The sequence below is a fragment of the Acinetobacter sp. ANC 4204 genome, assembly GCF_002135205.1.
Lineage (GTDB): Bacteria > Pseudomonadota > Gammaproteobacteria > Pseudomonadales > Moraxellaceae > Acinetobacter.
Genome location: NZ_NEFZ01000009.1, coordinates 1 through 57,671 on the forward strand (window position 1 = coordinate 1; position 57,671 = coordinate 57,671).

50 protein-coding genes, 4 tRNA genes and 1 riboswitch (1 of these 55 running past the window's edge) are annotated in these 57,671 nt (G+C 41.3%); of the genes, 27 read left to right on the plus strand and 27 right to left on the minus strand.

Annotated elements, in window-relative coordinates; translation table 11 throughout:
* Positions 1-360 precede the first annotated feature (360 nt).
* From B9T36_RS15620 to B9T36_RS15630, 3 genes are read left to right on the plus strand one after another with little or no spacing between them, the layout of a single operon-like run.
* On the plus strand, positions 361-861 hold the full coding sequence (locus B9T36_RS15620; RefSeq protein ID WP_086210388.1) for a YfiR family protein: 501 nt from the start codon (positions 361-363) through the stop codon (positions 859-861).
* Positions 862-865: 4 nt separating this feature from the next.
* Positions 866-2,089: a diguanylate cyclase domain-containing protein gene (locus B9T36_RS15625; RefSeq protein ID WP_086210389.1), complete on the plus strand. Its 1,224-nt coding sequence runs from the start codon at positions 866-868 to the stop codon at positions 2,087-2,089.
* Positions 2,090-2,097: 8 nt separating this feature from the next.
* Positions 2,098-2,577, plus strand: coding sequence for an OmpA family protein (locus B9T36_RS15630; protein ID WP_086210390.1), 480 nt, complete (start codon positions 2,098-2,100; stop codon positions 2,575-2,577).
* A 128-nt stretch (positions 2,578-2,705) separates the two neighbouring features.
* Here B9T36_RS15630 and B9T36_RS15635 read toward each other — a convergent pair.
* The 9 genes from B9T36_RS15635 to B9T36_RS19335 form a co-directional block, all read right to left on the minus strand.
* A tRNA-Pro gene (locus tag B9T36_RS15635) sits at positions 2,706-2,782 on the minus strand.
* A gap of 18 nt (positions 2,783-2,800) precedes the next feature.
* Positions 2,801-2,876 (minus strand) — tRNA-His (locus tag B9T36_RS15640).
* A gap of 36 nt (positions 2,877-2,912) precedes the next feature.
* Positions 2,913-2,989 (minus strand) — tRNA-Arg (locus B9T36_RS15645).
* Positions 2,990-3,035: 46 nt separating this feature from the next.
* Positions 3,036-3,112, minus strand: a tRNA-Pro gene (locus B9T36_RS15650).
* A gap of 154 nt (positions 3,113-3,266) precedes the next feature.
* The gene (gene nadA / locus B9T36_RS15655) at positions 3,267-4,334 is read right to left on the minus strand and encodes a quinolinate synthase NadA (protein ID WP_086210391.1); all 1,068 of its coding nucleotides are present in this window, start codon (positions 4,332-4,334) and stop codon (positions 3,267-3,269) included.
* A 144-nt stretch (positions 4,335-4,478) separates the two neighbouring features.
* Positions 4,479-5,699, minus strand: coding sequence for a bifunctional glutamate N-acetyltransferase/amino-acid acetyltransferase ArgJ (gene argJ / locus B9T36_RS15660; protein WP_086210392.1), 1,221 nt, complete (start codon positions 5,697-5,699; stop codon positions 4,479-4,481).
* Positions 5,700-5,856: 157 nt separating this feature from the next.
* Positions 5,857-6,204 (minus strand): hypothetical protein, encoded by a 348-nt coding sequence (locus tag B9T36_RS15665; RefSeq protein WP_086210393.1) that lies wholly within the window; start codon positions 6,202-6,204, stop codon positions 5,857-5,859.
* Between the two features lie 192 nt (positions 6,205-6,396).
* On the minus strand, positions 6,397-9,120 hold the full coding sequence (gene secA / locus B9T36_RS15670; protein WP_086210394.1) for a preprotein translocase subunit SecA: 2,724 nt from the start codon (positions 9,118-9,120) through the stop codon (positions 6,397-6,399).
* 458 nt (positions 9,121-9,578) lie between these two features.
* Positions 9,579-9,701: a hypothetical protein gene (locus B9T36_RS19335; protein ID WP_265733402.1), complete on the minus strand. Its 123-nt coding sequence runs from the start codon at positions 9,699-9,701 to the stop codon at positions 9,579-9,581.
* Positions 9,702-10,099: 398 nt separating this feature from the next.
* Here B9T36_RS19335 and B9T36_RS15680 point away from each other — a divergent pair, with 398 nt between their 5' ends.
* The 3 genes from B9T36_RS15680 (at position 10,100) to B9T36_RS15690 (ending at position 12,446) form a co-directional block, all read left to right on the plus strand.
* Positions 10,100-10,741, plus strand: coding sequence for a peroxiredoxin (locus B9T36_RS15680; protein WP_086210395.1), 642 nt, complete (start codon positions 10,100-10,102; stop codon positions 10,739-10,741).
* A gap of 308 nt (positions 10,742-11,049) precedes the next feature.
* A complete protein-coding gene (locus B9T36_RS15685) occupies positions 11,050-11,874 on the plus strand; it encodes an MBL fold metallo-hydrolase (RefSeq protein WP_086210396.1) in 825 nt (274 codons plus the stop codon).
* Positions 11,871-12,446: a dual specificity protein phosphatase family protein gene (locus B9T36_RS15690; protein ID WP_086210397.1), complete on the plus strand. Its 576-nt coding sequence runs from the start codon at positions 11,871-11,873 to the stop codon at positions 12,444-12,446. Before B9T36_RS15685 ends, B9T36_RS15690 begins: the two co-directional genes overlap by 4 nt.
* Before the next feature lie 26 nt (positions 12,447-12,472).
* On the opposite strand, the gene B9T36_RS15695 is transcribed toward B9T36_RS15690, so the two are convergent.
* From B9T36_RS15695 to trpA, 4 genes are read right to left on the minus strand one after another with little or no spacing between them, the layout of a single operon-like run.
* Positions 12,473-13,480 (minus strand): SPOR domain-containing protein, encoded by a 1,008-nt coding sequence (locus B9T36_RS15695; protein ID WP_086210398.1) that lies wholly within the window; start codon positions 13,478-13,480, stop codon positions 12,473-12,475.
* Positions 13,477-14,760 (minus strand): bifunctional tetrahydrofolate synthase/dihydrofolate synthase, encoded by a 1,284-nt coding sequence (folC, locus tag B9T36_RS15700; protein ID WP_086210399.1) that lies wholly within the window; start codon positions 14,758-14,760, stop codon positions 13,477-13,479. Before folC ends, B9T36_RS15695 begins: the two co-directional genes overlap by 4 nt.
* Positions 14,757-15,653, minus strand: coding sequence for an acetyl-CoA carboxylase, carboxyltransferase subunit beta (accD, locus tag B9T36_RS15705; protein ID WP_086210400.1), 897 nt, complete (start codon positions 15,651-15,653; stop codon positions 14,757-14,759). The genes folC and accD overlap by 4 nt, the downstream gene beginning before the upstream one ends.
* Positions 15,650-16,453 carry a tryptophan synthase subunit alpha gene (trpA, locus tag B9T36_RS15710; RefSeq protein WP_086210401.1) on the minus strand — a complete coding sequence of 268 codons (804 nt, stop codon included), beginning with the start codon at positions 16,451-16,453 and terminating at the stop codon, positions 15,650-15,652. The genes accD and trpA overlap by 4 nt, the downstream gene beginning before the upstream one ends.
* A gap of 372 nt (positions 16,454-16,825) precedes the next feature.
* On the opposite strand from trpA, the gene B9T36_RS15715 reads away from it, so the two are divergent.
* Positions 16,826-18,157: a Na+/H+ antiporter NhaC family protein gene (locus B9T36_RS15715; RefSeq protein ID WP_086210402.1), complete on the plus strand. Its 1,332-nt coding sequence runs from the start codon at positions 16,826-16,828 to the stop codon at positions 18,155-18,157.
* 51 nt (positions 18,158-18,208) lie between these two features.
* Here the strand turns inward: B9T36_RS15715 and B9T36_RS15720 are convergent, their stop codons facing one another.
* Positions 18,209-19,231, minus strand: a complete 1,023-nt coding sequence (locus B9T36_RS15720; RefSeq protein WP_086210403.1) for an AraC family transcriptional regulator — start codon at positions 19,229-19,231, stop codon at positions 18,209-18,211.
* A gap of 135 nt (positions 19,232-19,366) precedes the next feature.
* Between B9T36_RS15720 and B9T36_RS15725 the strand changes: the two genes are divergently transcribed.
* Complete coding sequence (locus B9T36_RS15725) at positions 19,367-20,242, plus strand: metal-dependent hydrolase (protein WP_086210404.1); 876 nt, start codon at positions 19,367-19,369, stop codon at positions 20,240-20,242.
* A gap of 57 nt (positions 20,243-20,299) precedes the next feature.
* On the opposite strand, the gene B9T36_RS15730 is transcribed toward B9T36_RS15725, so the two are convergent.
* The 4 genes from B9T36_RS15730 to B9T36_RS15745 form a co-directional block, all read right to left on the minus strand.
* Entirely contained in the window at positions 20,300-21,292 is a 993-nt protein-coding gene (locus B9T36_RS15730) for a DUF2804 domain-containing protein (RefSeq protein WP_086210405.1), read from the minus strand.
* Positions 21,293-21,464: 172 nt separating this feature from the next.
* Positions 21,465-21,977 carry a DUF1543 domain-containing protein gene (locus B9T36_RS15735; protein ID WP_086210406.1) on the minus strand — a complete coding sequence of 171 codons (513 nt, stop codon included), beginning with the start codon at positions 21,975-21,977 and terminating at the stop codon, positions 21,465-21,467.
* Positions 21,978-22,498: 521 nt separating this feature from the next.
* The gene (gene trpB, locus B9T36_RS15740) at positions 22,499-23,728 is read right to left on the minus strand and encodes a tryptophan synthase subunit beta (protein ID WP_086210407.1); all 1,230 of its coding nucleotides are present in this window, start codon (positions 23,726-23,728) and stop codon (positions 22,499-22,501) included.
* Positions 23,712-24,353, minus strand: coding sequence for a phosphoribosylanthranilate isomerase (locus B9T36_RS15745; protein WP_086210408.1), 642 nt, complete (start codon positions 24,351-24,353; stop codon positions 23,712-23,714). Before B9T36_RS15745 ends, trpB begins: the two co-directional genes overlap by 17 nt.
* Before the next feature lie 143 nt (positions 24,354-24,496).
* Positions 24,497-24,704: riboswitch (cobalamin riboswitch) on the plus strand.
* 34 nt (positions 24,705-24,738) lie between these two features.
* Here B9T36_RS15745 and B9T36_RS15750 point away from each other — a divergent pair.
* The 7 genes from B9T36_RS15750 to B9T36_RS15780 all read left to right on the plus strand — a co-directional run bounded on the left by B9T36_RS15750 (position 24,739) and on the right by B9T36_RS15780 (position 32,082).
* Entirely contained in the window at positions 24,739-26,565 is a 1,827-nt protein-coding gene (locus tag B9T36_RS15750; protein WP_086210409.1) for a TonB-dependent receptor plug domain-containing protein, read from the plus strand.
* 101 nt (positions 26,566-26,666) lie between these two features.
* Entirely contained in the window at positions 26,667-27,245 is a 579-nt protein-coding gene (locus B9T36_RS15755) for a cob(I)yrinic acid a,c-diamide adenosyltransferase (protein ID WP_086210410.1), read from the plus strand.
* Positions 27,246-27,548: 303 nt separating this feature from the next.
* The gene (locus B9T36_RS15760) at positions 27,549-28,271 is read left to right on the plus strand and encodes a glycerophosphodiester phosphodiesterase (RefSeq protein WP_086210411.1); all 723 of its coding nucleotides are present in this window, start codon (positions 27,549-27,551) and stop codon (positions 28,269-28,271) included.
* A gap of 276 nt (positions 28,272-28,547) precedes the next feature.
* The gene (locus B9T36_RS15765; protein ID WP_086210412.1) at positions 28,548-29,714 is read left to right on the plus strand and encodes an acyl-CoA desaturase; all 1,167 of its coding nucleotides are present in this window, start codon (positions 28,548-28,550) and stop codon (positions 29,712-29,714) included.
* Between the two features lie 73 nt (positions 29,715-29,787).
* The gene (locus B9T36_RS15770; protein WP_086210413.1) at positions 29,788-30,117 is read left to right on the plus strand and encodes a DHCW motif cupin fold protein; all 330 of its coding nucleotides are present in this window, start codon (positions 29,788-29,790) and stop codon (positions 30,115-30,117) included.
* A gap of 78 nt (positions 30,118-30,195) precedes the next feature.
* Positions 30,196-31,641, plus strand: a complete 1,446-nt coding sequence (locus B9T36_RS15775; RefSeq protein WP_086210414.1) for a protein adenylyltransferase SelO — start codon at positions 30,196-30,198, stop codon at positions 31,639-31,641.
* A 69-nt stretch (positions 31,642-31,710) separates the two neighbouring features.
* Positions 31,711-32,082 carry an MmcQ/YjbR family DNA-binding protein gene (locus tag B9T36_RS15780; RefSeq protein ID WP_086210415.1) on the plus strand — a complete coding sequence of 124 codons (372 nt, stop codon included), beginning with the start codon at positions 31,711-31,713 and terminating at the stop codon, positions 32,080-32,082.
* Between the two features lie 978 nt (positions 32,083-33,060).
* Here B9T36_RS15780 and B9T36_RS15785 read toward each other — a convergent pair.
* From B9T36_RS15785 to baeS, 3 genes are all read right to left on the minus strand, one after another.
* Positions 33,061-34,416, minus strand: coding sequence for an amino acid permease (locus B9T36_RS15785; protein ID WP_086210416.1), 1,356 nt, complete (start codon positions 34,414-34,416; stop codon positions 33,061-33,063).
* A 209-nt stretch (positions 34,417-34,625) separates the two neighbouring features.
* Entirely contained in the window at positions 34,626-35,312 is a 687-nt protein-coding gene (locus B9T36_RS15790; protein WP_004983596.1) for a response regulator, read from the minus strand.
* Positions 35,313-35,331: 19 nt separating this feature from the next.
* Positions 35,332-36,975 (minus strand): sensor histidine kinase efflux regulator BaeS, encoded by a 1,644-nt coding sequence (baeS, locus tag B9T36_RS15795; protein ID WP_086210417.1) that lies wholly within the window; start codon positions 36,973-36,975, stop codon positions 35,332-35,334.
* A gap of 136 nt (positions 36,976-37,111) precedes the next feature.
* Between baeS and B9T36_RS15800 the strand changes: the two genes are divergently transcribed.
* The 4 genes from B9T36_RS15800 to B9T36_RS15815 all read left to right on the plus strand — a co-directional run bounded on the left by B9T36_RS15800 (position 37,112) and on the right by B9T36_RS15815 (position 42,459).
* The gene (locus B9T36_RS15800; RefSeq protein ID WP_086210418.1) at positions 37,112-37,750 is read left to right on the plus strand and encodes a hypothetical protein; all 639 of its coding nucleotides are present in this window, start codon (positions 37,112-37,114) and stop codon (positions 37,748-37,750) included.
* Positions 37,751-38,043: 293 nt separating this feature from the next.
* Positions 38,044-39,846, plus strand: coding sequence for an acyl-CoA dehydrogenase C-terminal domain-containing protein (locus B9T36_RS15805; RefSeq protein ID WP_086210419.1), 1,803 nt, complete (start codon positions 38,044-38,046; stop codon positions 39,844-39,846).
* 195 nt (positions 39,847-40,041) lie between these two features.
* Entirely contained in the window at positions 40,042-41,823 is a 1,782-nt protein-coding gene (locus B9T36_RS15810; RefSeq protein ID WP_086210420.1) for an acyl-CoA dehydrogenase C-terminal domain-containing protein, read from the plus strand.
* Between the two features lie 138 nt (positions 41,824-41,961).
* Positions 41,962-42,459 (plus strand): phosphate-starvation-inducible protein PsiE, encoded by a 498-nt coding sequence (locus tag B9T36_RS15815; protein ID WP_086210421.1) that lies wholly within the window; start codon positions 41,962-41,964, stop codon positions 42,457-42,459.
* Between the two features lie 69 nt (positions 42,460-42,528).
* Here B9T36_RS15815 and B9T36_RS15820 read toward each other — a convergent pair whose 3' ends face one another.
* Entirely contained in the window at positions 42,529-42,984 is a 456-nt protein-coding gene (locus B9T36_RS15820; protein WP_228147019.1) for an RcnB family protein, read from the minus strand.
* A 194-nt stretch (positions 42,985-43,178) separates the two neighbouring features.
* Between B9T36_RS15820 and B9T36_RS15825 the strand changes: the two genes are divergently transcribed.
* Positions 43,179-43,631, plus strand: a complete 453-nt coding sequence (locus B9T36_RS15825; RefSeq protein ID WP_086210423.1) for a hypothetical protein — start codon at positions 43,179-43,181, stop codon at positions 43,629-43,631.
* 120 nt (positions 43,632-43,751) lie between these two features.
* Here the strand turns inward: B9T36_RS15825 and B9T36_RS15830 are convergent, their stop codons facing one another.
* Together B9T36_RS15830 and znuD are read right to left on the minus strand one after the other, a co-directional pair.
* Positions 43,752-45,215, minus strand: a complete 1,464-nt coding sequence (locus tag B9T36_RS15830; RefSeq protein ID WP_086210424.1) for a phospholipase D family protein — start codon at positions 45,213-45,215, stop codon at positions 43,752-43,754.
* A 153-nt stretch (positions 45,216-45,368) separates the two neighbouring features.
* Positions 45,369-47,405: a zinc piracy TonB-dependent receptor ZnuD gene (gene znuD / locus B9T36_RS15835; RefSeq protein ID WP_086210425.1), complete on the minus strand. Its 2,037-nt coding sequence runs from the start codon at positions 47,403-47,405 to the stop codon at positions 45,369-45,371.
* 138 nt (positions 47,406-47,543) lie between these two features.
* Between znuD and B9T36_RS15840 the strand changes: the two genes are divergently transcribed.
* The 5 genes from B9T36_RS15840 to B9T36_RS15860 all read left to right on the plus strand — a co-directional run bounded on the left by B9T36_RS15840 (position 47,544) and on the right by B9T36_RS15860 (position 53,291).
* Entirely contained in the window at positions 47,544-48,308 is a 765-nt protein-coding gene (locus B9T36_RS15840) for a DUF4184 family protein (RefSeq protein ID WP_086210426.1), read from the plus strand.
* A gap of 151 nt (positions 48,309-48,459) precedes the next feature.
* The gene (gene aspS, locus B9T36_RS15845) at positions 48,460-50,244 is read left to right on the plus strand and encodes an aspartate--tRNA ligase (RefSeq protein WP_086210427.1); all 1,785 of its coding nucleotides are present in this window, start codon (positions 48,460-48,462) and stop codon (positions 50,242-50,244) included.
* A 322-nt stretch (positions 50,245-50,566) separates the two neighbouring features.
* A complete protein-coding gene (locus B9T36_RS15850) occupies positions 50,567-51,451 on the plus strand; it encodes a lysophospholipid acyltransferase family protein (protein WP_086210428.1) in 885 nt (294 codons plus the stop codon).
* A gap of 152 nt (positions 51,452-51,603) precedes the next feature.
* On the plus strand, positions 51,604-51,825 hold the full coding sequence (locus tag B9T36_RS15855; protein WP_086210429.1) for a hypothetical protein: 222 nt from the start codon (positions 51,604-51,606) through the stop codon (positions 51,823-51,825).
* Positions 51,826-52,211: 386 nt separating this feature from the next.
* A complete protein-coding gene (locus tag B9T36_RS15860; protein WP_228147020.1) occupies positions 52,212-53,291 on the plus strand; it encodes a hypothetical protein in 1,080 nt (359 codons plus the stop codon).
* On the opposite strand, the gene B9T36_RS15865 is transcribed toward B9T36_RS15860, so the two are convergent.
* Positions 53,284-54,003: a putative nucleotide-diphospho-sugar transferase gene (locus tag B9T36_RS15865; protein WP_086210431.1), complete on the minus strand. Its 720-nt coding sequence runs from the start codon at positions 54,001-54,003 to the stop codon at positions 53,284-53,286. The two genes, B9T36_RS15860 and B9T36_RS15865, sit on opposite strands and share 8 nt — an antisense overlap.
* A 414-nt stretch (positions 54,004-54,417) precedes the next feature.
* Here B9T36_RS15865 and B9T36_RS15870 point away from each other — a divergent pair, with 414 nt between their 5' ends.
* Together B9T36_RS15870 and B9T36_RS15875 are read left to right on the plus strand one after the other, a co-directional pair.
* Positions 54,418-55,320, plus strand: coding sequence for a glycosyl transferase (locus tag B9T36_RS15870; protein ID WP_086210432.1), 903 nt, complete (start codon positions 54,418-54,420; stop codon positions 55,318-55,320).
* Positions 55,321-55,389: 69 nt separating this feature from the next.
* Positions 55,390-56,319, plus strand: a complete 930-nt coding sequence (locus B9T36_RS15875) for a lipopolysaccharide biosynthesis protein (RefSeq protein WP_086210433.1) — start codon at positions 55,390-55,392, stop codon at positions 56,317-56,319.
* Positions 56,320-56,356: 37 nt separating this feature from the next.
* Here B9T36_RS15875 and B9T36_RS15880 read toward each other — a convergent pair whose 3' ends face one another.
* The gene (locus B9T36_RS15880) at positions 56,357-57,280 is read right to left on the minus strand and encodes a glycosyltransferase family 32 protein (RefSeq protein ID WP_086210434.1); all 924 of its coding nucleotides are present in this window, start codon (positions 57,278-57,280) and stop codon (positions 56,357-56,359) included.
* Between the two features lie 43 nt (positions 57,281-57,323).
* Positions 57,324-57,671 carry the 3' end of a glycosyltransferase family 25 protein gene (locus B9T36_RS15885; RefSeq protein WP_086210491.1) on the minus strand. 411 nt of this gene lie beyond the right edge of the window, so only the last 348 of its 759 coding nucleotides appear in the window; its start codon lies off the right edge, out of view; it ends in the stop codon at positions 57,324-57,326.

Sequence of the window (57,671 nt, forward strand, 5' to 3'; positions counted from 1 at the left end):
ATAATCTCTTAATGATCTTCTCAATGGTTCGTCACCATCAAGCTAGGTCGGCTATATTACTCTCAATCTCTTAAAAGTCAACTGGTAATTTAAATTATTTTAAACTCTCTTTCTAAAACCCAACTCAATCAATTTTAACTAAGTTGCTGTTTTATCAGAAGTTTTAATCTTCATCACCGCCGATGGATGTGCATTCTACACCATTCCTAATACTACACAACCCCTTTACAGCAATTATTATTTTGAATGGGTGTTTTTTAGTCAAATTTGTTGTTTTTGACGATTATTAAAGCATTTTTTACTATCCTTGTTTATTTTTCGTTAAGATATGCTCTATCTCGCTGCCAAGCAAAATGAATAATGACAGCTTTTAAATACAGAATTTATTGTGTTCTCTTGTCTTGTGTAATGATTTCACAGGCACAGGCACAACCTCAACTTAATCTCCCCACGACCACATTGACTATCTTAAGCTATGTTCGATGGAATACCCCAAATCCTGTTTCTTTATGTATTTTAAATAACACTCAACTCTCTAATCAGTTTGCACAAGTCAATCAGCAACTCAAAAGCGCTTACCAAATTCAAGCTATTAACTTATCTGAACTCAATAAAGTGATGTGTAATGCAGTCTTTTTCTCAACATATACACCTCGTGAAGAGCAAAATATTATTAATAGTTTAAAAGATGCGCCCCTTACATTCAGTTCGAATAATGCTGAATGTGAATTAGGTAGTGCTTTTTGCTTATACCAGAGTAAAACTAGAACTTCTTTTAAAGTGAATTTAAGCAGCCTTTCTCAATCGCGTGCTCATGTAGATCCGCGTGTTTTATTATTAGCAAAATCTACGGAGCCTTAACACAATGTTTCGTAAGCACTACAACACATCTTTACAAAAGATTTTTAGTCAGTCCCAATTGCTAATTTTTTCACTGACACTTGGTATTTGTAGCTTAATTTTTATTGTTATTTCAAGTTACACCATGAATACCTATGCCAAGCAAAGCTTAAATATCTTGAGTGCAACCCTAAGTGAACAAATCCAACCCGCAGTCATTTTTAATGACCGTATTACACTACAACAAACACTGAACAACCACATTCAACAGTATCCAATACGCGCAATTGTGGTAAAGGACATGCAAGGAGATACTCTTGCAGCAGTGTACAAAAATCGAACTGAGTTTGCATGGCTGGAAAATCTATTTAATCGGGTCTTTTTTGCAGATCCTGTTAGTCAAAGCATTAAGCACAAAAATAACCAGTACGGCACTTTAATTATTCATGGTAGTGCAAATCAACTGATGAGTTTTTTCTTTCAGATGTTGATCTGCTTATCTATTGGTATTTTTATTATTCTATTAGTGATGCTGTGGTTAGTACATTCTACCTATCGAAAACTGATGCACTCTATTCAACCTATGGTTAACACCGTTGAAAGTTTAAATCTTGATACCAATTACCAAGCCCGACTGCCATCTTCACCCATTTATGAATTTCGAGTGATTAGTGGTGCTTTTAACAATTTGCTAGACAAGGTGCAACGCACCAATGAAAAACTACAAAGCGAAAACTCACTGCTATCTCATAAAGCTCTACACGACCAACTAACAGAGCTACCAAACCGACATTATTTCTACAATATTTTATGTAATCAGTTTGAAAATCTAGAGGAAAATCAAACTGCATTATTCTTTATTGATAATAATAACTTCAAAGATATTAATGATGCCTATGGGCATTTAGCAGGCGATGCAGTTTTAAAAGAAATGGCTCTACGCTTAAAGAAGAATGTTCGTAATTATGATGTCGTTGCACGATTAGGTGGAGATGAGTTTGCTATTCTCGTTGGCAATATCAAACATTATGAGCACTTAGAGCAGATCTGTGAGCACTTAATTGCATGTAGCCAAGCTCCCCTGAATTTCGACCAACAGCAAATTTATTTCAGTTTCAGTATTGGCGTGGCCTTTTCCAAATGTGCAACAACGCCCGAAGACCTGATTGCTGAAGCCGATAATGCCATGTATAAAGCCAAAAACTTAGCTCAAGGGTGGTATATCACCCCCTGTCAAGATATTTATTAGGAAGCCGTATGCTAAAACATCTTTATAAATTAATTATCGTCACAAGTCTTATAACCATCCTATCTGGCTGCCTCAGTTTAGGACATCTCAACTATAAACAGGCGCGCATGTTGAAAAAACAAGGCTTTACCCTGACCGAAGAAGGCTGGACGCTGAGACTGCCTGAAAAATTATTGTTTGGCTTTGACCAATCCGATATTCAAGCCGCTCAAAAGCCTCCGCTAGAGGCACTATCAAAACAACTTCAACAATATAATCTGAATACAATCAAAGTGGTCGGACATACGGATAATATTGGAGACCCAGCATATAATCAAACACTGTCAGAAAAACGTGCAGCTAGCGTCAGTCAAATCTTTATTGAAACAGGATTCAAAACTCAAAATATTCAGTCCCTTGGTCGTGGTGCTTCACAACCACTGGTTGAAAATAACAGTGAAGAAAATCGAGCGTTGAATCGTCGTGTGAATATTATTATTATTCCTTAAACATTATCTGCTTCGCTTGTATCTTAAATTAAGCCTTCATCACGAAGGCTTTTTTTACGCACTTCACTAAATTTCAGGCATAAAAAAACCGCTTAACGCGGTATCTTTATCTCGACCATTTTAATAAATGGTCGGAGCAGTAGGATTCGAACCTACGACCCCCTGGTCCCAAACCAGGTGCACTACCAGGCTGTGCTATGCTCCGATTTCAACTTTTTAAAGTTGGGGTGAATGACGGGATTCGAACCCGCGACAACTGGAATCACAATCCAGGGCTCTACCAACTGAGCTACATCCACCATCATGTTTCGGTTCTTATATACCAAGCTACCAAATGGCGCGCCTGACAGGATTCGAACCTGTGACCATCCGCTTAGAAGGCGGATGCTCTATCCAACTGAGCTACAGGCGCATGACCAATAATACGAGGTATTATGGAAAACCTTGCCTTGAAGAATTGGTCGGAGCAGTAGGATTCGAACCTACGACCCCCTGGTCCCAAACCAGGTGCACTACCAGGCTGTGCTATGCTCCGATTCATCTCAGCTTTTCGTATCGAACATCTCGTTCGGTACGGTGTGCATTCTAGGCGCGACGCTTGATAACGTCAACACCTATATTTAAAAAAAGTAAAAAAATCACGTCAAATGTATATTAATCAAGCGTTTCAGCTGTTTTTTATACAAAATTTAACGTTTTAATGATGCACTGAAATCCAACATCCGATCTAAAGGTAGTTTTGCACGTTCTGCCAAAGCAGGATCAACAAAAATTTCTTGATCCCCTTTTTGTAAAACCTCCAAAATACCATCTAGCTCATTCATTGCCATCCACGGGCAGTGTGCACAAGACCGACAAGTTGCACCCTCACCTGCTGTCGGGGCTTCAACTAAAATTTTGTTGGGTACGGCTTGTTGCATTTTGTAGAAAATACCCCGATCCGTCGCAACGATCAATCGCTCATGTGGCAAAGTCTGAGCAGCTTTAATCAGTTGTGATGTGCTCCCGACAGCATCGGCAATATCAACCACAGATTCAGGTGACTCTGGATGGACCAAAACAGCAGCATCTGGATAAAGTGCTTTCATTTGAGCAATACCGCGCGCACGGAACTCTTCATGCACAATACATGCCCCATCCCAAAGTAACATGTCTGCACCTGTTTTCTTTTGGATATAACGTCCCAAATGCTGATCGGGCGCCCAAATAATTTTTTCACCCAAACTATCTAAGTGCTCAATAATCTCAACTGCACAGCTTGAAGTCACTACCCAATCGGCACGGGCTTTCACTGCAGCTGAAGTATTGGCATAAACCACAACGGTATGATCAGGATGTGCATCACAAAACTGGCTAAACTCATCGACTGGACAGCCCAAATCTAAAGAGCATGTGGCTTCCAAAGTGGGCATGAGAATGGTTTTATTTGGCGATAAAATCTTTGAAGTTTCCCCCATAAATTTAACGCCCGCCACCACTAAGGTAGATGCAGGATGATCACGACCAAAACGTGCCATTTCCAATGAGTCTGATACGCAGCCACCACTTAACTCGGCTAATTCCTGCACTTCTGGATCACAATAGTAATGTGCTACCAAAACTGCATCGCGTTTTTTCAGCTCAGCCAAGATTAGGGCAAATTTTTCCTGTTTTGCCTCCTCGCTCAGCTGTGACTCTTTGGTCTCACCCAAACGGTCCAAATGCGCCTGCACAATTGATTTTGCTTCATTGGCAATTAAATTGGTCGCATTGTTCATCATTCATCCATCCCTTCATGCTTATCAACAAGCAATTCCCACACTCAATTTATTGGTCAAATGGCATTTAGGCTTTTGACCAATCATTCAAAAGCACTCAAGATAAAAAAGCCTCCAATGGAGGCTTTCTTGAGCATGTTCAGATTAAGAGCGGTAGTCCGCATTAATCTTCACATAATCATAAGATAAGTCACAGGTATAGACTGTGTCTTTCGCCGCTCCGCGTCCAAGGTCTACACGAATGGTCATTTCCGCTTGCGACATTACACGAGCACCTTCTGCTTCCGTGTAATCAACTGCCGCTCCACCATCCTTACAGATTTGCACATCATCTAACCAAACTTGGATTTTTTCAACATCTAAATTTTTAACACCCGCATAACCAATCGCAGCCAAGATGCGTCCCCAGTTCGGATCTGATGCAAAAATTGCAGTTTTCACCAAAGGCGAATGTGCAATACTATAGGCAATATCGCAACACTCTTGTGTATCATTCCCACCTTCAACTGCAACCGTAATAAACTTAGTTGCACCTTCACCATCGCGTACAATCAGTTGTGCAAGGCGTTTCATTATACGGGTCAATACATCTAAGACTACAGCATAACGTGGATCATTTGTGGACTGAATTTCAATACCACCAGCTTGTCCTGTGGCTGCAAAGATACATGAATCATTGGTCGAAGTATCACCATCAATGGTAATTCTGTTGAACGAAACATTCGCTGTTTCACTCAAAAGTTGCTGAACCAAATTACGGCTGATAGGTGCATCAGTTGCAACATAACCTAACATGGTGGCCATGTTTGGACGAATCATACCCGCACCTTTAGAAATACCCGTCATGGTATAAATGATGCCATCTAGCTCGAACTGTTCAGATGCGCCTTTCGGAGTTGTGTCAGTCGTCATAATGCCAGTAGCAGCGTCGACCCAAGCGTCAGCACTCAAACTATTTAAAGCAGGCTGTAAACCACTACACAAACGCTCTAAAGGCAATTGCTCACCAATTACCCCAGTTGAGAATGGCAGGATTTCGTTCGCCTTTACATCGGCAAGTTCAGCCAGTTTTGTGCAAGTGCTTTGAGCATTAGCCAGACCAGTTTTACCTGTGCCTGCATTGGCATTCCCTGTATTAATGACAAGGTAACGTGGATTTGCTTGTTGTAAGTGCGCTTTAGACACATGCACAGGTGCTGCACAAAAGGCATTTTGGGTGAAAACACCCGCAACGTTGGTTCCTTCAGCAAATTCGAAAATGACAAGATCTCGTCGGTTCTGATAGCGCACATAAGCTTCAGCCGTTCCGATTCTCACCCCTTTCACCACGTGCATTTGTGGCATTGATACGTCACCTACTGGCATTTTAAACGTCCAATTCATTTGTTAGAAAAACCACAGCTTATTAGAATTTTCAGAAAAAATCGAGCAGAAGACTTTGTTTGTTTTCACTTTTCAAAGTGAGTTCATTTTTGACATAAAAAAACCAATCCGAAGATTGGTTTTATATTTGAAAATACGATTAATTTGAAGCAAGCTGTGCCGACTCAGACAACAGTGCTTGTTTAGCATTTTCTTGGCTTATAGGGGAAAGTGCTGGATTTGAAGCCACGATACGATTCACTGTGACTGCATTCACCGGAGCAATCGCCGCTGTTTGTAATACGACAGGACGTTGATTAGGGTTAGGAAAAGTATAACGAATACCTGTACGCGGACTTTGTACCGTAATATTGCCATTGGCTTGTGCCGCAGGTGCTGTGGTTGCACCGCGTGCTTGTTGAACTTTAGCTGCGGTAGTGGTATCTGCAAATGCAAAAGTTGGAAGCGCTAAAGCTACAATCATGATTGGTTTTAATACTTTTTTCATTGTCTTTCCACTTTAGAGGTTTGGATGATGAGCAACTAAATAGCATTTAATGCCTAACACTGCAATTGCTATTCACATTCTGCAACGCTTTAGCTGGCATCATAAGCAATATGTAATTTAGCTCAATGAGAATTTTTTAGCCATTCCAATAAAAAGCAGAACCGAAGTTCTGCTTTTTCACTCGCTCACAGTTTAGATTTTACCGTGACATTGTTTGTATTTCAGACCCGAACCACATGGGCAAGGCGCGTTACGACTTGCAGGTGCAGCAAACTCTTCAACTGGCTCGTACTGTGCATCTACTTCTGCGAAGTGGCTTTGATCATCGGCCAACAAACCATCAAAGTCTGCATGCGACAAGTTCAATTGCATCGCTTCAGCTTGAGCTTGCTTTTGAGCTTCCATTTCAGCCAGCTCTTCAGCCGTTGGCACATGTACGCGAGATAAATCAGTCACAACATCCGATTTGATAATCGCCAACATATTTACAAATAAGTTATACGCTTCTTTTTTGTATTCTTGTTCAGGATTTTTCTGTGCATAACCACGCAAGTGAATGCCTTGACGTAAATAATCCATCGCCGCTAAGTGATCTTTCCAATGGCGATCCAACGAGTTCAACATGAAATGACGCTCCAGCATAACTGCAGTTTCATCACCCATTTGTTCACGGCGGCTACGATAGCGCTGTACCACTTCATCAGTAATACGCTCAACCAAAGATTCTTCATCTAAACGACGGTCATCTTCCAACCACTGATTGATTGGTAAATCAATCGCGAGGTCTTCACGTAACGCTTTTTCAAGCCCATCAATATCCCATTGATCATGAATTGACTCAGGTGGAATATAATTAGAAATCACGCCTTTCATCACATCACGTTGCATCTCTTCGATGTAATCTTGCAATGTGCTTTCTGCTAAAACTTCATCACGTTGTGAGTAAATAATTTTACGCTGTTCGTTGTTAACGTCATCGTATTTCAATAAATTTTTACGAATATCGAAGTTACGTGCTTCAACTTTGCGCTGCGCATTTTCAATCGAACGCGACACCATTTTATGCTCAATGGCTTCGTCTTCTTGTAAGCCCATCGCACGCATCATGCCCACAACACGATCACCCGCAAAGATACGCATCAAGTCATCTTCAAGAGACAGATAGAAACGCGACACACCTGGGTCACCCTGACGACCCGCACGACCACGAAGCTGGTTATCAATACGACGTGATTCGTGACGCTCAGAACCAATAATGTGTAAGCCACCAGAACTCAATACCATTTCATGGCTTTGTTCCCATTCGGCTTTTAAGCGCGCTTCATCTTCAGGGGTTGGGTTTTCAATTTTTGCCAGTAAAGCTTTCCAGTTACCACCAAGCAGAATGTCTGTACCACGACCTGCCATGTTGGTTGCAATGGTCACCGCACGCGGTGCGCCCGCTTGTGCAATAATATCCGCTTCACGTTCGTGTTGTTTTGCGTTCAACACTTCATGCTGAATGCCTGCTTCTTTCAATTTATCCGAGAGAATCTCAGAGGCTTCAATGGTTGCTGTACCAATTAGAATTGGGGCTACACCAGACTCATGCACGCGTTGAATTTCTTGAATAATCGCGTTGTATTTACCATTACGATTTAAATAAATTAAATCGTTTTGATCAAGACGAATCATTGGGCGGTGCGTCGGAATGATGACTACATCTAGACCATAAATTTCTTTCATTTCCGCAGCTTCAGTATCGGCAGTACCAGTCATACCCGAAAGCTTTTTGTATAGACGGAAATAGTTCTGGAAGGTTGTCGTTGCGAGCGTTTGGTTTTCAGGCTGGATTTCCAAGCCTTCTTTTGCTTCAACTGCTTGGTGTAAACCTTCAGACCAGCGACGACCAGGCATGGTACGTCCTGTGTTTTCATCGACAATGATCACTTCACCATCATTGATGATATAGTGCACATTGCGTTGATATAAGTAATGTGCACGAATGGCAGCAGTCACATGGTGAACCAAGTTCAGGTTGGTCGATGAATATAGACTTTCACCTTCAGCCAACAAGCCCATCTCAATCAGTTCATTTTCAACCGTTTCAAAACCAACCTCAGTCATTTCAACAGAGCGTTGCTTTTCATCAATCCAGAAATGCCCGCCATCCGCGACTTTTTCTTCTTTCTGCGCATGCAGTTTAGGTGGGATGCTGTTGATTGCAGCATACAGCTGTGAAGAGTCATCACTTTGACCTGAAATGATCAACGGCGTACGTGCTTCATCAATTAAGATCGAATCGACTTCGTCAATGATGGCATAGATCAAACCACGCTGCTTTTTCTCAGTAAGCGAGAACACCATGTTGTCACGCAAGTAATCGAAACCAAATTCATTGTTGGTACCGTAAGTAATATCAGCACGATAGGCTTCAGTTTTCTCTGTTGGATCTTGCATGGAATAGATAATCCCGATGCTTAAACCCAAGAATTCAAAGAGCGGACGGTTTAATTCAGCGTCACGCTGTGCCAAGTAGTCATTCACGGTAATGACGTGAACACCTTGAGCACTAATCGCGTTTAAATAACACGCCAAGGTACCCATCAGGGTTTTACCTTCACCTGTACGCATCTCCGCAATTTTACCTTCGTGTAAGGTAATACCGCCGATCAACTGTACGTCATAGTGACGCATGCCCATCACACGCTTAGCTGCTTCACGGCAGACAGCAAATGCTTCTGGGAGTAATTTATCGAGGCTTTCGCCCTTGTTATAGCGTTGTTTAAATTCTTCAGTTTTTGCAGATAAGTCTGCATCGCCAAGAGCGGATATCGTCGGCTCGAGCGCATTAATCTTGTCTACGATTTTACGCATGCGTTTGAGTTCGCGCTCATTTTTGGTACCGAAGATTCCTCCGATCAGACTTGCCAACATGAATAGACTCTCTAAATCTTGCTTGTCAAATGAATATGTTTTCTTAGTCGTTATTATGGTGCTAGAAATTTGAAGTACAAGGGCTTTACACAAAACCATTTAAAAAATCTATTCATTGTTTCTAGCCCGTCGAATCTAAGGCAAACTAATGTAACAAATTTTAAACAGCCGACATAGAGATTTCATCCGAACTCATCAGGATTCAACGGTCTTTTTTAAAGTAGCGACTTTAATTGTTTGCAGTTATTCAAGGTTTTGCTTTCATGCGCTGGATTTTGCCGCAGCGAGGCTTTCACTCCGTTGTTGGACTGACTTGGATTCATGCTCTGTAGAAAATCTAAAAGCTACTCATCAGTGACTCGCATCGCAGTGAGAATTGGAACGAGCTGTACGCAGGTAATATTGTAGACATTACTCGCATTCGTAGTCTGACCTTGAGCTAACTCTCGGTCGAGAGCCTAAGACAGCGCCACTTTCCGCTGTGTAAGACTTTTTTGAGACGCTAGATATTGATCTGTAATTTGTTGTGGCGTTTGACGAGCAGTACTCACTTGGGCTTGTTTCAATTGCCCACTGCGCATGAGTTGAAGCACCCACACACAGCAACAAAGTCAGGGCGATACCTATTTTTTCTCATTGTTCGAATGCTCAAATTTGTTATATTTTTGGAATCACTTTAAAAAACCAATATAAATCAATCATAAAAAGAATTATAGCCGATCGTATGTGCGATCAATCCTATATAGTTACACACTTTAGAGCAGAAATAATTTCGTTTAAATACCGTTAGTAAACATGCAAATAAACGGTCTCTAGAGCAAAAACGAGATCATCTTTGATATACCTAAATACAGAACCCCTATCCGCCTCATTATGAGTATTTTGTATAAACAAATAATAAAACACTATTTTTCATGCAAAAGAAATTGCGCCATAGTGATGTTCATTCCATAGACATAAAGATAATTTGAGGTTTACCATGAGTTTACGTTTAGGCGATATCGCACCCAATTTCCAACAGGCTTCGAGCGAAGGCGAAATTGATTTTTATCAATTTTTAGGCGATAGCTGGGGAGTACTTTTTTCACATCCTGCTGACTACACGCCAGTATGTACCACCGAGCTTGGCTTTACCGCAAAACTCAAAGATGAATTTGAAAAGCGTGGTGTAAAAGCCATTGCCCTCTCAGTCGATGATGTCGAGTCACATCATGGCTGGATCAAAGACATCAATGAAACCCAAAATACTACCGTGAACTTCCCGATCATTGCCGACCAAGACCGAAAAGTGTCTGAGCTATATGGTTTTATCCATCCCAATGCCAGTGAAACATTAACGGTTCGCTCTTTGGTCATTATCGACCCAAACAAAAAAGTCCGTTTGATTATCACCTATCCTGCATCAACAGGTCGTAATTTCCATGAAATCTTACGCGTGATTGACTCACTGCAACTGACCGATCATCACAAAGTTGCAACCCCAGCAAACTGGCAACAGGGCGATGATGTGGTGATTGTGCCATCACTCAAAGATGAAGCGGAGATCGCACAGCGCTTTCCAAAAGGCTATAAGGCAGTAACACCATATTTACGCCTGACTCCACAGCCTGAGCAAGGATAAAATACTCTGCTCTTGCACTAGACAAGCGAAGCCCGAAGTTTTGACCGAGCAGACCGATTGAAAACAAAAATGGGCACTGAACTGCAAGCAATCCAAAGAGGAAACTAACCCATAAAAATACGTTCTGAGTTACCTTGTATGATCATTTCAAACTCTAATGACGAGCCGAGTTTGAACTTTTTAAAGCCTGTCAATCGACAGGCTTTTTTCTGCTTAAAGCAGGCACACATGACTCTTTAACAAAATCAAACTGTTAAAACTCAAATCTTCCGCTATAACAGTCCAAACAACACGATAAAAATGACTTTATGATTTATAACATTCACCATTTACATTGTGGCACTATGTGTCCAGTTTGTGCTCCGCTCTTCGGCCAAAAAGGTTTTCAAGCCAAGGTGGTGTGTCATTGTCTTTTGGTTGAAACAGATCAAGGGCTGGTGCTGATTGATACAGGCTTAGGCATACAAGACTATCTACACACCAAACAGCGTTTGGGGCAGTTAGTGGCTCGGATTGGAAAAATTGAACAAAACTTAGAATTAACCGCCATTGCACAAATCCAAAAACTTGGCTTTAGCCCGAAAGATGTTAAACATATTTTGGTTTCACATCTGGATTTTGACCATGCAGGTGGCATTTCTGACTTTCCCAACGCAACGGTGCATATTCTGTCTAACGAATATAATGCTGCACAAAACCTGAAATCATTAAAAAATAAAGCGCGTTATAAAACACAACAATTTCAGCAGCATCGCCATTGGCACTTTATTGAGCCGATCCACGGTGACGCATGGTTTAATTTGACTCAAGTGCAAGGGTTTGACTTATTTCATAATGAGATTCTTTTGATTCCGCTGTTTGGGCATACTGAAGGTCACTGTGGCATTGCCATTAAAACCCAACAGGGTTGGAAACTCTTCTGTGGGGATGCCTACTACTCTCACTTAGAACTCAACCCTCAAAACAAACTTCGCAGCTTAAATGCCTTGGAAGTATTTTTTGCCGAAGATAATTCACAGCGTTTAAGCAACCTGCATAAAATTCAACAATTGGCACAGTCTGAACCCAGTATCGAAATCTTTTGTGCGCATGACCCTGTTGAACTCTCATACCATCAGAGCCTGATCCTATGACCAAATACCTTGTTATGCTTTCTCTGTGTGTCAGTATTTCTGGCTGTATGACTACACCTGCGCTGCCAGAGACAGAGCGCCCACAACACTGGGGACAGTCGATCCAACCTGCGCATAACTTCTATCAAATCAGCGAAACTGTTTTTCGGAGTGAGCAACCCGATCAAGATTTAGTTCCAAGTTTAAAAGCACAGCAAATTGACGTGATTATTAATTTACGCTCGCGCAATCAAGACCTAAAAAAACTGTCCAACCAAGGGTTTGAACTGGTGCATATCCCAATTCATACATGGGCGATTGACCGAGAAGACCTGTTAAAGGTGATGCAGCAAATTCAACATGCAGAGCAAAATCAGCAAAAAGTTTTACTGCATTGCTACCATGGTTCAGACCGTACAGGCGCCAGCGTGGCGATGTACCGCATTATTTTTCAAAACTGGTCTACCGCTGATGCCTTGGCTGAGATGAAACATGGTGGTTATGGTTTTCATCCGATTTGGCAAAATATTGAGCCTTTATTTAGCCCTGAAAATATAAAATGGATTCAACAGCAACTGTTGAATCCATCTTAGTGAAGGCAATTGGGTTAAACCCAATCTTAACGTTTGTCGAGTGGCACCCAGTCAATCACCCAAGCTGACTTCATGCCGAGGCTTGCATCTGAGGTAATCTTCTTGCGAGCTGCATCGGCAGTATCACGGTCTTTGGATGGTCCCACCATAATCCGCACGCCTTTAGAGGTTGGACTTTTAGTGACCTTATAACCCTTGGCACGAAGCTTGGCAGCCAGAGCATCTGCATTGGCTTCATTGGCAGCCAATGCCACTTGTACCATCCACTGCTTATCGCCATGCTCAAGCAAATCACGCGCTTTTTCAGCTTCCGCCTTCTTCTTGGCTTCATCAGCTTTACGCTTTTCATCTGCCTTACGTTTGTCTTCCGCTTTTTTCTCAGCATCTGCTTTACGATCAGCTTCTTTTTTTGCTTCAGCCTTACGCTCGTCTTCTGCTTTACGTTTAGCCTCAGCTTCACGTTTGGCTTTATCTTCAAGCGCTTGCTTTTCCGCTAAGGCTTTTTGCTCAGTCAGTTTTTTTGCAGCAGCTGCTTTTTCAGCCTCAGTATGGGCTTGTAGCTTTTGCTGTTCCAACTTCTTTAGTTCAGCCGCTTTGTCCGCAACAATTCGTTGTTGCTTGGCTTTTTCATCCTCAACCAATTCGGGTGGAATGTTGTCCGAGCTTTGCTGTGCGGCATTGCGATGTGCATTCAGCGCAGCATACTCTTCTGCGGCCTTACGTGCAGCATCGGCTTCGGCTTGTTGCTGCATCGCTAAAAATTCAGCCGCACGAGCTTCTTGTTCAGCAACTGATTTTTCACGTGCGACACGTTGCTGTTCCAGTAAGCGTTTTTCTGTTTCAACATCAACCGTTAACGACTGAGGTTGAGCTAACTCACCTTCAGCATTACGTTGCACAGATTGTGTCGCAAGCTCTGGTGTTTTAATATTATTTTGATGTATTTCTTCTTTGCCTTTAAGAAGTAATGCTGCCAAAAGGACACCACCACCTAATAAAACAACGCCACCCATCCAACGCTGTTTGCTATTCATTGACATTCTTCCAAATACTCCCATACCGCTTCTAAGGTATGAAATGAACCACATACCAAAATCAGCTGATTATTCTTTGTTTCATCGAGCGCTGATTTAAAAGCCAATTTCACACTGTCAAAGTGCTGCACCTGTTGTCCTAGCAATGCTTGATCCAATTGTTCAATTGGTGCTGCACGCGGAACAGTTAATGCCGCAATTTTCCACATTTGTATGGTGTCTTTCAATAACTCTGTGACAGATTTCACATCTTTATCTGTCAACATTGAGAAAACACTGACTACTTCAGTGTACTGTTTATTGTATTTTAGGAAATTTCGCAATTGATTTAATAAAAAAGCAACACCGTGCGGGTTATGCCCTGCATCAAAAATTACGGTTTTATTCTGTATTTGGCGAATTTCAAAACGACCTTGCAATTTTGCATTTTGAATTCCTTTAGAAATAGCCGCTTGAGTGACAGTTAAACCACTCAATAAAACAGCAGCAACGGCTGTTGAAATATTTTCAACGGCCAATGTGCCGAGGGGCAAATTTAAAGTGGCGCCACTGGATGCAAACATCCACGACTGACCATGTTCACTAGGTTGATAAAAATAGTCACGATTCACTGCATATAATGTGGCAGCACAAGCATCCACTTTATCAAGAATCGCTTGAGGAATGTGTTGTAAGCCGCCGAACACCACAGGAATATTGGGACGGATAATACCTGCCTTTTCAAAGGCAATCTTTTCAATGGTATCGCCCAGCCAGTCAGTATGGTCTAAACCAATATTGGTGATCACCGCAACATCGGGTTCAATCACGTTGACCACATCTAAACGACCGCCTAGACCCACTTCAAGCACCCAAACATCACAGGCTTGGTCTTTAAAAATGACAAAAGCCGCGAGTGTCGTCGCCTCAAAAAACGAGAGGCTTAAATCACAATCACGGCGTGCTTGATCCACTTGCACAAAAGCATCAACCAAACTTTGGTCATCAACCTCTACCCCACGCAATTTAACTCGTTCATTAAAACGATAAATGTGCGGTGACTGATACAGTCCCACTTTATAGCCTTGTGCATTTAAAATGGCAGCTAATGTGGTGGTGGTCGAACCTTTTCCATTGGTTCCCGCTACAGTTAAAACTTTGGCATCAGGTCGTGTCACTCCAAGCTTTTCAGCTACTGGAATGACGCGTTCCAACCCTAAATCAATACCCGTAACGTGAACATGGCCCCAATAATCGAGCCATGTTGCTAAAGAGTCTGTTGCAAGTGGTGCTGTGTTCAAGACAAATTCATCAATTTCGCGACAATACGATAAACTGTATCACGTAATGCGTGACGGTGGACAATTTGATCGATTACACCATGATCAAGCAAGTATTCAGCACGTTGGAACGGCTCTTCTAACTTTTCACGCACAGTTTGTTCAATGACACGTTTACCCGCAAAACCAATCATCGCTTTTGGCTCTGCAATATGCACATCACCAAGCATCGCTAAAGATGCCGTTACACCACCGTAAACAGGATGCGTCAACACCACTAAATAAGGCAGACCTGCATCTTTCATTTTTTGGATAGCCGCTGAAGTACGCGCCATTTGCATCAAAGACAACATACCTTCTTGCATACGCGCACCGCCTGAAGCAGCAAAGCAAATCAAAGGTTGTTTGTCCGCAATGGCTTTTTCAGCTGCTTGCACAAAGCGGTCACCAACTACCGTACCCATTGAACCACCCATGAAGTCAAATTCAAAGGCACAGGCAACCAAAGGAATACCTTTAAGCAAACCCTGCATCACAACTAAGGCTTCAGTTTCACCCGTTTTGCTCTGTGCTTCAGTCATACGATCTGGATATGGCTTTGAGTCAACAAATTTTAGCGGATCTTTGGCTTTAAATTCTTGTCCCAATTCTGTTTGCACTTGGTCAAAGAACCAATTCAAACGATCCCGGGCTTTCATACGCAAATGTTCATCACACTGAGGGCAAACATAAGCGTTAAATGACATTGCAGTACGTGTAACAAGTGCATGGCACTCAGGGCATTCTATCGTTGGTTCTGTAAACGTCGCCTTGAGTGAGGTTTGCTCATCAGGTACTTGAATACCGGGTACACCACGTTCAGTCCATGGCGTCGATGGGCTTAGGATTTTCCCTGATTTAACATCTTGACTCATACTAACTCATCGAGCGCTGCTCGAAGCTCCTTGACTTTATTAACCGTTTCAACCACGGCTTGTTCTGGTGCTAAGCTTGCAAATTGCTTAACAAAAGCACTACCAACAATCACAGCATCAGCCACTCCGCCCATTGCTTTGGCAGATGTCGCATCACTGATCCCAAAACCAACACCGACAGGAATATCTGTTTCTGCTTTAATTTTTGCAATTCGGTTTGCAGCTTCAGCAACATCTAAAGTTGCTGCACCTGTGACCCCTTTTAAAGACACGTAATAGATGAAACCACTCGCCTGTTTCACCACATGTTTAATGCGTTCGTCCGTTGAGGTTGGCGCTAGTAAAAAGATTTGATCCATATCAAATTGCTTCAATACAACATCAAGCTCTGCTGCTTCTTCTGGTGGTAAGTCCACCAGTAGAATGCCATCGACGCCACATGCGTGCGCAGTCGATACAAACTTTTCATAACCAATCACTTCAACTGGATTCAGATAACCCATCAATACCACTGGGGTCTCTTGATCCTTTTGACGGAACTCTTTGACCATATTCAAAGCATCTAAGGTATTGGTGCCACCTGCCAATGCGCGCTCTGCTGCAAGGGCAATCACAGGACCATCTGCCATAGGGTCTGAAAATGGAAGACCGAGTTCAATCACATCAACACCCGCCTCGACCATCTGTTGTAACAAAGGAACTGTTACCTGTGGATGAGGGTCACCAGCCATAACATAAGAAACCAAAGCTTTACGCTGTTGAGATTTAAGCTGTCCAAAACGAGTGGCTAAACGTGACATAGGGTTGTGCTTTCCTTAACTTGTTTAAAATTAAAACTACTGAGGAGTTGGCTTTGTAAAAATACAAGACGCTGCATTGTAACGCTATTTTTTACTCATTGAATAGAGCACATTGCGTTCACGTTCCAATTCATTTTTCGTCAAATATTTTCAGAACAACCGTAAAGCACCATTTACTGATATTTCGGTTTTTTTCTCAATGATCAAAGATGCCTAATTTTAGGAAATACCAAAATGTCTAAGTTTTAGATAAACTTATTTTTATTTGCAAAAAAATGATAAAAATAGGCGGTTTAGCTTTTACATTTAAAGTTTTATGAAATAGCAAAACCTGCATTATACTACGCACATTCTTTCATTTCTCTATCTCCTATGACCACCGATAACTCAGGTTTAGTGCAAGCACGTGCGCTTGCGCTATTACCGCTTATTGTTTTTTTAGCCATTTTCTTAGGCAGTGGTATTTACCATTCTGTGATTGGAACCGAGTTTGCGTTCTATCAAATGAAAGCGCCAGTTGCGGCCATTCCTGCCATTATTTTGGCAGTATTGATTTATCGCGGTGAGCTGAATCAAGGCATCGAAACCTTTCTGCGCGGTGCAAGTCACCCGAACCTCATCTTAATGTTCATGGTATTCATGCTGGCAGGCGCATTTGCCAGTACCACCAGCGCCATTGGTAGTGTAGATGCTACAGTGCAAATGGGCTTGTCTGCGATTCCGCCGGCCTTTGTGCTGCCCATGCTATTTATTATTTCAGCGTTCATTGCAACAGCAATGGGCACCTCGATGGGCACGATTGCAGCCTGTGCACCGATTGCCTTTGGCTTCTCTCAAGCCACTGATATTGCTGCGGTCTATGCCATAGGCGCAGTCGTCGGCGGTGCAATGTTTGGTGATAACCTGTCAATGATTTCGGATACTACCATTGCCGCTACCACCAGTCAAAAAGTTCAGCTTCGAGACAAGTTTCGCGTCAATGTCTGGATTGCAGTACCTGCAGCTTTAGTCACGATCGCGATTTATGTCTTTAGCATCCATCAAACCGAAAGTATTCAATCCAAAGACTTTAACCTTTGGCTGGTATTGCCCTATGTGGTGGTGTTTTTCCTCGCCTTCAGTCGTTTACACGTGCTTGCTGTACTCATGGTTGGCGTGGTGCTCTCTGGAGTGATGGGATTAATTGCACAGCCAGAATTTACAGTCATTCAACTCAACACAGCCATCTATGATGGTTTTGTCGGTATGTTTGAAGTGGCGTTACTGTCGATGTTCTTAGGCGGTCTTTCGACCATTATGCAAAAAGAAGGTGGACTCGACTGGCTTATTCAACGCATTTACAGCCTAACCCGTTTATTTAAAGTCGGTCGCGAGCGTGCAGGTGAAATTGGATTGAGCTTTTTAGTGGTTTTCTCCAACATTTTTGTGGCCAATAACACTGTAGCGATTATTTTATCGGGCGATATGGCACGTGAAGTTGCTAAAGAATATGGCGTAGACCCAAAACGTGCAGCTGCTTTACTCGACATCTTTTCATGTGTGGTACAAGGACTGATTCCCTATGGCGCACAACTTCTATTGGCCTGCTCGATTGCAAAGCTTTCTCCTGTCGAACTCATCGGCAGCATTTACTACTGTTGGATACTGGCGATTTTTGCCATTCTTGCGATTGCGTTCCGTTTTCCACGACTGAAATCGGTCTGATCCTTTCATACATTTCAGCGCCTCGCCAAAGGCGCTTTTTTATTCCTGCTGTTATTTCAGTTGTCGTTTCAACTGTAATAAGGTCTGTCCACTATGCTGTTTATAAGCACGCGCTAAAGCAGACTGCCCCGAGTAGCCGAGTTGAAAGGCAATATCAGTCAAACTTAAATCTTGTTGAAGCAACTGCTCACACTGCTTCATACGCTCACATTCAAGCACTTGCTTAAATGAACTGCCTAAGTCTCGTAGCTGGCGCTGTAAGGTCCGCGTAGACAAATGTAGCTCACTTGCAATGTGCTCGATTTTAGGGGCTTCCGCATGTGCTTTAAGATAATCCGCCACGGCACTATGAATCTGTTGTAATACGCTTTCATAACGAGGTTTGAGTGCAATGGCAACCTCTGCTTGTTTCAGTAAAAGCTGCGTTAAGGAAGGATCAGCAAAGCCCGATTTTAAGCTCAAACTGTCTGCACTCATCACATAGGCATAGCAGGCTTGATTAAAGCTCACTTCACAGCCATAAAACTTTTGATAATGATAGAGTGCCATCTGCGCGGAATGGGCCATTTGAATTTTTAAGAACTGTAATTGATCGGGGAAAATTTGCTTAGCCAAATGCACCATCGAGGCCATGGTCATTTCATTCAGCATTGCATATTTTTCATGGTGGAACGGCCATGTCAGCCATATTTCATTGCCCTGCTGTTGCATGTGCATCGGCGTTACTTCCGCCCCATCAATCACCAAGCGACTAAAGCGCATAACATACTGTAAGGCTTCAGCCACGCTATTACTTCGAGTCGCCATATAGCCTAGTACACCAAAGTGTTCAGGACGAATCAGCTTAGCCATTTCCATGGTTAACTGTGGACAGTCCAACTCCGTTTGCGTGAGCTGTAAAATCGTATGAAAAAAAGAAAAAGGCGACTGAGTATCAATCGGCAGTCTGAGCACATGCTCTAAGTTCACTTTATATGGATTTAAAACATCGAGATGATGAAAATCAATGCCCTGCTGTATCAGGTACATATTCCAGAGCTGAAAATAACCATTGGGAATTTGTAATTCTTGCATGACGGCCTACCCGCTATTTGACATGCGACATTTTCATATTGGCGTAAAATGTATAAAAAAAGGCAATATCTGTCAAAACAAACTGTATTTTCTCCGACATACTGCAATCATCCAAGGCAAATGAAGTAAAACAAAATGAATGCCATTGTTAGTGCCCCTATTGAACCGGTTGTACGAACCCAACTTAATTTTAAGCTCGATGAAGTGCCCCGTTTTTGGTTTGGTGGCGACCCATTTCGGACCCGCATGTTTGATGCACTCAGCCTCACATTTCCCGATGGTGAACGCTATTTTATTCAAAGCGTGCGTTTATTTCGCGATCAGATTACAGACCCTGAATTAGCGCAGCGCGTAACAGATTTTATTAAACAAGAGGCGCAACATGGCATTGCCCATGACAAAATGAATCAGGTCATGCGAGAACAAGGCATGCCCGTTGACCAATTTATTCAACGTTTAAATAAAATCTTTAAATTTGAACTGAGTAAACGCTCGCCTCAATACAACATTGCGATGACTGCCGCTGCGGAACATTTAACTGCACTCATGGCGGAAACGTTTTATAGCCACAAAACAACCTTAGCAGAAGCCCATCCCTATGTACGTGCTTTATTTGCATGGCATGCCATTGAAGAGATGGAACACCGTGATGTGGCGTTTGATGTCATGAAACAAGTCGGACATGTTCCAGAAGCGACCCGTTTGTTTGCACTGGCCTTTACCACGGTGATGATGTTTGGTTTCACCACCTACCGCGCAGATGTCATGCTCAAGCATGATGGTTTTAGCCGCCTGCAACGTTTGCAAATGATGCGTAAAGGGCTGCCATGGTTCTTTGGACAAAAAGGAATACTGTCTCGGATGCGTGGGCAATATTTCGATTGGTTTAAGAAAGACTTTCACCCAAATCAACATCCTGTGATTGCACAGTATGATGTTTGGATCGACACCCTAGCAGAAACGAATGATCCAATTTTAGCGGGCGAAGCTTTTTGGCAAGCTGGAAAATAAAGTGAAAAACCATAACCAATAAAAAACTGGCACTGAGCCAGTTTTTTATTTACGCTGTCACCACTTTGCATAATGCTGTTCAAGTAAGCCATATTCATTGAGAAAGATAAGCTCTTGCTCACCCTGCTGGATCGTACCACTAATCTTGGCTTGCCACTGACTAAACTGGCTGCCGACCAGACGTAAATTGAGGTTTTCAAACCGACGCCAACCCGTAGTCACGGTTAAATGCAAACGCTCATCTAACGAACGAATCGTCCAGCGACCTTCTTCTTCCATCTGAAACAAAACATCACTCACTGTGTATAATTTTCCATTTATCCACAAACAGTTTTCATTGCCAAAACTTTCATTTACACCAGAAGCTAAATTGAGCCCAATGCGTCTGCCCTCAGCATCCCAAAAATTGCATGATAACCAAAACCAAGCTGTTTCAGGTCTAAGAAAACCACAGGTATCGTCTAAAGAAGCCAATGTCCGATCATTGAATTGGATTATCTGACCTGCTTTATTGGTAAAAAATCCTTCACAAGCCAAAGTTGTGAGTTTTTGTGTGTAGGTCCAACCATTGATTCCTGTTGGGCTACACATACTAAGCGGTTCTGTACTGGCACAGAAAATACGTGCACTCAGTTTAATTTCACCATATTTAGTCACTTGCACATAACGCACACCATTGGCATGCTGAATTTCAATTTGGAAAGGTGAATTTGCAAACACGCTTTGATTATATAAAGGCTGTTCATCCAATACGGTTTTACGTGCTAAAAAGTTCACCGCATTCCATTCAAGCACTTCATTTTTAAGATGATCATAAATATAAACAAAACCATGTCCTGCCCAAGCAATATCGGCAATTGCAAGACCAATGGTATAGTGTTCATGTTGAATGCTGCAAAACTTAAATTTTTTATATTTCAGTTTCTTACGCCATCCCGTAAGCACTTCACCATACGGAGTTTTATACTGATATTTATCTAAATCAATGGTTTTTGGAAGTTCACTAAACCGACCATAATGGGGTTGTCCATTGGACTGTATCAAATCCATTGATGCTCTATCCTTAAGCAAAAGTTAATTAATATCCGTATGCTTATTATGCCTATAATTTTGGCACTGAACAGCATTTAGTTTATTTTTTCATCAGCTTCTTATGAAAAGAAATCAGATTAACATTTTGATGTCTTTATGTTTTCATCCTAGCACTGAATACGCACTCAGCTTAACTCAACATCAAATACGTATTTTCCCATACATTCTGTGCAAACTCAGCTTCAACCAACAGCACATAACGTCCATGTATGCAATCAATCGCAATACAGTCATCGACGTCTAAAACACGATCTGTATGTTGCTTTTTCCACTTTTGATCAAAATGTAGTTTGCCAAGTTGTTTGGCTTCTACTGCATTGGGGGCAACAACGAGTACATAACGATGCAACTCCCCAAATTCACCTGTGTCATAGCCACCTAAATTTATGAGCCACAATTTTTCATCTGTGACTTGAGGCTGAGCATCACTAAACTGTATTTGGTATTTTTTCCCCGCACTTTCAACACCATTTAGCCGTGCCCAAGCATCTATATGTAAGCCTTTTTGTTCACCAAACCATGCATGTTTAAGTTGCGGGTAACTGTCTTCTAAACTGTCAGCGACAGCAAACACAACATCATGGACTTCGGTATTGGCACGTGCATGACGACCACCTAGCATAACCATAAATAGGTTGGGCATTCTATTTCCTTTCTTTTGAGATACTTTTTTATAGCTAACAGGCGCTTCACGGAAGCATCATTCGCAATTGTTCGAGGTAAACTACCCTTCAAGAGAAATGTTTTTGCAACTCCATTAATCACATGAAAGTATAGGACGAGTTTTGCGAATGACAATGCCTTTGGTTACTTTGAGCTTATCCAAAGTAACATTATGAACTCCTTACATTTGAGGTGTAAGCAGTAAGACTCCGTCAAAATTTAAATAACGTTATCACCAATACAATGAGATAGATTTGACCAAAGTTTTCATTGGCAGGAAATATCTTACTTTTGTTTCGGCAAAAGTAACAAAACCATCTTATTGAGCAGACATTACATCCCTGTAATGCTGCTCAACGGGCAACATCCATGTCGCCTTCCCTTATTCATGTTTTGGATAAACTTCTATTTCAAAAAAATCGTGCTGAGCTTTCACCCAACACGATTCTTTAAATCTAATATTTAAAGCTTCCCCTCAATAGGAAGGCTTTAAAGAAGTCATTACATCTCAACCATTTCCACGCCATCAATACGTGCCACAGTCATCAAATCTTTATCCCCACGACCAGAAACCGTCGCAATGATAATTTGATCCTTAGACATGGTTGGCGCAAGTTTAGTGACATAAGCCATCGCATGAGAACTTTCCAAAGCAGGAATAATTCCTTCAATATGAGTTAAATCACGGAAACCTTGTAAAGCTTCATTGTCATTGATTGGCACATATTCAACACGATGCATATCTTTCAGGAAACTATGTTCAGGACCCACACCTGGATAATCCAAACCTGCTGAAATTGAATGCGTTTCAATGATCTGACCTTGTTCATCTGACATCAAATAAGTACGGTTACCATGTAAAACACCAACATGACCTGCATTTAACGGTGCAGAGTGTTTACCTGTTTCAATGCCATAACCCGCAGCTTCAACGCCGTACATTTTCACATCAGCATCGTTTAAGAATGGGTAGAACAAGCCCATTGCATTTGAACCGCCACCTACACATGCCACTAAAGCATCAGGTAAACGCCCTGCTTGCTCTTGAATTTGTTTACGCGCTTCACGGCCAATAATTGACTGGAAGTCACGAACTAACTGTGGATATGGGTGTGGGCCTGCAACCGTACCAATCACATAATAGGTTGAATCGACATTGGTCACCCAGTCACGCATCGCTTCGTTCATGGCATCTTTCAATGTTTTTGAGCCACTTTCGACAGGCACAACAGTTGCACCAAGTAAACGCATACGGTAGACATTCATGGCTTGACGTTTTACGTCCTCTGCACCCATGAATACCACACACTCCAGACCTAAACGCGCCGCGATGGTTGCCGTTGCGACACCATGCTGACCTGCACCCGTTTCAGCAATAATGCGTTTTTTACCTGACAGTTTTGCCAGTAAAGCCTGACCAATGGTGTTGTTCACTTTATGTGAACCCGTATGGTTGAGGTCTTCACGTTTTAAATAAATTTGCGCACCACCCAACTCTTTCGACCATCGCTCAGCATAATATAAAGGACTAGGACGACCTACATAGTAGGCGAGGTCACGGTCGAATTCTGCCAGAAACTGCTCATCATCCTTCATACGGAAATAGAGCTTTTCTAAGTCTTCTAATGCTGCCATTAGAGTTTCTGACACAAAACGTCCGCCATGGATACCGAAATGCCCACGTTCATCTGGGTATTGGGTATAGTCAATCACATTACTTTGCTGATCCACGATGGACTCCTTGCATGAAGTTTTCTATAAGTTGTTGGTCTTTTATACCTTTAGCGGATTCGACGCCTCCGCTGACATCTACAGCATAAGCCCCAGTCGTCTTTATAGCGTCTTCAACATTAGTGGGGGTTAAACCACCCGCTAAAATTAAAGGAATATCAAGCGTAGGGAATTGTGACCAGTCAAAACTGTGTCCTGTTCCCCCTTTGAGTTCAGGATGCCAGGCATCTAAGAGCACTGCACTTGCCCCTGCTTGTTGGAAACGTTGAACTTCTGCCACCACATCCAATTCAGGTTTGACTTGAATAGCTTTATACCAGCGCCTTCCTACTTGTGTCCCAATCACCTGACAGTCTTCTGGTGTTTCATCACCATGAAACTGGATGATATCCAGTGCCACTTGTTTTAACACATCCGCAATGTCATCCGCAGTGGCATTCACAAAAAGTCCAACAGTTTGCACATAGGCAGGCACATGTTGAATCAATTCTTTGGCTTGAACTACACTGACATGGCGTGGACTAGGTGGAAAAAATACAAAACCAATTGCATCTGCCCCTGCTTTGACCACAGCTTGAACATCTTGGCTACGGGTAATCCCACAAATTTTGGCACGGGTTCGCATAGGTTATAACTCTGGCTCAACCCTATTTATAGCTGATCTATAAATAACAGGGCGAATCATTGTAATGCAATTTTTTCGCCTTGCGTAAAGTTCATCCTGAAAAATCTTTACATAGATTGTTTAATTCGCATACAAACCTTATACTTCGCCCAAATGCAATAAGTCTGAGCACTATGCTTTAGGGAAGTTGGTGAGAGTCCAACACTGCCCCCGCAACGGTAAAACGAAACGTATATCTTTATAAGTGTTTGCACTTACATCACTGCACTCGTGTGGGAAGATGGATATACCAATATTGTTCGCAATATTTATATTTAAGTCCGGAGACCTGCTTATTGCGCCATTTAACTCAATCATTCACGGGGGGTGAATGTATGGAGCCAGCATGCCAAATTTATTTCAGCCTACAGCTTTAGTGGGCGCAATCGCTCTTGCGATGGGTTTCTCCGCAACAGCATCTGCACAAGACAGTATTAATGCATCTTTAGACACACTCGTTGTAACTGCAACACGTTCTGAAGAAAAGATTAAAGACGTTCCTGCCCGTATTGCTGTGATTTCAAAAAGTGACATCGAAAAAAATCCAGCTCTTAACTTAAATGATCTAGTCAAACAAGATGCCGCATTAAATGTTGTTCAAACTGGTGGTCTTGGGCAAACAACTTCCATTTTCACCCGTGGTACAAATTCCAATCATACTTTAGTACTTAAAGATGGTGCTGCTTTAATTGAAGGGATTAATGGTAAAAATAATACCGAACTTTTAGATTTATCTGATGTCGGTCAAATTGAAATTCTTAAAGGCCCTGCTTCAGTTCAATATGGTTCTGATGCAATTGGTGGGGTAATCCAATTACTGACAGACACCCCAGAAAAAAATAGTGCATTCATTACTGGCTTATATGGTGAGAACAACACATATAAAGCACTGGTAGGATTAGATCTAGCTCAAGATGGTTTTTTTGCTCAAATTCGAGGTCAACGCTTAGAAAGTGATGGCACAGAAATCTTAAATACACAGAATAATGACCAAGCGAGCTATGACCAAAAAGGTTATAGCGCTAAGATTGGATACAAACAAGATAATTTTAAAACAAACGTATCTATTAGTGAAAATGAAGGAATCAATCACTATTTAGACTATTCTACAGGTACAAATACTGCTAAACGTGATTTTAAAAATCAATTGATCAACTGGAATGGTCTATACCAATTCACAGATGCATTAACTTTAAATGCCCGCTATTCAAATTATCAAGATGAAGCAACTTATATTGAAACGTATTCGTATGCCTATGATAGTGAGCGCAATGAAGGTGACATTAATTTAAATTGGAAGTTCACTCCAAAACAAAACATTTTGTTCGGTGTATCAACACAAGATACTGATGTGACTTATGATTACCTATCTGGGAAGAAAAACCTTGGGTCTACAGGGTATTACTTACAACATCAATATAATAATGCGGGCATACACACTCAAGCAGGTATCCGTTTAGAAGATGATGATCAATTTGGTCAACACACTGTAGGGCAAATAGCTGGACGTTTACAAATTGCACCGTTGACAAGTGTTTATGCCAATATTGGTTCTGCATTTAAAGCGCCAACAGCCTATCAGCTATATGCTGGTTTTTATGGGAATCAAGATCTCAAACCAGAAGAAAGTATTTCTTATGAAATCGGTTTAGATCAACAATTTAACTATGGTTTAAGTGCAAATGCGTCTGTGTATTACACTAAAGTCAAAAACCTAATTGGATCAAATGCCTCATGGCAATATGTCAATATTGATGATGCCAATATGACTGGTGGTGAGCTCGGTTTAAATTGGAAAAAAGATCAACTTTTTACATCTGCTGAATATGCTTACGTAAAAACAGAAGATGAATCTACTGGGTTTGAACTCGTGCGTCGTCCACGTCAAACCTTTACCTTTACAGCAGGATATGATGACGGAACTTATGGTGTAAATACTGCTCTTGTCGCTCGTTCTCATGCAAAAGCTCAAGCAAGCCAAAACTCCGTTAAAATTCCTGGTTATGCAACGATTGATCTCAATGCATTTTGGAATGTAAATCCAAATATCAAATTGTTCACCAATATCCAAAACATTGGTGATGTCAAATACAAAGCAGTCTACTCAAGCACTGATACGTGGTACATCAATGGCGGTCGTTTTGCCTCAGCAGGAGTCACTTTCCGTTATTAATTTAGCGTAAAGACTCAAAAAAACAATTTAAAACAGCGCAGTTTATGGATAATGTTTTGACCGACATTATCCTTTTTTTCATTCTTTAGGCAGGACAAATTATGGGCCACCGTTTAAGTAAAATTTATACCCGTACTGGCGACTCAGGCACCACAGGTCTGGGCGATGGATCACGTGTGACTAAAGATGATCTAAGAATTACCGCACTGGGCGATGTCGATGAGCTTAATTCAACAATTGGTGTACTTCGTGCTCAAATTAGTGCAAGCCAAATCACGGAAAAAGCAACATGGGATAAAAGCTTGAGCCTCATTCAACATTGGCTCTTCGATTTAGGCGGTGAAGTCTGTATTCCAAACTATCATTTGCTCCAACCAGTTTGTATTGAGTTTCTTGAACAAGAAATTGACCGTATGAATGAAGACTTACCCATGCTGAAAGAATTTATTCTCCCTTCAGGTTCTTTAGCATGTAGCTACGCACACCAAGCGCGAGCGGTATGTCGCCGAGCTGAACGTAGCTTAATGTCGGTACACACCCGTGATCAAAATATTCAAAGCACCGCGCTACAGTTGCTCAACCGCTTATCAGACTGGCTTTTTGTTGCATCCCGTGCCTTACAACGAGCTGAAGGCGGCTCAGAAGTGCTTTGGCAAAAAAATATTAATGAAACCATTTAAACGTTTCTAAGTTTTAGAACGAAATAGATTTTTTCAAAGTCTTCCCGTGATCAATTCACTGGAAGGCTTTTTGAAGTTACTTTTCTTTCGAGAAACTAACCCAAACCATTTACCCATCGTAAAACTCTTCGGACTTCATTGCTTATTGCCAATATCGCAGAGGCATTACACTCAAACTCAATCCGACCTCTAACTATTACACACGGCATTGACGTATATCTGATATTTCCACCTTAGAATCTATCCCCCAATCCGATGTTTTAGCGCTACAATCAATCAAAAGACGTATAAATCAGGTTCAATATGAGAATCATCGGACATCGTGGTGCACGTGGCGAAGCCCCAGAAAATACACTCGGCGGTTTTCAATATATTCATGATTTGGGCATCCGTGCGGTCGAATTTGATGTTCGTCAGCTCAAAGACCATGAGCTGATCATTATGCATGATGACAACATGCTCCGGACCACTGGTATCGACCAAGCACTCTACCCATTAAACAGCACAGAACTCGATACCTATAATCAAGCACATATTTGGTTAGACTGGGAAAAGCAAGGCACTCCAACTCTGCGACAAGCACTCCAGATTATGCAGGACTTCGAACATCTTGAGGTTGAAGTCAAAGCTGTAGAAACACAAGCAGAAGCGGAGCGACTGATACAACATCTCACACAGCAGCTTAAAGACTTTGAGCAGAGTGCGGTCATCACCAGTTTTGATCTTAAAATCCTACAAGCACTCCAAGATCAACACTCCCCATTAAAACGGGGTTTATTAATTGAAGACGATATTCAACATCTTGCGATTGAACAAGCGCTCAAATACGGCTGTTGCCAAATCGGCTGGATGAACCAACTGGCAACCGATGACCTGTTAAAAGCCACACAACAAGCGAATTTGGCGATTAGTGTTTGGACGGTAAATGACATCGAGCGGGCTAAACATTTACGTGACTGTGGCATTGATGGATTAATTACCGATTTTCCTAAAATGATGCTACAACATTTGGCAGATGTTCATTGAACAAGCCAAAAATTGACTTGAATTTTACATGCGCAGTGGGACTGAAAATGTTCACTTTTCCTATTGATCGCTCTACTACTAGAGTGCCTAAAAATGCTTCGATAATTTCGATATCTAAACATTCTTATTCTGTTACTGTTTAGTACAATACATCTGTACAATAATGCTAGTGAATCACGGTTCGCTCATGCTAATATGCTGTAGCTTAATCCATGCAAAAAGTAATGGATTGACCTTCCATTTATACCTCCCAAGGTTTCAGGAGTGCTGTTGGAGATGAATGCTCCCCTACCCAAAGCCCCATTTAACTGGGTTGCAATTTTTGCATTGGTTTTTCTTCCCATTGTGGCTGTCATTGCAATTCCGTTATATGCCTACCATCATGATTTCAGCTTAGCCGCTTGGATCAGTATGTTTGTATTACTGGGTGTTAGTAGTTTAGGTATTACCGCTGGCTATCACCGTCTATGGGCACACCGTGCTTATGAAGCAAGCTTGCCTTTAAAAATCATTTTGATGATTATGGGTACATTTGCAGTACAAAACAGTATTTTATATTGGGGTTCAGGTCACCGTACCCACCACCGCCATGTCGATGATATCGAGAAAGATCCGTACTCGATTAACAATGGTTTTTGGTATGCACACATGGGTTGGATGCTTCGTGACTATCCATCAGCAGAACCTGACTTTAAAAATGCACCCGATTTACTCAATGATAAATTGGTGATGTTCCAACACAAATACTATGTGCCCTTAGTGATCATCGTCCACACGGGTATTTTATTACCAATTGGTTGGGCCGTAGGTGACTTATGGGGCGTGTTATTGTTGGGCGGATTAATGCGTTTAATCCTCAGCCACCACGTTACGTTCTTCATTAACTCTTTATGTCATATGTGGGGCAAACGTCCATATACAGATGAAAATACCGCACGTGACAACTTCTGGTTAGCTATTGCGACTTGGGGTGAGGGTTATCATAACTACCACCACATTTTCCAATATGACTACCGTAATGGTGTGAAATGGTGGCAATATGACCCAACCAAATGGTTGATTTGGTCATGCTCAAAACTGGGTTTAGCTAAAAACTTACGTCGTATTCCGAGCTTTAATATCAAAAAAGCTGAACTTGCGATGAAGTTTAAGTATGCTGAGCAAGACTTAGAAGTTCATGGTCTGAATGTCAGTGATGACATCAGCTCAGCAAAAGCTCGTATTGCACAAGAATATGATGCGTTCACCCAGACCTTAAATGACTGGGCAAAATTGAAAGAACAAGAAATTCAAGCCAAGAAAACAGCTGTAGCTGAAAAAATTCATCAAATGGATGAAAAGCTTAAAATTGAATTTCAATTGGTTGAACAGCGTTTAGGTCATCATCGTCAAACCTTAACCACGCTGATGCGTAGCATTAAAAAAGCGCCTGTTTCACAATAATTGATTTCTAATAATCGTTTCAAAAGAAAGCTCCGCAAGGGGCTTTTTTTAGCAGTTCATAAAGGATAACAACATGGATATAAACAACATCCCATTCGGTATCACCAACTGGGCCGAGATACCCACCACCCGCCATACAGGTGATCAAGGTTATGCCCTATGGCGCACGCAGCAATTTGACGCGATTCGCGTGCGTATGGTGGAGTATTCGGAGAACTATTTGGCCGACCATTGGTGTTCTAAAGGACATATTCTGTTGTGCTTAGAAGGCGAACTCCACACCGAACTAGATGATGGCCGTAGCTTTACCCTTACGGCTGGCATGAGTTACCAAGTTGCAGATCAAGCTGAAGCCCATCGCTCATCCACCTCAAAGGGTGCCAAGTTGTTTATAGTCGACTAAAACGGTTGGATATATATCTTAACACTAAAACTTTGCTATATTGATGAGGTCATGGCTTATCCCTTGTGATCTTTCACTATGCAGTTCAACTCACGCTATTCCCTCCTTCCTTCAAAGCTTTATCACCATCAACAGCCCCTTCCACTAAAAGGGGCAAAAGCAGGTCATTTCAATGCCGCTTTAGCAGAGCAATTACAATGGTCTGAAGCCGACAAACAGTCTTGGGTAGAGATTTGTAGCGGGCAAAAAACCTTTGCTGAGTTCGCTCCACTTGCGATGGTTTATGCTGGGCATCAATTTGGACAATGGGCAGGCCAACTCGGGGATGGGCGCGGTTTACTGATTGCACAAATTCTCGATCAAAAACAACAAACCATCGACTTACATTTAAAAGGTGCAGGCTCGACCCCCTACTCACGTATGGGCGATGGACGTGCGGTTTTACGCTCGGTCATTCGTGAATATCTGGCAGGTCATGCACTCAATGCACTAGGTATTCCCTCTAGTAATGCAGTCGGTTTTACTTCGTCTACTCAAGGTGTACAACGTGAAAAATTAGAGCTGGGTGCAATGATGTTACGTACATCAGACTGCCATATTCGCTTGGGACATTTTGAGTGGATAAATCAGTATCAACCTGACTTACTTGGCGAATTTACGCAAAAATGCATCGCATGGCATTACCCCGAATGTTTAGAAGCAGAACAACCTATTTTGGCATTTGCAACCCAAGTGATTCAACGGACTGCGGTTATGATTGCCAAATGGCAACTGGTCGGCTTCGCACACGGAGTGATGAATACCGATAATTTAAACATTACGGGTTCAACCCTCGATTTTGGCCCCTATGGTTTTATGGAACGTTTCCGTCCGAATTGGATTAACAATCACTCCGACTACCAAGGCCGCTATACCTATCAACAACAGCCGAGCATTGGACACTGGAACTTATGGACATGGTTGAATAACCTCATTCCGCTTTGTCCACAAGACTATGACAAAGAACAATGGAAGCAAGACCTTGCCACTTGCCTAGAGCACTATGAACCCACGTTCTTGGAGCACTACAAACTGGGTTTAAGTCAGAAAATGGGCTTACCTCATTTCCACACTGACAGTTTTGACTGTGCCATGACCTTCTTACGGATTCTACAAACCGAACAGCTCGACTACACACAGAGCTTTACTCGTTTGCAGAATAAACAATATGAAACAATTAAAGATGACTGCCTTGACCGCCGTCAGTTTGAAAGTTTCCTTGCGCAATATGAACAGATTCGTGCCAATCAAGACACAGTAGTACTCGATGCAGCCATGCAACAAGCCAACCCTGTTTATATCCTACGCAATCACATGGCGCAAAAAGCGATTGAACTGGCTGAACGGAATGATTTCTCAGAAGTCGAACGCTTATTTGACCTCCTCAGCCACCCGTTTGAGCGGAATGTAGCACTAGAGAAAGCTGAGGATGTAGCACCTTTATCAACAGATGTTCCAGAGGTGATGGTGAGTTGTTCCTCTTAAGCGTTTGGCTTAAACTGTGGATAAATTAAACAATATCCACAGGGCTTCGCCCATTGAGTGATGATCACCATGTCCTTACATCTTATTGCTGCAAAAGCTGCACTTGCCCTGCCAGAAGTGACATGTACTCAGCCCTTTGGTGAAGGTTGTGATGTCTATAAAGTCATGGATAAAATGTTTTTGCTCAATTCATCTTTAAAGGGTATGGCTTTAAGTAACTTAAAAGTCACGCCTGACCACGGCGCGATGCTACGTGATATTTATCCGTATATTCATGCAGGTTGGCATATGAATAAAAAACATTGGATTTCAATTTATGAAGATGAAGAGTTAGATTCGGATTTAGTTATTGATCTAGTACAAAGTTCTTATGAACTCGTGGTATCCAAGTTGAATAAACCACAAAAACAGCGAATTGCTACACTTCAAGCCATCACCTAAACATGTATTGAATGAACAGAATTTAATTACTCCTTTTACATGTTCTAAAGCTGAACCCTATCACTGCATCAAGCAGATGCATAGGTTTGAACGCATATTATCTAGGCTGTGCAACTTTTCAACATTTTATATACTGTTTCTCTTTGGAAAAGAAATACAAAATGAAAATGCAATGAATATTTGCTAGGTCAAAAAAAGCCCGACATCCTGTCGGGCTTTTTTCGTATCACTTAGCTAGGTATAACTCCTGTCGTACCTCACATCCTCGTGCTGAACTTATTATTTTTGTTTTATGTTTTGGAACTTCCTGTTCTCTATGACTGCATCATATAAAACATTTTAGGGCTGACCTAGACGCAATCCGCTTGAATAGTTGTAAGCCAAAACGTACATAAAAAATAAGCTTAATTAGACTTACCCCCAAAATTATCCGCAGAAATTGTGGATAGTTTTCAGTATGACCGCAGCTGAACCTTACTCATTAAAATTAGTTTTTGAGTACTTAAAAAGCAACTTAATAACCCACTGTTTCAATCTGTTGGAAATACAACCACTCTTTTCTCAATTTTGCCTATTTAATTATCTATACATATCAATCCGAAAAGATTGAATATAGAAGTCGCTCACTCGCCACCCAAGTTAATCCAAAAGCTATGGTGAACCTCATACGAAGACCCTCTGAGATTGAATGAAATCTAGGTCATTTATCTGCTCAGTTGCTTATTTGATCGCATTGTTGCAAAATTTGGATACTATCTCACAACCCAACCCTAAGTGACGTGCACATGGCTAGCAGAATGCTTCGCTGATTTGAATACAGACTCATCGACCTTGTCTAAAACAAACGTAAAAGTAAAAAGACAAATTAAAACATTATTCAAAATGCTTAAATTTAGTAATCAATCAGAATCCTAAACGATCAAAAAACCAATAAAAAAGGACTCATATTGAGTCCTTTTCAACATCGTTACCTACGCTTTAGCTTTTCTTCGGCTTCAATGTTTTAAATAAAACAAAGAGCACGAGGATCCAGACAGGAAGCATTAATACTGAAAGCATAAAGCCTTGATTCCACATGATATATAAAATCATCAGCATAAAGGCTAAAACAAAATAATTGCTAAACGGTGCAAACAACGCTGGAAACTTGGTTTGAATGCCTTGTTTGTTCATACTCTGTCTAAATTTAAGATGAATCAAACTGATCATCATCCAATTCAGCACCGCAGCACTGACCACAATATAAATCAGATAACTGAGTGCTTTTTCAGGCAAAAAGTAATTCAACAGTACGCAACCGAAAATCAATAATGCTGAAAATAAAACCGCCGCAATTGGTGTCCCTTGTCGATTCACCTGCTTAAAAACTTGTGGAGCATTGCCCTGTTCTGCCAGACCTAATAGCATGCGACTATTGGCATACATGCCACTATTACAAACAGAAACCGATGCAGTCAGAATAATAAAATTGAGTAAATGCGCTGCCCAATCAATGCCCATTTGCTTAAAAATAAGCACAAATGGACTTTTATCTAGCCCACCCAAATCCAATTGATTCCAAGGCACCAGAGACAAAAGAATCGCCAGCGAGCAAATATAGAACAGGAAAACCCGAATCACCGTTTGATTGACGGCTTTTGGAATGTTCTTTTCAGGATCTTCGGTTTCCGCAGCCGCCATACTAATCAGCTCAATGCCGCCAAAGGCAAACATCATAAAGGCCAACATATAAAACAAGCCTTCAAAGCCATGTGGGAAAAACCCGCCATGTACCCATAAGTTCGTGATGGAGGCAGTGGAACCGACATCAGCCGTCAACAACAAATAAACCCCGAAGATGATCATGGCAATAATCGCCACAACCTTAATTATCGACAGCCAGAACTCAGACTCCGCATATAGTTTGACATTGGCAAGATTGGCCAATGTGATCACCACAAAAAACACCAGCACCGAGACCCACGCAGGAATATGCGGCCACCAGTAGTTCACATATTTACCAATCGCGGTCAGCTCAGTCATCACCACCAAGATATACAGTACCCAGTAGTTCCAGCCTGTTAAAAAGCCTGAAAACCGCCCCCAATACTTAAAGGCAAAGTAGCTGAATGAACCCGTCACTGGCTCATGCACAATCATTTCACCGAGCTGACGCATAATTAAAAATGCAATCAAACCGCCAATCATATAACCCAAAATAATGGATGGGCCAGCAGATTCAATAATATGTGCTGAACCTAAGAACAAACCTGTACCAATTGCGCCACCCATGGCGATCAATTGAATATGGCGGTTCTTTAAACGGCGCTGAAGTTTAGGCGTCTCGCTGCTCAAAACACATGCTCATCTGATAAAAAAATGAATTGTACCGCTTGCACAGGCGATCAACCAGTCTTGCCCTTTAAAATCACCGATTGTCCCGTCTCGCTTTAGCAATTTCGCATTCAAACTGACTGTCATTTTTGCTTACTCCCTCCCCTGAATGCATAAAAAAGCGGATAAGCCTAAGACTTATCCGCTTTTTTATTGTTTAGACAACTGAATTAATCTTCAGGATATTCAAAACGGTAACCTACACCATATACTGCCTGAACCCATTCATGACGGTTGCCTGTTTCAGCTGCATCCGAAATCTTACGACGTAAGTTCTTAATATGACTATCAATCACACGGTCAGCCACTTCAAAGCTGTCTGGATTAATATGATCCAGCAACTGTGCACGTGAATAGACTTGCCCCACATGCTCTAAAAACAACTCCAGTAAACGAAACTCGGTCGGTGTTAAGTTTAAAGGCTTTTGTTGATACCAAATGCGTTGCTGCGCTTTATCCATACGGAATAAAGACTGATCTTCAGGCTCAGCCTTGCGCTCTAAACGGCGTAACACGGCTTGGACACGCGCCACTAATTCTTTCGGGCTAAAGGGCTTACACACATAGTCGTCTGCCCCCATGTTCAAGCCAAGCACGCGGTCAATTTCTTCGGTACGTGCGGTAACCATAATGATCGGTAAATCCGACTGTTCGCGGACTTTACGGCAAATGGTTAAACCATCCATACGCGGCACCATCAAGTCTAAAATCATGAGACTCGGTTTACGCTGCGTAAAGCTATCAAATGCATCCTGACCATCGTGAAACATACTGACTTCAAAGCCCGCTGCTTCAAGATAATCGCGGACCAATTGTGCAAGTTCTACTTCATCTTCAACCAGCATAATATGTTTCATACATACTTCCTTTTGTGTTTCATTTTTTTGGGAACGTTAACTTGCAACGTAAACCACCCAAAGGCGAATGATCAAAGCTCAATTCGCCACCTAAAGCTTGCGCCAGTTTAGCAGATAAAGCCAAACCTAAACCCGTACCACCTGTGCTCCGCGTCCGCGAGTCATCTACACGGTAAAAACGCTCACCGAGTCGTGCCAACTGTTCGTCACTTAAACCATAAGGGCTGTCATCAACGTAGACTGTCCAATCTGTTGCAGATTGTTCAGTATGAATACGAACCTGTCCACCGGCTTCAGTATAACGAATACTATTGCCCAACAAATTGACCATGATTTGCTTAAAGCGGTCAATATCAAGTTGTAACTCAGCCCCCTCACCTTCAACACTGATGCTTAAATGAGCTTGTTCAAATTTGGGCTTAAAGTTTTCCACTTCTTGCTCAATCACCGCCCATGGATTTACGCTTGCAAAATAACAGTTTAATTGCTGCGCTTCAGCTTGTGCTAAGTCTGCCAAATCATGAGTCAGCTTTTTCAAACTGGTCACTTGACGTAACATCGAGGCAAAATGCTCAGGCGTTGGTTTTCGGATACCGTCTTGCATCGCTTCAATCTGCGCTTGTAACACTGCCAACGGTGTTTTCAACTCATGCGAAGTATCCGACACCCATTGACGACGTGAAATTTCATGCTGATCTAAAATCACCGCCAATTGGTTGAGCTCATTGGACAAATCACCCAGCTCATCGTTTCGATTCACTTTAACTTGATGCTGAAAATTACCTTTCGTCAGTTCACGTGTACCATTTAAAAGTCGCTGAATCGGTTGTTTAAAATACGTTGCCAATAATAATGAAACAATCAAACTGGCAAAAACAGTTAAACCATAAGCCAATAATAAATAACGTTTCTGATTGCTAAAAAAGTTAATACTCAGTGCATCATCTTGATCAAGCACGGGTTTTAGGCCCAAATACCCGACTATTTTTTCATCCACAATTATGGGGCGATATGAAACTTGGTCTGAAGATGGCTCACCAACAACGAATTGTTGTTTGGCGTCATATAAAGATAAACGTGAGCTCAAACCTAAACGGTCTGGCATTGAGATAAATTGCTTTTTCTGATTTTCCTTTGGTGGTGCTTTGCCGTCTTTGCGTTCAGGGGGGCGAAATGCATTTTCATTCGACCTCAATGGAAATTTAAGCCCTTCAAAAGGTTGATATTCTGACGGTAAATTAAGCTCTAACCATTTCAATTCATCTTGATCAAGTAATGGTTTTCCTTGATCAGCTTTGGCCAAAGTTGGCGGGAGATTCGCAAAAGTATGTTCTTCAAAATAACGCTGCTGTAACGCAATATCATATTGCCGTCTTAACCACCAATGCGAGAGCCGGTCATAATCGTCAGGATCCGCTTTACCTTCAATCTGTAAAATCTGTGCTTGAATGGCATTGCCCCAATCATGATAAGTGCTATACACACCTGCCAAGTTGTCAATCAAATGATCGAGCTTTTGCATTTCCACATCTGCAACGTATTTAGCAAAATTCTTTTGCATCGTCCAATGTAACACGCCCAAACTCACCGTGGTAATCACCAACGTGGTCAGCAAGACGGTCAGGAATAAGCGTAAGGCAATCGGTACGCGACGAATTTTCAAAACACATATCTCAGTTTTTTCTTCTCATTTCGTATTGTATAGAACACTGTGCTAAAAAACTCTCCATTGTTTCTACATCATTATTACTTAATCTTTAATCATCAAAAATCACCTGCTCTTTATTGGGGAATTACACATGAATAAGATGACAAAAATTGCTTTAGCCACTGCCAGTATTCTATCTGTAGGCGCATTGACTGCCTGTCAATCAACCCAGCCTCCAAAAGATATGGACCAACCTCAACGCATGCATGGTCATGACAAGAACGACCGTCGAATGTCCCCTGAACAACGCGAGCAATTTAAAGAAATGCGCGCTGAACATAAACAAGTCATGCAAGACATGAAAAAAGCCTGCGATGGCAAGGCAGTAGGTACAGCGGTACAAATTAAAGCAGGTGAACAAAACTTAGATGGTACCTGCGCCATTTCATTTAAACCAAACCGTGATGAAATGAAACGTGGCGAACGTCCACCAATGGAAGATGATCATGCTGGACAGGCACCTATGCAAGGTGATCGTGGTGAGTTCCGTGGCATGCATATGCAACACGGTGAGCCATTAACCGATGCAAAACGTGCTGAACTGACCAAACAATATGCTCAGCGTTTAGCTGAACGTCAAGCGCACCAAGAAGCTATGGCTAAAGCTTGCCAAGGCCAATCAGATGGTAAATCTGTTCAAATAAAAGTTGGTACGCAGACCGTGGATGGTAAATGTATGGTTCACTTCCAACCAAAACCACCCGTTCCAGCTCCAAATCAAGCATCTTAAAAGATAGTTTCAGTTCAAAGGCGCATTCTGCGCCTTTTTTCTTGGACATAACTTTTTACGCTTTTTGACTATTTATGTCATGCTAGAACAGCCAAAACTGTTTACACTCAACCCACTTAGCGATTTTAAATAATATTTGTTTGACTTTACAGTCACCAAGAAAAGCCCCTGAAACGCTTGTACCAAATTAGAAGATGTTGCACGATTGAACCATTCCAACACGTGTCAATGAAGACACGTTTTTATGTTTATTAGGATTATAAGCTGGTTAAACCAGTATTGAGGAAAACGAGATGCCACAATACAAAGCGCCCTTACGTGATATGCAATTCGTACTGCATGAGTTACTTAACGCAGAAGAACATTATTCTAAACTGCCTGCATTTCAGGAAACCGTAAGCCGTGAATTGGTTGACCAATACTTAGACGCAGCTGCAGATTTCTGTGAAAACGAATTATCTCCAATCAACCAAAGCGGTGACCGTGAAGGTTGTACATGGAACGATGGCGTTGTTACCACGCCAACAGGCTTTAAAGAAGCGTATCAGAAATATATCGAATTAGGCTTCCCATCTCTTTCTGCTGAAGAGCAATATGGCGGTCAAGGTCTACCAGTTTCTTTAGGTAACGTGATTTCTGAAATGGTCGGTACTGCGAACTGGGCTTGGGGTATGTACCCTGGTCTTTCTCATGGTGCAGTACGTACTTTAGAACACCACGGTTCAGCTGAGCAAAAAGATGCGTACTTACCAAACCTTGTTTCAGGTGTTTGGACAGGTACCATGTGCTTAACTGAATCCCATGCAGGTTCTGACTTGGGTATTATCCGTACCAAGGCTGAACCACAGGCAGATGGTAGCTATGCAATCACAGGCGAGAAAATCTTTATCTCTGCGGGTGAGCACGACATGGCGGAGAACATTGTTCACATCGTCCTTGCTCGTCTTCCTGGTGCGCCTAAAGGTACCAAAGGTATTTCGTTATTCATCGTACCGAAGTTCAATCTAAATGCAGACGGTTCTGTCGGTGAACGTAACGCAGTGCGTTGTGGTTCAATCGAACACAAAATGGGGATCCATGGTAACTCAACTTGCGTGATCAACTTTGATAACGCAAAAGGCTTCCTGATTGGACCTGAAAACCGTGGCTTAAACTGCATGTTTACCTTCATGAACACTGCTCGTATTGGTACAGCAGTTCAAGGTTTATCGGCATCTGAAGGTTCATTCCAAGGTGCGCTTGCTTATGCAAAAGACCGTTTAGCAATGCGTTCACTGACTGGCCCTAAAGCCCCAGAAAAAGAAGCAGACCCTATCATTGTTCACCCTGCTGTACGTAACATGCTTTTAACACAAAAAGCATTTGCTGAAGGTGGTCGTGCACTGGTTTACTTATTGTCTCTACATGCAGACGTGGTTGAGCAAGGTGCGACAGAAGAAGAACGTAAATACTCTGACAACATCTTGTCTCTACTGACTCCAATTGCAAAAGCATTCTTAACTGAAACAGGTTCAGAGTCTGCAAAACACGGTGTTCAAGTGTTTGGTGGTCACGGCTTTATTTCAGAGCATGGCATGGAACAAATCGTTCGTGATACACGTATTGCGTGTCTATACGAAGGAACAACAGAAATCCAAGCATTAGACTTATTAGGTCGTAAAGTTTTGGGTACTCAAGGTGCAATGTTGAAAGACTTCACTAAGATTGTTCACAAATTCTGCGAAGCGAACAAAGACAATGCTGCAATGCAAGAATTTGTTGAACCACTTGCTGCGCTGAACAAAGAGTGGGGTGACCTCACAATGCAAATTGGTATGAAAGCAATGCAAAACCCAAATGAAGTGGGTGCTGCAGCAGTCGATTACCTCTACTTCTCTGGTTATGTCACCCTTGCTTACCTATGGGCACGTATGGCACTTGTGGCTCAAGAAACACTTGCTGCTGGGACAACTGAAGTTGACTTCTATAACGCAAAAGTTACTACAGCTCGCTTCTACTTCAAGAAGATTCTTCCACGTGTTCGCTCACACGTTGACGTGATTGCTGGTGGTGTAGAACCGTTACTCGCATTAGATGCAGAACATTTTGCATTCTAAGCTGAATATCTCAATTGATATTTGAAATGTTGTACTCTTGAGTACAGAAATAGAGAAAGGACGGTCATAGCTTTGACGGTCCTTTTTCTTTATAAATAGAGCGTTATTTCGCTTGGGTCATCTGACAACATCCACCGTTGTCCATTAAGCTGTCCTAAGTCTACAGAGATTCAAACAATAAACAGGTGAACGAACATGCCAATTTATAATGCCCCACTTGCGGATATGAAGTTTATCCTCAATGACGTTTTCAATGCTGAACAGTTCTGGCAGTCTAATGAAAATCTTGCTCATGTAGACAGCGCAACGGCTGAAGCGATCCTCGAAGAAATGGCTAAATTTGCGCAGAACGTTACCCTGCCTTTAAACCGTACAGGTGATGAAGAAGGTGCAACTTATAGCAATGGTGCAGTCACCACACCTGCTGGTTTTAAAGAAGCATTTAAGCAATATGCTGAAGGCGGTTGGATTGGCTTAGCAGCTGATGAAGAATGGGGCGGTCAAGGCATGCCTAAAATGCTGACCGTTCTTGCAGATGAAATGCTGTTCGCAACCAACCCATCATTTATGCTCTATCCGCTACTTTCTGTTGGTGCTGGTATGGCACTGAACAGCTATGCCTCTCAAGAGCAAAAAGAAACGTATTTACCTAAAATTTACTCAGGTGAATGGTCTGGAACAATGTGCTTAACAGAGCCACATGCAGGTACAGATCTAGGCATTATCAAAACTAAAGCTGAACGTAACGAAGACGGCACCTATAACATTACAGGGACTAAAATCTTCATTACTGGCGGTGACCACGACTTAGCTGAAAACATCATTCACTTGGTTCTAGCGAAAACACCAGATGCACCTGCGGGTTCACGTGGTATTTCATTATTCATCGTACCTAAATTCTTGGTGAATGCAGATGGTTCTGTCGGTGAACGTAATGCAGCAGGCCCAGGTTCAATTGAACATAAAATGGGGATCAAAGCGTCTGCGACTTGTGTGATGAACTTTGACGGTGCCAAGGGTTTCTTGGTCGGTAAAGAAAATGAAGGCCTTGCGGCGATGTTCGTGATGATGAACTACGAACGTTTGTCGATGGGTATCCAAGGTTTAGGTGCATCTGAATTTGCTTACCAAAATGCTGCCCAATACGCAACAGACCGCCTACAAGGCCGTAGTGCATCAGGTGTTCAATCACCTGCTAAGCCTGCAGACAGCATTCTTGTGCATGGTGACGTTCGTCGTATGTTGCTGAATGCACGTGCGAACAACGAAGCATCGCGTGCCTTTGCTGTCTATGTCGGTCAACAACTTGATATCACCAAGTTCTCAACAGACCCTGAAGCTGTGAAAGCAGCCAATGACCGTGTGGCACTGCTAACTCCAATTGCAAAAGCCTATTTAACCGATACTGCTTTTAATGCAGTGATTGATTCACAAATGGTCTTCGGTGGTCATGGTTATATTCGTGAATGGGGCATGGAGCAATGTGTACGTGACTTACGTATTGCACAAATCTACGAAGGTACGAACGGTGTTCAGTCTCAAGATTTAATTGGTCGTAAAACTATTAAATGTGGTGGTGCATTTATCGCAGACTACATTTCTGAAATCCGTGACTTTGCTAACAGCTTAGACGCTGACCTAAACTTCATTAAAGATGCAACACTCGATGCAGCAACTGAAGTGGAAGAAGTAACCAAGTATATTCTTGAACGTGCTGCTGAAAGTGCAGAGTTTCCAAATGCTGCAGCAGTGGATTACTTACATGCAGTCGGCTTACTTAGCTTTGCTTATATGTTTGCAAAAATTGCCAATGCGGCCAAAGCCAAAGATGGTGATTTCTATCAAAACAAATTGGCGCTTGCGGCTTACTTTACACAGCGTATTTTGCCTGAAATCGACTTACGTATTGCAAAAGTAAAAGCGGGTGCAGAAGTTATCATGAACTTCTCTGAAGACTACTTCACCAACCAAGCTTAATTAGTTTAAACACGATAAAAAACGCCTGACCAGTCAGGCGTTTTTTTTAACGTCAGCTTTTTATAATCAACTTCTCGTCATTTGCATGAAATTTGCATATGATTCAATATAATATCTGCAAAGTATGAGGAGGCTAGCATGACCAACCGTGATCCTAAAATAGAGAAAATTGAAACCCTCCTCGATAAACTAGGCAATACTGCAGTAGAAAGTTTTCACTATGTGGCTTTATTTATTATTGGCTGTATGGTGATTTGGTCGGCTGGTCATACTGTTTATGAGATCCTAACCATTAAACAATATGCCTCGATTGATGATATTTTACTGTTATTCATCTACTTAGAGCTGGGTGCAATGGTCGGTATCTACTTTAAAACCAACCACATGCCTGTTCGTTTCTTAATTTATATTGCGATCACTGCCCTCACTCGGCTACTCATTTCGGACATCCAACACGACCACAAAGCCGATATGGATTTAGTCATTATCACAGGCTCAATATTAATTATGGCTCTTGCCATTCTGGTGGTTCGTTATGCGTCATGGAATTATCCTTCGGTGATTCGGGATAAACATGCTGACAAACCCTTAGCTGAAGGCAAAACACCACGTCCACAAGATGATGAACTCGCTTAATTTTTATTGACCATTAAAAAACCCTCCGTATAAACAACGGAGGGTTTTCTGTATCAATCAAAGATTCATTTATTTTGAATCCGGCTCTAAAGCATAACGTCCATTTTCAAAAATCCAGTGCATGCCTTCAGGTGGGTCTGGCAGCCCTAAACGTCGCCAATCGGTAATCAATACATAATCACGGCTTTCAATGCTGGAATCGCCATCCCCGTACACATAGCTATTGGTTTCCTGACTATAAGTTGAATAACTAGGCGCTCGATAAATAATACTCACACCTGGTCGCATCGGATACCCGCCATGAGGAGGATGGTGCGGAGGTGGTCTGTGATGAGGAGGCTCAATTGGAGGCGGTGATGTAGGTCGCGTGGTTAAACCCTGATAAGGCCCCGCATAAGTTGGAAAACGTTGCGTTTGCGAAGTCAGCGGTTTTCCATAATAGCGCGTCACTGGTTGAGCAAAACTCAGTGCAGGAAATAAGCTGAGTAAACTTATTCCATAGATTATTTTTAAATATTTCATCATCTTCCTCCACTGAGGTGAATATTATTATTTTAAACCAATTTAATGGATAAAAAATGTACAAACTGTCGATTTTAGATCATTGCTGGTTATCGTCGCTATAAGGTGACAAACTGGATTTCTTTGAAAATCAAAAATCACAGGAGTTTTCAGTTTATACTTAGCCTTAGTTTATAATTGTATTGGATGATCACGCCGTGGCTGAATTAAGTTTTGATCGACTCTATGAATATTTTTGCAAAGTTCCCAGTATTCAAAAAAATCTGATTGATGCTTATGGTACAGATGGAAAAAGTGCGTGGTGGTTTAAGTTCCAAATTGATGTAGATCATCCTTTGGCATGGCAAACCGTGCAAGAACTTGGGCATGTGTTGAACTATATTTCTAAAAATGAGCGCCTCCCGACACAGTTTTTACCTGTCTCACCTCCACCGTACATGAATGGTGAAGCCAAGCAATTCTTAGCATGGGTCATTCAGTGTAACCACGCTGACTTTCCACCCGATGTCATTTGTGACTGGTTAGAAGCACGTCTGCCAAGTCCAGTAGAAAATGCTGAAAAATGGAAAATCAAAACCGATCTACATGAACTCGATAAGATGACCGATAAAGATTTGGATCAAATCATCCCGCCCAATCCTGAGCAGTAAAATCTTAAAAATTAAATCTCCCTCAATCCCTCTTTAAAAAGAGGGATTTTTCATCTTGCACAATATAGGAGAAGTACCGCTTTTCATGAAACGGCAAGAAATGGAAAAAGGAATTCGAAATTAAAACGTCGACAAACCACTCCACTCCATAAAGCGGTATAGCCCATATTTGAGTTTTGACTCATCTTTATATTGCTCATAGTCCACACTCATTTGACGACCATTTAAGTTCGACCATGCCCCATCAAAATATTGCTGAGCATCTGTAAACACCGCTGCTTTAGACTGACCAATCACACGTAAATTAGTCTCCAAGTTATAATTTTTCAAATTACGTGCAGTAAAATTCGCTGAACCCAAAATGAGCTCTGCTTCTTGCGCATGGCGTTTTAAAACCATTTTGCTATGACACTGTTCCCCTTGAGTATTACACCAACGCACTGTAATACCGGCATCGTTAAGCTCAGACGCAACTTGGCGGTTGGGGATTCCATTCTTTTGACGACCAAATGCATCTTTATTGGGATCGAGTAAAATCCGAAGTTTAACGCCACGGTTCTGTGCATCTTTTAAAGCATTGATAATTTGACGCTCAGACAAATAGAACATCGCCAAATCAATCTGATCATTGGCTTTTGCGTTATTCAACAAGTTGAGTGTTGCATCTAGGATTGCTTTTTCAGTCAGCACTTGAACTTGAGGCTGGGATGGACTGGCTTCAAACTCCCCCATAATCACCATCGGTACATCGCCCTGAGACATGTGAGCCACAGTTTGCTCTGTTTTCAAGACATCAATTGCGGTATTGCCTGTCACCAACAGCGCTACATTGGAATGTCGCGAACTGCCATCATGCGGATTCGCAGATGTCACCAAGGTCTTCCAACCTTGTGCGGTATCGACCACTAAAGTTTTGCGATGATTGGCTTTAAAATTAAATAGGTTTAAATAGCTGCGTAGCGTAATTTTTCCATCCCCAAATGGATTGCCTAACCAACCACCATCGGGATTATTGCCTGCATTTTGACAACAGATATACCAAAAACCTGACCAAACAGGGTTAGAAGCACGGAGCGGACGTAAATCAGTTTCGATCACATCCACACCCGCCTGACGCAGTTTACGGTAATGCTCAGGTAAGAGCCCGCCATAGACTGAGTTAATCGGGTCAGTGATGACTTTGATTTCAATATTCGGATGCAAGCTACGCTTGACAATCAATGCATCGGTCAACTGACGAGTCAACGCCCGTTGTGATACTTGAGATGTACCCACTTCATCATTAAACAAGAACATATCCAGCACAATCGTGGTTTGTGCATCTTCAATCAACTTAAACACTTCGTTGAAAATATGGTGATCTTGTTGCTGTTTACCTTGTGCATCAATATAGGTTTGATCTGCAATAAATTTGACATCGGCATGACGTAACTTGCCAGTATAGTCCAACCCATCAGGCAGTGGTTTAACAGTATGATAAACCGCTGAGCTTAAGTAAGTTAGAGCCAGCAAGCCCACCACGACACCAACGTAACGAGTCGCAGTCCAGTTGAGCTTTTGATGTAATTTTCGAAAGATACGCATAACAAAAAACCTAGTCCAATATGCTCAGACTAGGTTTTATTGTTTGATTTTTCAAGAGGATTTCTGTTGTCGATGTTTTGGCAACCTCTCCACAAAGGAGAGGAAGCACCTCTTCTTTACGGAAAAGGTTGGGTTGAAGCTTGAAGTAGCATTTTAGAAACTAAAGTCGAGCCCAACTGTGAAGTTACGCCCCACTTGTGGAATGGTCGATAGGAATGAAGCATGCGAATAAACCGTCTCATCCAAGAGGTTATTGGCTTTGAAATACACACGATAATCATTGCCCTGCATATATTGACCATTATACGCCAAGCCAAGATTTACCATGTTATAGCCCGCAGTTTCCGTTTCATAGCTTGCAATTCGATCTTGCTCAAATACATGGTAATACTCTGCCGTACCCGACCACGTATCACTAAAGTTTGCATTCACTTTGGTGCCTAAACGACCAGCAGGCACTCGCGGAGCATTTTCATTGTCAATTTTGCCACGTACATAGTCACCAAACACGCTCATCTTATACACATCATTGATGGCATAAGACGCTTCTGCTTCAGTCCCATAAAAACGCGCTTTGTCTTGAGTGTAGTCTACTAGACGGAAGTTTTCATAACGGTCAGTGGTTTGTGCATAAATATAGTTGTCATACCAGTTGTGGTAGACATGCACGTGATAATCAACTTTATCCGTGTCGTAATGGAAACCTAACTCCAAGTTATTGGATTTTTCAACATCGAGATTTTCATTACCACGTTCATAGGTATTGGTCGCTAGGTGGTTACCATCAGCATAAAGCTCTTGCGCTAAAGGTAAACGCTCTTGATGAGATCCAACTAAAGACAGTTTATAGTTGGGTGCAAACATCCAGTTCACAGCACCCGAATAAGATACGCCATAATCATCATAGTCTTTTCGATCAGACTCAATATCAATGGTCTGCTGATCGACACGCGCACCGAATTCAAAATGGAAGTCCTTCCACTGCTTATGTTCTAAACCAAATACGCTCCATTTTTGCGTCTTGGTTGGGTCTAAAATGGACTCTTCACCAGTGATATCTAATTTTTGTTGATTGTACTGTACGCCAACCACACCTTCCCAATCTGCAATTGACTGATGCACCAACTCTAAACGCGCATCATAACCCTTACTTTTAAAGGTAGTTGCAACACTATCGCTTTCAATTTCATCATGTTGATAATCAGTATAACTGGCATGAGCACGTAGTTTATCGAACCCTACAAACGGATTTAAGACTTCTGTACGGAAATCATAACGTTCTGACTTTAAGTCAACCCAAGGCCCTGCCTCGTGTTCTTCATGATCATGGTCATGCCCATCGGCACCACAATGTAAATGGTCATCGTGCGGATGACAGCTTTCATATTCATGATTATGCCCCGGTAGACCATATTGATCTTGACGATTGGTATAGGCGATACCCGCAAAACCGCGCTCCCCAATCCATGAACCCCCTATACTGACAGTTTCACCTTTGGCAAAGGTATTTCCAACACGGCGTTCTTTTTCGAGTTCACCCTCATGCTCATGGTAGTAGTTCGGGGCAATATAGTCATTTGCTTCACGCTTTGAACCCTCAACCCGTAGAGCAAACTGACTTCCCAACGCAACAGTCGCCCCAGCACTTGCCAATTTTTCGTCGCTACCCGTGTTGTAACGTAACCCTGCCGTACCTTCGATACCCTTTTCAGGCATGCTTGTTGGAATTTTTTGGTCGGTCACATTAACCAAACCACCCACGGTGCCTGCACTATACAATAGGGTTGAAGGACCACGAATGATTTCAACTTGTTTCGCCAAAATCGGATCAACCGTCACGGCATGGTCCGGCGATAAAGCCGAGACATCAGCGGTTTCTGAGGCGTGTTGTAAGACCTTCACTCGTGGGCCATCTTGACCACGAATCACTGGTCGGCTTGAACCTGAACCATATTGATTTGAATACACCCCCAACTCATCTGCCAAAGCATCTCCAATGGTCGGTGCACGTTCTTTTAATGTTTTTTGCTCGATCACCTGATCGGCGACTGCAAAGTCTGCCGCTGTTTGTACCAAAGGATGGGCTTGACTGGTCAACGTTTCTAGTTGTGTTGTTGCTTCCTCTGCAAAAACCCCTGGTGCGACGACAGTAAAAATAGAAAGCGTAATCAAATTTTTATGAAAAGACATGGAACTGACTCAAGTTACAAGTTTTGAATATTGTTATAATATAACATTCCATTTTTATTGCAATAAAAAACATTTCTATTTTAAAAAGCAGTTAAACTGAATCATAAATTTTAAGTCTATGTAATTTAAGACATAACAATGCCCTTTACCATTTCACATGCTGTTCTCGCACCTCCCTTAGCCAAACTCAGTGGTGACCGATTGCCAGTTGCGGCGATTGCCATTGGTTGCATGACTCCCGATTTGTATCGACTGTTTACGCAGACCAGTTCAAATATCACCCACTATTGGACGTCACTGATTCACCCTGATCTTTGGATTGGACTCAGTTTTTGTATTTTATGGTATGTGCTATTACGGCCCTGTTTTTATCGTTTTGTGGGCATTCAGCATGAGCTTAGGCTCAACAGTGCAATGCGTATTTTTAAATTTTTAACAGGCACCATTCTGGCAGTACTTCTCGGTACGGCCACGCATTTATTCTGGGATGGACTCACTCATGCTGACTTCCGAACCTTATTTTTTCAGGACTTTTTAAGCCAGAATGTTGCTCTGCTAGGACACCCATTCCCACTACACCGTATTTTACAAATTGGGACATCGGCGTTGGCTCTGCCTTTGTTGGCATGGATGAGTTGGCGTTATTACCAAACATACCAGCAGCATTTTCCTGTCAGTTTAAAAATCAGGCGCTTTGCCATTGGGCTGTTCATATTCAGCCTTTTGGGTGGTCTAGTGAGTGTTTGGGACTATGCGCGTTATATCCCTACGCAAGTTTGGCAGTCAGACCTATATTATTTTACTGGGCGGAGTATCAATGAATTTAGCCAAGTCGCTTTACTGATATTGATCTTTGGCTGCATTCTGTTTTTATTTTTAGATCGTGATCACCGTTTAGGCTAAGTTTGCAGCAAGACTGGCAAGCAATTTTATACCTTTTTTAAGCTATGCCTTGAGACTAGGTGTCCAAAGAGGCATAATCCTACCTTTATTTCTGGCGGTACGCTGTTTACGTATTCGCTACCTTTAGCCATATAGTTGGATTTTTAACGCCATGATGCGAACTCATTACTGCGGTTCTTTAACCGAAGCTCAAATTGATGAAACAGTAACCCTCTGCGGTTGGGTACACCGTCGCCGTGACCACGGTGGTGTCATCTTCCTTGATATGCGTGACCGTGACGGTCTTGTGCAAGTGGTTATTGACCCTGACACTCCTGAAGCATTTGCAACTGCGGACAAAGTACGTTCAGAATTCGTATTAAAAATTACAGGCCGTGTGCGTCGCCGTTATGCAGGCACAGAAAATGCCAATATGGTGAGCGGTCAAATCGAAGTTTTGGGCAAAGAAATCGAAGTTCTTGCGGCATCTGAAACACCTCCATTCCCATTGAATGATGACAACACCAATATTTCTGAAGAAATTCGTTTAAAATACCGTTTCTTGGACATCCGTCGTCCTGAAATGTTAGATCGTTTACGTTTCCGTTCTAAACTAACCAACCTCATTCGTAACTATTTCGAAGACAATGGTTTCTTAGACGTTGAAACCCCGATTTTAACCCGTGCAACACCTGAAGGTGCACGTGACTACTTAGTGCCAAGCCGTGTATCTAATGGTAGCTTCTATGCACTTCCACAGTCACCACAATTATTCAAACAATTGTTAATGGTGGGTGGTATTGACCGTTACTACCAAATCGCAAAATGTTTCCGTGATGAAGACTTACGTGCAGACCGTCAGCCTGAATTCACCCAAATCGACGTTGAAACATCGTTCATGAGTGACGATGACATCATGGATTTAATGGAAACGTTGACAGTTAAGATGTTCAAAGAACTGCTTAATGTTCAATTCGATAAATTCCCACGCATGACCTATACCGATGCTATGCGTGACTATGCATCGGACAAACCAGACCTACGTATTCCGTTGAAATTGGTTGACGTTGCAGACCTGATGCAAGAAGTTGAATTTAAAGTATTCGCAGGTCCTGCTAAAGATCCTAAAGGCCGTATCGTTGCATTACGTGTTCCGGGTGCAGGTTCTTTACCACGTAGCCAAATTGATGAATACACGAAATTTGTCGGCATCTACGGTGCGAAAGGTTTAGCCTACATTAAAGTAAACGAGCTTGAAAAAGGCATCGAAGGTTTACAATCTCCAATCGTGAAATTCATCGAGCCGATCGTGCTTGATCTATTGAAACGTGTGGGTGCAGAAAATGGCGATATCGTGTTCTTCGGTGCAGACAAAGCTAAAGTTGTCAACGATGCCATGGGTGCTTTACGTATTAAAGTCGGTCATGACTTGAAGATGTCAACTTGCGAGTGGGCACCGCTTTGGGTGGTTGACTTCCCAATGTTTGAAGAAACCGATGATGGCAAATGGACCTCTGTTCACCACCCATTCACACTGCCTAAATCAAGCGTTGAAGATGTGAAGAACAACCCAGGTGCTGCGCTTTCTGTGGCTTATGACATGGTGTTAAACGGTACTGAAATTGGTGGTGGTTCACTACGTATTCATAACCTAGAAATGCAAAAAGCGATCTTTGAAGCTTTGGGCATTGGTGAAGAAGAAGCCGAAGAGAAATTCAGTTTCTTACTCAATGCATTACGTTACGGTGCTCCTCCGCATGGTGGTTTGGCATTCGGTCTAGACCGTTTAGTCATGCTCATGACAGGTGGTGCTTCTATTCGCGATGTGATTGCATTCCCGAAAACAAAAACTGCTGAATGTCCATTAACACAAGCGCCTGCACCAGTTGAATCAAACCAACTACGTGATTTGGGTATTCGTTTACGTGAAAAACCAAAAGCTGAAGAAACTAAATAATCTTTAGATTATGATTAAAAAACCCTGCCATGTGCAGGGTTTTTTATTTAAGACAAGGCAGTCTCCTCCCCCCTAGATCAGATTTTTCGCTTCAAATTTTCCAAAATTTCCTTTGAACTTTTGATCTATCGCACTTACAGTGGGTCACGATAGTCTATATTTTATTGCAGCAGTTCTGGCACTAAAGCATTCTGTTGATTTATTCATTTATTTTGCTCTTAAGACGCTCATCTTTTTTTGATTTTATCTATCTTAGATTTTTAAGTTTCTTTGCAAAATTTTCTCTCATCACATCTTTTGCATAAGATCTCTGAGTTTAAATATGGCTATGTATTATTTACTTAAAAGCATTTCAATTTTGCCATTACCCTTTCTACAATACATCGCTCGCGGAATTGCACACCTTCTTTATTATAATGATTCTTCAATCAAACGTATTACCAACATCAATCTGCAATTGGCCTACCCTAAACTCGCTCCAACAACACTCCAGAAACGCGTTCATCTCAGCATTCAAAGCCAATGTCAGACTTATATTGAATTCTTAAAATGCTGGGGCATGTCACCCCAATACAGCCTAGATTTACTCAAAAATATTCACGGAGAATCTGTCCTCACAGAGGCTTTAGCCAATAAAAAAGGCGTGATTGTGGTTGTTCCGCATTTCGGCTGTTGGGAACTGTTAAATGCATGGTTAAACGTCTATACACAACCCATGATCATGTATAAACCCTATAAAACGAAGGGAGTGAACCGCTATATTTTAGAAGCACGCCAGAAGTTTAATGCGACTCTTGTGCCTACTGATGAAACAGGGATCCGCAGTATCTTCAAACACTTAAAACAAGGTGGACTGACCGTAATTTTACCCGATCATTTGCCAAAACCGAGTGGCGGTATTTATTCATATTTTTTCAAACAACATACATTATCCGCAACTCTTGTCTCAAAAATGGCCGCCAAAACGCAATGTAATGTGATTGGATTAAGTTGTGTTCGTAATACGGATGCAACGGGTTTTAATGTGTACTGTACTAAGTTATCTCAAGAGATTTTATCGAAAGACCTACAGCAGTCTGTGGACTGTTTAAACCTTGCCATGCAAGACATGATTAACCAAGCACCTGAACAATACATTTGGTCCTATAGACGTTTTAGAAATTGTGCAGGCAAGATCAATGCGTATAAAAAGCTGCCACCCGTATAAATGCTATAGAGCAAGACATGATTCAGACAGGACGATAAGATAAAATCAAAATTATTTAGTTTAGGGTTGATTGGCATACTTTTATTTATTTGAGATCAATTCTCAGCAATGGCATAATAGCGTCCTGTTTTATATCAGTTGTGAGCAAGCAAATGGCTATGCGTCCTGAAGTCCGTCGTCGCGGTATTGTGCTAATTGTTTTTGCTATCGCGCAATGGTTGTTCATGCGTTACATACTAGACAATCAATTGTTTAATTTAACAACCTATAATCGGATTGTCTTTTTCTGTGTAAGTAGTCTTGCGGGTGCTTTTGTGATTTTTGTCGGCCTAATTTATATGGTCTTGAAAGGCAATGCGGATAAACCAGAGTAATCATATTACGACTCTAAATACACTTTTTGTTGATGATCAAGCTAGCAATTATGTATAGCAACAGTGCCGCTAAGGCGGTACCTATTGCTTTTTTTGCAGCATAAAAAACATGTATTCGCAAACCAAAAAAACTTTAATTTACCTGTAGATCTTGGTTTAATTAAATCACCTATTACCCAATCATGGCTGATTATGCTTATTACACATAAACTGATCACAAGAAAATACTCCCAAGCATGATCTTATTTAGTCAGATTCTCAGTTAAATTTAGAGTACAGCCTAGAGAAATATCCAATAAATATAAACTGTTTTAGGAAGCGTTGCCCCCTTAGCCGTCGTATAAATAGGCCTAAAAATAGATTGAGACCCGTATGAGACAGACATCATGACCAACAAAATAATCTTAGTGATGCCCAGCCATAGTAATTTTGCGACAGCTATTCAGAAAAATTTAGAATTCCATAACTTTGAAGTCAAATTCATTAATAGCTCACCTGAAAATATCCAAAAAATTAAACTTTCACGATGGATGAATATCTACACGCTTTTCCGAAAATTATTCTTGGCTGATTTTTCATATAAGGATAAAGCAAAAGATGCCATCAAACAGCGAATCATTGCCGAAGAAATTTCCAAGGCTTTACAGAATAATACCTTTGATTATGTACTCGTCATACGTCCAGACTTAATTGATAATCAACATTTAGAATTATTAAAAGCAGGTTCGAGTCACCATTTTATTGGCTACCAATGGAATGGCATAGAACGCTTCCCTAAAACATTATTATCTGTTGATTTATTTGACCATTTTTTTGTATTTGACCCAGAAGATTTATCAAATCCAAACTACAGTAGTTACAAATTTCAAGGTTGTACCAATTTCTATTTTGATGTGTACCCTCCAAAACCCAACTTACACACAGGTACTGTTGCCTACTTTGTAGGTCTACATTTTGACGACCGCTCTCAACCAATTGATCATTGTGCAAAAGCGCTTATTGAGCATGGTATTACTTTAGATTTCAATATTAAATTTCGCCATGGTGATCAAGCAGATGCGCAAACGCAATATCACACTTCAGAAATAAAATTTATTAGCCAAAATATTGACTATGAGGATAACCTTCAACATATTAATCAAGCAGATATATTGGTAGATGTAGTCAATCCAGTGCATAAAGGATTATCTTTCCGCACCTTTGAAGCACTGTATTATCAAAAAAAATTAATCACCAACAATGCGCAAATACGCAATTATGATTTTTACCATCCCAACAACATTCTGATTTGGGATGGCAAAAATTTAGATACATTGAAAGACTTTTTAGACAGTCCTTATGTCGCTGTAGATCCACAAATTCGTGAGAAATACAGCTTTGGCAACTGGATCAGGTATATTTTAAAAAAGGCTCCCTACCAGCAGATCCAACTCCCTCTACAGCAGCCCTCAACACCATTTACATGAGGTCTTGAAGTTCAAGCTGTATATCAATTCCCAATTGCTTTGCCCGTGCGTTAACAACCGCGTGACGCGTCAAAATTTTTCGTGTGCTTTTTGCTAAAGTGGTTGAGCGCATAAACCAACGGTAGAACGCATTTCTACGCTGATATTTTTGCACCCAACGCATGTCTCTACTCGCCTGTAATTGTTCGATAATCGGTTCAACCGTATCCCCGTATGCTTTACGTGATGTGTCAAAAATAAAGTTATACTCGGGCGGTAGCTTTTTGAGTGTAACGCGTTTTTCTTCGACCCATGCATCCAGTAATTCCTGCAATACAACCTGATCCCAACGATCAGGCTCAGCCAACTGTCTTTTTTCCCATTCATCAACCAATAGACGTGCATTTGGGGTATCGTTGATAAACAGCGTGGCACTAATTAAACGATTATTATGAATATAGTGCACCGCAATATCTTCTGTGATTGATTCAAAATAAGGTCGAATATCTTCGAGAATAATCGCATCGGCATCTATATACAAAATCGGCCCTTGTAGCTCATGCCGAACTTTTGCAATATAACATGGTTTAAAAGCAATAATTTTTTGCCAATCATCTTTGGAAAAGCTTTGAAAATGTACATCTATACCAAATTTATTTGCCGAGCATTTTAAAATATTCGCATGCTTCGTATATAACTTATCGTTCGTATGGAAACCAAAAACTGTTAACATTACCGATCCTGTAAAACCTGAAAAACACTCAAGGCTATTTTATATTTAATTACAAATACTTAAATCTATAAATCATCGAACACTTATACTTAAAATTTAACGTATAAATGCAAAAATTACAGAGAAAGTACTTCTATTCTCACTCAAAATATTCCGCCAAAATCATAAAATACAATGATGACCAAACTCAATCTAAGGAAGATCTCTAACTCATATCCAATATATTAGTTGAACCCACCAAACTCATCAATTTAAAGCGACCAATCACATCATATATCTCTAGCGGCACCGCATTCAGCAAGACACTATTTGCAAAAAACTACTACGCAGAACTAGCTTTTAGCACTTATAATCCTATTATAGTTATAGCGATGACTTTGTATTAAAATCTAATTATATAAAACGGTGTGTAAGATGACTCAAACAATTCAAGTATTTGTAGGTTGTGATCCCAATAATTGTGACTTAGAACAAATGATGGTTCTTGAATATAGTCTTCGTAAGCACACTTCGCATCCGGTAAATATTACTTGGATGCAACTGAGTCATGACACAAATAGTCCTTGGTACATCAATCAGGAGACTGGTGAGGGATGGCGTACTGAAAAATGGGCTACTCCTTTTTCTGGTTTCCGTTGGGCCATTCCTGAATCGTGTAACTTCGAAGGTCGCGCAATTTACATGGATGCCGACGTCATTGTACTTTGTGATATTGCAGAGCTTTGGTCTCATCCAATGCAGGACGATGCCATTGTTATCGCTAAGGGCGGCAAAAGCTCAGCACGTCTATGTACTTGTGTATGGGATTGCGAAAAAGCCAAACAATATCTTCCTGCATTGAAAGACATTCAAGCCAATCCAGATGCACATAAGAATTTAATGCGCCTTCTAAAAGAAAAACCAAATCTCGTACAACCTTATCAAGATTCTTACAATAATATTGATGGCGAAGGGATGTCGATTGAACAGATCAAAATTCTACATTACTCAGATATGGGCACGCAGTTCAGTCATAAGTATTCATTACCTCGTCTTGAAGCAACAGGCCAAAAGCACTGGTTTGATGGTGAAATCATGCCTCACCCTAGGACAGATTTAATAGCACTTTTTGATCAATATTATGACGAAGCGCTAGCTGCTGGATACAAACCAGAACAATATATGATTGAACCTTTTGGCGCTTTTACCAAAGCAACTCAAGCCAACTATCACGGCAATAAAATTACACGCCCAGGGCAGAAAGAATCTTGGTTCACTCAAAAGCTCAATAAATTAAAGTCTAAACTCAGTGGCAACAAATTTAGACTAGATGACTAAAGCTTAAAGTGACTGCTTTAGTCACAACTTAGCCTATTTTTTAAAATGTTCAACCTGAATGATTTGTTTATGATTCCTAAAAAGCTACAGACCTTACAATTATTTTTTTCAAACTTGTGTTTTAGAAATATTTATAAAGTCGTTTACAAACTGATTCATTCAAATCAATACAAACATAATCGCCGTTTTTGGCCGTATTATCAGGTTGAACGTGATACTGAAAATGGTTTACAAAAACTTTTTTTCAAACAGAAGTTGGTCGTCGATAATACACAAGCTGTTTGTACAGAAAACAAACTATGCATGATGATTGCAACTGGGCCATCAGTCCAACAAATCCCTCCCGAAGCTTTTACCCGCTCCGATATAGATTATGTTGGATTAAATGGCGCAATTTCGATGCCTAATGTTGTGTTTAAGCATTATGTCATTATTGACCATAATTTCGTTGAGAGCCGTTTTGATTTAGTCTTGAAAGTTCTCAATAGCAATTGTACGTTTTACACTACACCACGTTGCTTAGATCTGATTTTACGAAAAGTTTTATTTCAGGATATTCAATGTAACATTAGAGTCGTAGAACCTATTACTCGCGGTGAAATTGAACCAATCTTACAGCCTAAAAAAGCTGTCGACATGCAAAAAGATTATTTCTATACCAACAATCAATTGGGTTTTTCAACTCAAATATATACCGCGATCTTTGATTATTTTACTGTAGCCTACGTTGCACTACAGATTATTCACTCACTCCGCTATCAAGAGATTTACTTAGCTGGGTTAGACATGAATAATTTTACCCAGCCCCGTTTCTATGAGAGTGCTGAAAATAAACAACCAACGCTTTTAGACAGATCATTGGATTTCACATTACCAGCCTTCGACTTAGCAGCACAGTTCTTTAAGGCTCAAGGAATTACCGTATATAACCTTTCTGAACATAGCGCTGTGGAAGCATTTCCAAAAATAAATGCAAAGGACTTATTTAAATCCCAATAAAATGCATCCGATTCAAGGTTATTTTTTCGAGTGCTGACTAAAAATCTAAGAGTGAGTGCTTGAAATATTGTCCTCGCACAAAATGCTTATCCAATATCTGACGCTCTTTCCCCGCAAGTTTTATGAGATTCGGATACTCATCTGGTGACTCATGAATAGCTAAATCAATGAGGGTCTTTTCTTTAACCCATTTATTTTTAACTTGATAGAAAAACGCATTTTTATCACAATTGATTAATACCATACTCGGTACTAAATCTCGCATCACCTTCTGACACGCGACATAAGCCACAAGATACTCTAACCGACCAATACGCTGAAAATAGTCTTGAGAATTATCATAGTTGGCTTGGATATATTGGATATATTGCTTTGGTCCGAGATCAATCGCCTTAAAAAGTTCATCAAACCATAATTGATAAAATGGATTCTTTTCTACACTCGCCAGTAACCAATTTTCAATCACGGGAAAATCAGCCAGCGTCGTATTTTTTTTCCGATAATAGGCAAAGCTTTGTGTTCCTGTTTGCTGGATGAGATTTTCAATCCAATCTAATTTTTTATAAACAATAATACTTGCATCCAACCAAATCCCACCATAATGATAAATCAAGTCAAAACGGATTAAATCTGCGCGTTGCTGGGATGTTGCTTTTTGCAAAATAGGTGAGGTTAGGTCAAAACTAATAAAATCTGCGACATTATTTGGATTTAACAGATTCACAGTATAGTCAGGATGTAATTTCTGAATATGATCAATACAATGCCGAACCAAAGCTGGCATGTTCCCTTCCCAATAGATCCATATCTTTTTAGGTAATTGAACGCTTTGATTCTCTGGCTTAGCCTGTAAAACGATCTGATCTGCATAGTTATCTATGGCATCACATTTATTTCGTTGTTTTAAATTAAGCAGTGTATAAAACTTTAAAATATAAAATAACTTTTTAAAAATTTTCATTTTAGTCGATCATTTAGCCTTGTATCAAAACACCTTAGGACAATTACAAATACTTATGCTTCACCGCATAAAATTTGTCACGCCACATTCGTTTTTGCTTTTTAACCCCATAAGAAAAACTTCGACCTTCTCTTTCTTTACGAGAAATTCCTTGTGCGGCTACAGTTCCCAAAATATCACTGTCTAGACCCGCTGGTTTGACCAATGCAGGCCATACTCCTAAACCTTTCCCATTTTTACTGAGCCAAGTTTGAAAGAAAATATCAACAGGCATGGTCATTGATTTTCCTGCATGTATAAATGCTTCAGCACCTTTGCGTGACCAAACTAAACCGAGACCGCGAATAGGGAAATAAAAAGCGTGCCATAAGCTCATGCCATCAATATTCGT

Coding starts and splice junctions, on each gene's coding strand:
- B9T36_RS15620 (WP_086210388.1), top strand. CDS start 361: ATGACAGCTTTTAAATACAGAATTTATTGTGTTCTCTTGTCTTGTGTA.
- B9T36_RS15625 (WP_086210389.1), top strand. CDS start 866: ATGTTTCGTAAGCACTACAACACATCTTTACAAAAGATTTTTAGTCAG.
- B9T36_RS15630 (WP_086210390.1), top strand. CDS start 2,098: ATGCTAAAACATCTTTATAAATTAATTATCGTCACAAGTCTTATAACC.
- nadA (WP_086210391.1), bottom strand. CDS start 4,334: ATGAACAATGCGACCAATTTAATTGCCAATGAAGCAAAATCAATTGTG.
- argJ (WP_086210392.1), bottom strand. CDS start 5,699: ATGCCAGTAGGTGACGTATCAATGCCACAAATGCACGTGGTGAAAGGG.
- B9T36_RS15665 (WP_086210393.1), bottom strand. CDS start 6,204: ATGAAAAAAGTATTAAAACCAATCATGATTGTAGCTTTAGCGCTTCCA.
- secA (WP_086210394.1), bottom strand. CDS start 9,120: ATGTTGGCAAGTCTGATCGGAGGAATCTTCGGTACCAAAAATGAGCGC.
- B9T36_RS19335 (WP_265733402.1), bottom strand. CDS start 9,701: ATGCGCAGTGGGCAATTGAAACAAGCCCAAGTGAGTACTGCTCGTCAA.
- B9T36_RS15680 (WP_086210395.1), top strand. CDS start 10,100: ATGAGTTTACGTTTAGGCGATATCGCACCCAATTTCCAACAGGCTTCG.
- B9T36_RS15685 (WP_086210396.1), top strand. CDS start 11,050: ATGATTTATAACATTCACCATTTACATTGTGGCACTATGTGTCCAGTT.
- B9T36_RS15690 (WP_086210397.1), top strand. CDS start 11,871: ATGACCAAATACCTTGTTATGCTTTCTCTGTGTGTCAGTATTTCTGGC.
- B9T36_RS15695 (WP_086210398.1), bottom strand. CDS start 13,480: ATGAATAGCAAACAGCGTTGGATGGGTGGCGTTGTTTTATTAGGTGGT.
- accD (WP_086210400.1), bottom strand. CDS start 15,653: ATGAGTCAAGATGTTAAATCAGGGAAAATCCTAAGCCCATCGACGCCA.
- trpA (WP_086210401.1), bottom strand. CDS start 16,453: ATGTCACGTTTAGCCACTCGTTTTGGACAGCTTAAATCTCAACAGCGT.
- B9T36_RS15715 (WP_086210402.1), top strand. CDS start 16,826: ATGACCACCGATAACTCAGGTTTAGTGCAAGCACGTGCGCTTGCGCTA.
- B9T36_RS15720 (WP_086210403.1), bottom strand. CDS start 19,231: ATGCAAGAATTACAAATTCCCAATGGTTATTTTCAGCTCTGGAATATG.
- B9T36_RS15725 (WP_086210404.1), top strand. CDS start 19,367: ATGAATGCCATTGTTAGTGCCCCTATTGAACCGGTTGTACGAACCCAA.
- B9T36_RS15730 (WP_086210405.1), bottom strand. CDS start 21,292: ATGGATTTGATACAGTCCAATGGACAACCCCATTATGGTCGGTTTAGT.
- B9T36_RS15735 (WP_086210406.1), bottom strand. CDS start 21,977: ATGCCCAACCTATTTATGGTTATGCTAGGTGGTCGTCATGCACGTGCC.
- B9T36_RS15745 (WP_086210408.1), bottom strand. CDS start 24,353: ATGCGAACCCGTGCCAAAATTTGTGGGATTACCCGTAGCCAAGATGTT.
- B9T36_RS15750 (WP_086210409.1), top strand. CDS start 24,739: ATGCCAAATTTATTTCAGCCTACAGCTTTAGTGGGCGCAATCGCTCTT.
- B9T36_RS15755 (WP_086210410.1), top strand. CDS start 26,667: ATGGGCCACCGTTTAAGTAAAATTTATACCCGTACTGGCGACTCAGGC.
- B9T36_RS15760 (WP_086210411.1), top strand. CDS start 27,549: ATGAGAATCATCGGACATCGTGGTGCACGTGGCGAAGCCCCAGAAAAT.
- B9T36_RS15765 (WP_086210412.1), top strand. CDS start 28,548: ATGAATGCTCCCCTACCCAAAGCCCCATTTAACTGGGTTGCAATTTTT.
- B9T36_RS15770 (WP_086210413.1), top strand. CDS start 29,788: ATGGATATAAACAACATCCCATTCGGTATCACCAACTGGGCCGAGATA.
- B9T36_RS15775 (WP_086210414.1), top strand. CDS start 30,196: ATGCAGTTCAACTCACGCTATTCCCTCCTTCCTTCAAAGCTTTATCAC.
- B9T36_RS15780 (WP_086210415.1), top strand. CDS start 31,711: ATGTCCTTACATCTTATTGCTGCAAAAGCTGCACTTGCCCTGCCAGAA.
- B9T36_RS15790 (WP_004983596.1), bottom strand. CDS start 35,312: ATGAAACATATTATGCTGGTTGAAGATGAAGTAGAACTTGCACAATTG.
- B9T36_RS15800 (WP_086210418.1), top strand. CDS start 37,112: ATGAATAAGATGACAAAAATTGCTTTAGCCACTGCCAGTATTCTATCT.
- B9T36_RS15805 (WP_086210419.1), top strand. CDS start 38,044: ATGCCACAATACAAAGCGCCCTTACGTGATATGCAATTCGTACTGCAT.
- B9T36_RS15810 (WP_086210420.1), top strand. CDS start 40,042: ATGCCAATTTATAATGCCCCACTTGCGGATATGAAGTTTATCCTCAAT.
- B9T36_RS15815 (WP_086210421.1), top strand. CDS start 41,962: ATGACCAACCGTGATCCTAAAATAGAGAAAATTGAAACCCTCCTCGAT.
- B9T36_RS15820 (WP_228147019.1), bottom strand. CDS start 42,984: ATGATGAAATATTTAAAAATAATCTATGGAATAAGTTTACTCAGCTTA.
- B9T36_RS15830 (WP_086210424.1), bottom strand. CDS start 45,215: ATGCGTATCTTTCGAAAATTACATCAAAAGCTCAACTGGACTGCGACT.
- znuD (WP_086210425.1), bottom strand. CDS start 47,405: ATGTCTTTTCATAAAAATTTGATTACGCTTTCTATTTTTACTGTCGTC.
- B9T36_RS15840 (WP_086210426.1), top strand. CDS start 47,544: ATGCCCTTTACCATTTCACATGCTGTTCTCGCACCTCCCTTAGCCAAA.
- aspS (WP_086210427.1), top strand. CDS start 48,460: ATGATGCGAACTCATTACTGCGGTTCTTTAACCGAAGCTCAAATTGAT.
- B9T36_RS15850 (WP_086210428.1), top strand. CDS start 50,567: ATGGCTATGTATTATTTACTTAAAAGCATTTCAATTTTGCCATTACCC.
- B9T36_RS15855 (WP_086210429.1), top strand. CDS start 51,604: ATGGCTATGCGTCCTGAAGTCCGTCGTCGCGGTATTGTGCTAATTGTT.
- B9T36_RS15860 (WP_228147020.1), top strand. CDS start 52,212: ATGACCAACAAAATAATCTTAGTGATGCCCAGCCATAGTAATTTTGCG.
- B9T36_RS15865 (WP_086210431.1), bottom strand. CDS start 54,003: ATGTTAACAGTTTTTGGTTTCCATACGAACGATAAGTTATATACGAAG.
- B9T36_RS15870 (WP_086210432.1), top strand. CDS start 54,418: ATGACTCAAACAATTCAAGTATTTGTAGGTTGTGATCCCAATAATTGT.
- B9T36_RS15875 (WP_086210433.1), top strand. CDS start 55,390: ATGATTCCTAAAAAGCTACAGACCTTACAATTATTTTTTTCAAACTTG.
- B9T36_RS15880 (WP_086210434.1), bottom strand. CDS start 57,280: ATGAAAATTTTTAAAAAGTTATTTTATATTTTAAAGTTTTATACACTG.